This window comes from Phyllobacterium sp. NPDC097923 (genome assembly GCF_044760925.1).
GTDB lineage: Bacteria > Pseudomonadota > Alphaproteobacteria > Rhizobiales > Rhizobiaceae > Phyllobacterium > Phyllobacterium calauticae.
On the sequence record NZ_JBIWBL010000001.1, the window covers coordinates 782349 to 839299 of the forward strand.

General features: G+C 60.4%; 52 protein-coding genes (2 of these 52 cut by a window edge). 34 read left to right on the top strand and 18 right to left on the bottom strand.

Annotated features, from left to right (window positions below; translation table 11 throughout):
• The 7 genes from ACIQWS_RS03955 to rnhA form a co-directional block, all read left to right on the top strand.
• Window positions 1–175, top strand: the 3' portion of a protein-coding gene (locus ACIQWS_RS03955) for a cytochrome c oxidase assembly protein (RefSeq protein WP_403170395.1). Its footprint begins 467 nt before the window's first position; 175 of the gene's 642 nt are visible here — the last part of the coding sequence; the start codon falls outside the window, past its left edge; the stop codon is at window positions 173–175.
• Between the two features lie 58 nt (window positions 176–233).
• Window positions 234–1112: a cytochrome c oxidase subunit 3 gene (locus ACIQWS_RS03960; RefSeq protein ID WP_223611535.1), complete on the top strand. Its 879-nt coding sequence runs from the start codon at window positions 234–236 to the stop codon at window positions 1110–1112.
• Window positions 1113–1305: 193 nt separating this feature from the next.
• Window positions 1306–1701 carry a DUF983 domain-containing protein gene (locus ACIQWS_RS03965; protein WP_346306383.1) on the top strand — a complete coding sequence of 132 codons (396 nt, stop codon included), beginning with the start codon at window positions 1306–1308 and terminating at the stop codon, window positions 1699–1701.
• A 7-nt stretch (window positions 1702–1708) separates the two neighbouring features.
• Entirely contained in the window at window positions 1709–2476 is a 768-nt protein-coding gene (locus tag ACIQWS_RS03970) for an SURF1 family protein (protein ID WP_346306382.1), read from the top strand.
• Window positions 2477–2527: 51 nt separating this feature from the next.
• Window positions 2528–3535, top strand: a complete 1008-nt coding sequence (gene ispH / locus ACIQWS_RS03975) for a 4-hydroxy-3-methylbut-2-enyl diphosphate reductase (RefSeq protein WP_346306381.1) — start codon at window positions 2528–2530, stop codon at window positions 3533–3535.
• A gap of 2 nt (window positions 3536–3537) precedes the next feature.
• A complete protein-coding gene (locus ACIQWS_RS03980) occupies window positions 3538–4518 on the top strand; it encodes a homoserine kinase (RefSeq protein WP_403170403.1) in 981 nt (326 codons plus the stop codon).
• Entirely contained in the window at window positions 4515–4958 is a 444-nt protein-coding gene (gene rnhA / locus ACIQWS_RS03985; protein ID WP_105737018.1) for a ribonuclease HI, read from the top strand. The genes ACIQWS_RS03980 and rnhA overlap by 4 nt, the downstream gene beginning before the upstream one ends.
• Before the next feature lie 55 nt (window positions 4959–5013).
• Here rnhA and ACIQWS_RS03990 read toward each other — a convergent pair whose 3' ends face one another.
• Window positions 5014–5499 (bottom strand): peroxiredoxin, encoded by a 486-nt coding sequence (locus tag ACIQWS_RS03990; protein ID WP_346306379.1) that lies wholly within the window; start codon window positions 5497–5499, stop codon window positions 5014–5016.
• A 76-nt stretch (window positions 5500–5575) separates the two neighbouring features.
• Complete coding sequence (locus ACIQWS_RS03995) at window positions 5576–6442, bottom strand: protein-disulfide reductase DsbD domain-containing protein (protein ID WP_346306378.1); 867 nt, start codon at window positions 6440–6442, stop codon at window positions 5576–5578.
• A 116-nt stretch (window positions 6443–6558) separates the two neighbouring features.
• On the opposite strand from ACIQWS_RS03995, the gene ACIQWS_RS04000 reads away from it, so the two are divergent.
• On the top strand, window positions 6559–7161 hold the full coding sequence (locus tag ACIQWS_RS04000) for a YqgE/AlgH family protein (protein WP_223611527.1): 603 nt from the start codon (window positions 6559–6561) through the stop codon (window positions 7159–7161).
• 2 nt (window positions 7162–7163) lie between these two features.
• On the opposite strand, the gene ACIQWS_RS04005 is transcribed toward ACIQWS_RS04000, so the two are convergent.
• The 4 genes from ACIQWS_RS04005 to thrC are packed head-to-tail and all read right to left on the bottom strand — an operon-like array spanning window position 7164 to window position 13387.
• Window positions 7164–10043 carry an EAL domain-containing protein gene (locus ACIQWS_RS04005; RefSeq protein ID WP_403177472.1) on the bottom strand — a complete coding sequence of 960 codons (2880 nt, stop codon included), beginning with the start codon at window positions 10041–10043 and terminating at the stop codon, window positions 7164–7166.
• Window positions 10044–10078: 35 nt separating this feature from the next.
• The gene (locus tag ACIQWS_RS04010; RefSeq protein ID WP_403170412.1) at window positions 10079–10663 is read right to left on the bottom strand and encodes a GNAT family N-acetyltransferase; all 585 of its coding nucleotides are present in this window, start codon (window positions 10661–10663) and stop codon (window positions 10079–10081) included.
• 20 nt (window positions 10664–10683) lie between these two features.
• Window positions 10684–11979 carry a M16 family metallopeptidase gene (locus ACIQWS_RS04015; RefSeq protein ID WP_403170416.1) on the bottom strand — a complete coding sequence of 432 codons (1296 nt, stop codon included), beginning with the start codon at window positions 11977–11979 and terminating at the stop codon, window positions 10684–10686.
• A 10-nt stretch (window positions 11980–11989) separates the two neighbouring features.
• Window positions 11990–13387, bottom strand: a complete 1398-nt coding sequence (thrC, locus tag ACIQWS_RS04020) for a threonine synthase (protein WP_403170421.1) — start codon at window positions 13385–13387, stop codon at window positions 11990–11992.
• Window positions 13388–13514: 127 nt separating this feature from the next.
• On the opposite strand from thrC, the gene ACIQWS_RS04025 reads away from it, so the two are divergent.
• Window positions 13515–14108: a hypothetical protein gene (locus ACIQWS_RS04025; RefSeq protein ID WP_403170426.1), complete on the top strand. Its 594-nt coding sequence runs from the start codon at window positions 13515–13517 to the stop codon at window positions 14106–14108.
• Window positions 14109–14341: 233 nt separating this feature from the next.
• On the opposite strand, the gene ACIQWS_RS04030 is transcribed toward ACIQWS_RS04025, so the two are convergent.
• The gene (locus ACIQWS_RS04030) at window positions 14342–15028 is read right to left on the bottom strand and encodes an HAD family phosphatase (RefSeq protein ID WP_223611522.1); all 687 of its coding nucleotides are present in this window, start codon (window positions 15026–15028) and stop codon (window positions 14342–14344) included.
• A gap of 213 nt (window positions 15029–15241) precedes the next feature.
• Here ACIQWS_RS04030 and ACIQWS_RS04035 point away from each other — a divergent pair, with 213 nt between their 5' ends.
• Entirely contained in the window at window positions 15242–16375 is a 1134-nt protein-coding gene (locus ACIQWS_RS04035) for a site-specific DNA-methyltransferase (RefSeq protein ID WP_346307058.1), read from the top strand.
• Between the two features lie 89 nt (window positions 16376–16464).
• Here ACIQWS_RS04035 and ACIQWS_RS04040 read toward each other — a convergent pair whose 3' ends face one another.
• Window positions 16465–17076, bottom strand: coding sequence for an HAD family phosphatase (locus tag ACIQWS_RS04040; RefSeq protein ID WP_346307057.1), 612 nt, complete (start codon window positions 17074–17076; stop codon window positions 16465–16467).
• Window positions 17073–18152 carry an A/G-specific adenine glycosylase gene (gene mutY, locus ACIQWS_RS04045; protein WP_346307056.1) on the bottom strand — a complete coding sequence of 360 codons (1080 nt, stop codon included), beginning with the start codon at window positions 18150–18152 and terminating at the stop codon, window positions 17073–17075. Before mutY ends, ACIQWS_RS04040 begins: the two co-directional genes overlap by 4 nt.
• 87 nt (window positions 18153–18239) lie before the next feature.
• On the opposite strand from mutY, the gene ACIQWS_RS04050 reads away from it, so the two are divergent.
• From ACIQWS_RS04050 to ACIQWS_RS04080, 7 genes are all read left to right on the top strand, one after another.
• Window positions 18240–19550 carry an O-antigen ligase family protein gene (locus tag ACIQWS_RS04050; protein ID WP_403170432.1) on the top strand — a complete coding sequence of 437 codons (1311 nt, stop codon included), beginning with the start codon at window positions 18240–18242 and terminating at the stop codon, window positions 19548–19550.
• Window positions 19551–19577: 27 nt separating this feature from the next.
• A complete protein-coding gene (locus ACIQWS_RS04055; protein ID WP_346307054.1) occupies window positions 19578–20552 on the top strand; it encodes an SDR family NAD(P)-dependent oxidoreductase in 975 nt (324 codons plus the stop codon).
• 33 nt (window positions 20553–20585) lie between these two features.
• Entirely contained in the window at window positions 20586–21086 is a 501-nt protein-coding gene (locus tag ACIQWS_RS04060; protein ID WP_223611516.1) for a DUF721 domain-containing protein, read from the top strand.
• A gap of 138 nt (window positions 21087–21224) precedes the next feature.
• The gene (locus ACIQWS_RS04065; RefSeq protein ID WP_346307053.1) at window positions 21225–21929 is read left to right on the top strand and encodes a DsbA family protein; all 705 of its coding nucleotides are present in this window, start codon (window positions 21225–21227) and stop codon (window positions 21927–21929) included.
• Window positions 21930–22001: 72 nt separating this feature from the next.
• Window positions 22002–25460, top strand: coding sequence for a chromosome segregation protein SMC (smc, locus tag ACIQWS_RS04070; RefSeq protein ID WP_403170438.1), 3459 nt, complete (start codon window positions 22002–22004; stop codon window positions 25458–25460).
• Window positions 25461–25634: 174 nt separating this feature from the next.
• Window positions 25635–28298 (top strand): pyruvate, phosphate dikinase, encoded by a 2664-nt coding sequence (ppdK, locus tag ACIQWS_RS04075; protein ID WP_403170441.1) that lies wholly within the window; start codon window positions 25635–25637, stop codon window positions 28296–28298.
• Window positions 28299–28387: 89 nt separating this feature from the next.
• Window positions 28388–29140: a polysaccharide deacetylase family protein gene (locus tag ACIQWS_RS04080; protein WP_374042736.1), complete on the top strand. Its 753-nt coding sequence runs from the start codon at window positions 28388–28390 to the stop codon at window positions 29138–29140.
• A 51-nt stretch (window positions 29141–29191) separates the two neighbouring features.
• Here ACIQWS_RS04080 and ACIQWS_RS04085 read toward each other — a convergent pair whose 3' ends face one another.
• Window positions 29192–30400, bottom strand: a complete 1209-nt coding sequence (locus ACIQWS_RS04085) for an MFS transporter (protein WP_403170445.1) — start codon at window positions 30398–30400, stop codon at window positions 29192–29194.
• Window positions 30401–30575: 175 nt separating this feature from the next.
• Here ACIQWS_RS04085 and ACIQWS_RS04090 point away from each other — a divergent pair, with 175 nt between their 5' ends.
• The gene (locus tag ACIQWS_RS04090) at window positions 30576–31475 is read left to right on the top strand and encodes a LysR family transcriptional regulator (RefSeq protein WP_403170448.1); all 900 of its coding nucleotides are present in this window, start codon (window positions 30576–30578) and stop codon (window positions 31473–31475) included.
• On the opposite strand, the gene ACIQWS_RS04095 is transcribed toward ACIQWS_RS04090, so the two are convergent.
• Window positions 31465–32499: a calcium:proton antiporter gene (locus ACIQWS_RS04095; protein ID WP_346306517.1), complete on the bottom strand. Its 1035-nt coding sequence runs from the start codon at window positions 32497–32499 to the stop codon at window positions 31465–31467. The two genes, ACIQWS_RS04090 and ACIQWS_RS04095, sit on opposite strands and share 11 nt — an antisense overlap.
• A gap of 333 nt (window positions 32500–32832) precedes the next feature.
• Between ACIQWS_RS04095 and gnd the strand changes: the two genes are divergently transcribed.
• A complete protein-coding gene (gene gnd, locus ACIQWS_RS04100) occupies window positions 32833–33855 on the top strand; it encodes a phosphogluconate dehydrogenase (NAD(+)-dependent, decarboxylating) (protein ID WP_346306516.1) in 1023 nt (340 codons plus the stop codon).
• 337 nt (window positions 33856–34192) lie between these two features.
• Entirely contained in the window at window positions 34193–35188 is a 996-nt protein-coding gene (locus ACIQWS_RS04105) for an OmpA family protein (protein ID WP_403170452.1), read from the top strand.
• Window positions 35189–35260: 72 nt separating this feature from the next.
• Here the strand turns inward: ACIQWS_RS04105 and ACIQWS_RS04110 are convergent, their stop codons facing one another.
• Window positions 35261–35677 carry a hypothetical protein gene (locus ACIQWS_RS04110; protein WP_403170454.1) on the bottom strand — a complete coding sequence of 139 codons (417 nt, stop codon included), beginning with the start codon at window positions 35675–35677 and terminating at the stop codon, window positions 35261–35263.
• 217 nt (window positions 35678–35894) lie between these two features.
• Window positions 35895–36986, bottom strand: a complete 1092-nt coding sequence (locus tag ACIQWS_RS04115; protein WP_403170456.1) for a citrate synthase/methylcitrate synthase — start codon at window positions 36984–36986, stop codon at window positions 35895–35897.
• A gap of 87 nt (window positions 36987–37073) precedes the next feature.
• Between ACIQWS_RS04115 and ACIQWS_RS04120 the strand changes: the two genes are divergently transcribed.
• From ACIQWS_RS04120 to ACIQWS_RS04130, 3 genes are all read left to right on the top strand, one after another.
• Window positions 37074–38222 (top strand): citrate synthase, encoded by a 1149-nt coding sequence (locus ACIQWS_RS04120; RefSeq protein ID WP_403170459.1) that lies wholly within the window; start codon window positions 37074–37076, stop codon window positions 38220–38222.
• 136 nt (window positions 38223–38358) lie between these two features.
• Window positions 38359–38769 (top strand): YciI family protein, encoded by a 411-nt coding sequence (locus ACIQWS_RS04125; protein WP_223611504.1) that lies wholly within the window; start codon window positions 38359–38361, stop codon window positions 38767–38769.
• Between the two features lie 53 nt (window positions 38770–38822).
• The gene (locus ACIQWS_RS04130) at window positions 38823–40082 is read left to right on the top strand and encodes an RNA polymerase sigma factor (protein WP_346306511.1); all 1260 of its coding nucleotides are present in this window, start codon (window positions 38823–38825) and stop codon (window positions 40080–40082) included.
• Here ACIQWS_RS04130 and ACIQWS_RS04135 read toward each other — a convergent pair.
• Window positions 40079–40543 carry a GNAT family N-acetyltransferase gene (locus tag ACIQWS_RS04135; protein WP_403170463.1) on the bottom strand — a complete coding sequence of 155 codons (465 nt, stop codon included), beginning with the start codon at window positions 40541–40543 and terminating at the stop codon, window positions 40079–40081. The two genes, ACIQWS_RS04130 and ACIQWS_RS04135, sit on opposite strands and share 4 nt — an antisense overlap.
• Window positions 40544–40613: 70 nt before the next feature.
• The gene (locus ACIQWS_RS04140; RefSeq protein ID WP_403170466.1) at window positions 40614–41540 is read right to left on the bottom strand and encodes an SDR family oxidoreductase; all 927 of its coding nucleotides are present in this window, start codon (window positions 41538–41540) and stop codon (window positions 40614–40616) included.
• 99 nt (window positions 41541–41639) lie between these two features.
• Here ACIQWS_RS04140 and ACIQWS_RS04145 point away from each other — a divergent pair, with 99 nt between their 5' ends.
• Both ACIQWS_RS04145 and ACIQWS_RS04150 read left to right on the top strand, forming a co-directional pair.
• The gene (locus ACIQWS_RS04145; protein WP_346306508.1) at window positions 41640–42239 is read left to right on the top strand and encodes a TetR/AcrR family transcriptional regulator; all 600 of its coding nucleotides are present in this window, start codon (window positions 41640–41642) and stop codon (window positions 42237–42239) included.
• A 107-nt stretch (window positions 42240–42346) separates the two neighbouring features.
• A complete protein-coding gene (locus tag ACIQWS_RS04150) occupies window positions 42347–43705 on the top strand; it encodes an esterase-like activity of phytase family protein (RefSeq protein WP_403170468.1) in 1359 nt (452 codons plus the stop codon).
• Window positions 43706–43749: 44 nt separating this feature from the next.
• Here ACIQWS_RS04150 and ACIQWS_RS04155 read toward each other — a convergent pair whose 3' ends face one another.
• Both ACIQWS_RS04155 and ACIQWS_RS04160 read right to left on the bottom strand, forming a co-directional pair.
• A complete protein-coding gene (locus ACIQWS_RS04155; protein ID WP_403170471.1) occupies window positions 43750–45147 on the bottom strand; it encodes an aminotransferase in 1398 nt (465 codons plus the stop codon).
• A 92-nt stretch (window positions 45148–45239) separates the two neighbouring features.
• The gene (locus ACIQWS_RS04160; protein ID WP_223611498.1) at window positions 45240–45581 is read right to left on the bottom strand and encodes a hypothetical protein; all 342 of its coding nucleotides are present in this window, start codon (window positions 45579–45581) and stop codon (window positions 45240–45242) included.
• A gap of 303 nt (window positions 45582–45884) precedes the next feature.
• On the opposite strand from ACIQWS_RS04160, the gene ACIQWS_RS04165 reads away from it, so the two are divergent.
• The 3 genes from ACIQWS_RS04165 (at window position 45885) to ACIQWS_RS04175 (ending at window position 49433) form a co-directional block, all read left to right on the top strand.
• Entirely contained in the window at window positions 45885–46151 is a 267-nt protein-coding gene (locus tag ACIQWS_RS04165) for a hypothetical protein (protein ID WP_403170474.1), read from the top strand.
• Window positions 46152–46208: 57 nt separating this feature from the next.
• Entirely contained in the window at window positions 46209–48515 is a 2307-nt protein-coding gene (locus ACIQWS_RS04170; RefSeq protein WP_403170477.1) for a phosphocholine-specific phospholipase C, read from the top strand.
• An 84-nt stretch (window positions 48516–48599) separates the two neighbouring features.
• Window positions 48600–49433 (top strand): DUF1499 domain-containing protein, encoded by an 834-nt coding sequence (locus tag ACIQWS_RS04175; RefSeq protein ID WP_403170480.1) that lies wholly within the window; start codon window positions 48600–48602, stop codon window positions 49431–49433.
• On the opposite strand, the gene ACIQWS_RS04180 is transcribed toward ACIQWS_RS04175, so the two are convergent.
• Window positions 49418–50323, bottom strand: a complete 906-nt coding sequence (locus ACIQWS_RS04180; RefSeq protein WP_403170481.1) for an MBL fold metallo-hydrolase — start codon at window positions 50321–50323, stop codon at window positions 49418–49420. The two genes, ACIQWS_RS04175 and ACIQWS_RS04180, sit on opposite strands and share 16 nt — an antisense overlap.
• Before the next feature lie 105 nt (window positions 50324–50428).
• Between ACIQWS_RS04180 and ACIQWS_RS04185 the strand changes: the two genes are divergently transcribed.
• The 6 genes from ACIQWS_RS04185 to uraD form a co-directional block, all read left to right on the top strand.
• Window positions 50429–51016, top strand: a complete 588-nt coding sequence (locus tag ACIQWS_RS04185) for a biotin transporter BioY (RefSeq protein ID WP_403170485.1) — start codon at window positions 50429–50431, stop codon at window positions 51014–51016.
• A gap of 33 nt (window positions 51017–51049) precedes the next feature.
• Window positions 51050–52006 carry an allantoinase PuuE gene (gene puuE / locus ACIQWS_RS04190; RefSeq protein ID WP_403170488.1) on the top strand — a complete coding sequence of 319 codons (957 nt, stop codon included), beginning with the start codon at window positions 51050–51052 and terminating at the stop codon, window positions 52004–52006.
• The gene (locus tag ACIQWS_RS04195; protein ID WP_403170491.1) at window positions 52003–52503 is read left to right on the top strand and encodes an ureidoglycolate lyase; all 501 of its coding nucleotides are present in this window, start codon (window positions 52003–52005) and stop codon (window positions 52501–52503) included. The genes puuE and ACIQWS_RS04195 overlap by 4 nt, the downstream gene beginning before the upstream one ends.
• A gap of 203 nt (window positions 52504–52706) precedes the next feature.
• Complete coding sequence (gene xdhA / locus ACIQWS_RS04200; RefSeq protein ID WP_403170493.1) at window positions 52707–54122, top strand: xanthine dehydrogenase small subunit; 1416 nt, start codon at window positions 52707–52709, stop codon at window positions 54120–54122.
• On the top strand, window positions 54119–56464 hold the full coding sequence (gene xdhB, locus ACIQWS_RS04205; protein ID WP_403170496.1) for a xanthine dehydrogenase molybdopterin binding subunit: 2346 nt from the start codon (window positions 54119–54121) through the stop codon (window positions 56462–56464). Before xdhA ends, xdhB begins: the two co-directional genes overlap by 4 nt.
• Window positions 56451–56951, top strand: the 5' portion of a protein-coding gene (gene uraD, locus ACIQWS_RS04210; protein WP_403170500.1) for a 2-oxo-4-hydroxy-4-carboxy-5-ureidoimidazoline decarboxylase. 3 nt of this gene lie beyond the right edge of the window; only the first 501 of its 504 coding nucleotides appear in the window; it begins with the start codon at window positions 56451–56453; its stop codon lies beyond the right edge, outside the window. The genes xdhB and uraD overlap by 14 nt, the downstream gene beginning before the upstream one ends.

Below are 56951 nucleotides of genomic sequence, written 5' to 3' on the forward strand. Positions count from 1 at the left end.
CGAAGACATGCAGATGCCCGTCGTTTTCTTCGTCGATCCGGATATCGTCAATTCGGAAGAACTGAAGGGCGTCAACACGATTACCCTGTCCTACACATTCTTTCCGATCGCGATGCCGGCACCGGTTGCCGCCAGTGCGGACGTGAAGAAAGACAAGCCATCGGGACAGCTTTGAACTTGCGCTGACATTTTGTCAGTGGCTAAACAGATGAATAGAACTTGCGGGGGTTAAAATGGCCGAAGCGCACACAAAGAACCACGACTACCACATTATCGACCCAAGCCCATGGCCGTTCCTAGGCTCTGTGGGTGCTTTTGTCATGGCTATCGGCGGCATCGCTTACATGCGCTACCACAGCGGCGGGGAATTGCCGCTCTTTGGGCATAACCTGGCACAGCCATGGTTGTTCTTCATCGGCCTGGCCATCGTTCTCTACACCATGTTCGGCTGGTGGTCGGATACCATCCGGGAGAGCAAGGAAGGGCACCACACCCGCGTCGTTTCCCTGCACCTGCGCTATGGCATGATCATGTTCATCGCGTCGGAAGTGATGTTCTTCGTTGCCTGGTTCTGGGCCTTCTTCGATGCCAGCCTGTTCCCGGGCGAGGCAGAGCAGGTTGCCCGCGCGGCATTCACCGGCGGTCACTGGCCTCCCAAGGGCATCGAAGTTCTCGATCCGCTGCATCTGCCGCTGTACAACACCATCATTCTGCTGCTGTCCGGTACGACGGTCACCTGGGCCCACCATGCGCTGATCCACAAGGACCGCAAGGGCCTGATCACCGGCCTGACGCTGACTGTCCTGCTCGGCATGCTCTTCTCGTTCGTGCAGGGCTACGAGTACATGCACGCACCGTTCGCGTTCAAGGATTCGATCTACGGCGCGACGTTCTTCATGGCCACTGGTTTCCATGGCTTCCACGTGATCATCGGAACGATCTTCCTGCTGGTCTGCCTGCTGCGCGCCATGCGCGGCGATTTCACCCCGCAGAAGCATTTCGGCTTCGAGGCTGCCGCCTGGTACTGGCACTTCGTTGACGTGGTCTGGCTGTTCCTGTTCTTCTCGATCTACGTCTGGGCCTCATGGGGCGCGACGCTGGCCGTCGAATAAGCAAGCCGCTGCTAACAGAAATAAAGAGGGCGGTCATGGAAACATGGCCGCCCTTGTTGTTTGGGCACAATCTCCATGAGGGGCGGGTGCTTCAACTTATCGACTGGACACAGGGGTGCAATGGCGTCACTAATCGCGCAATGGATGAAATCTGGGCGCTGGTCCAGGATGGAACACCGATCGAGACCAACCCATGAGTGAAGACAGAGCCCTTTATCCGCCAGTTGACCCGTTCACTGCGGGCGTCAAGGCGCGTTGCCCCCGCTGCGGGCAGGGCAAGCTGTTCGATGGTTTTCTGACACCGGCCCGGCAATGCTCCAGCTGCGGGCTCGATTATTCCTTTATCGATTCGGGCGATGGTCCGGCCGTGCTGGTGATGCTGCTGATCGGGTTCATCGTCGTCGGTCTGGCGCTGTGGATGGAAGTCACGCTCGATCCGCCGCTTTGGGTGCATTTCATCCTGTGGATTCCGCTGGCGCTTGTGCTTTGCCTGACCGCTCTGCGCTGGATGAAGGGTGTCCTGATTGCCCTTCAATACAAACACAAGGCTGCGGAAGGGCGTCTTGATATTCCCACGGCCCATGAGTGATATTGCAATGCCAGTAAGGCCCACCCGGTTTCCATGGATCACGCTGAGCCTCAGCGCTATCCTCTTTGTCATTCTGATCGGGCTCGGTACCTGGCAGGTGGAACGCCTGCAATGGAAGGAAGCGCTGCTCGCAACCATCGCCGCACGCACCCATTCCGCACCGCAGCCGCTGGCGGAGATCGAAAAGATCTGGGCGCAGGACCATGATGTCGAATACCGTCCCGTGACAGTCACCGGGCGTCTGCTCAATGACCGCGAGCGGCATTTCTTCGCCACCTATGAGGGCTATTCCGGTTACTTCATCTATACCCCGCTGCAACTCGACGATGGCCGGGCGGTTTTTGTCAACCGCGGCTTCGTGCCCTACGACCAGAAGAACGCGTCGACACGCCAACAGGGCGAAGTGGCGGGACCGGTGACCGTCACCGGGCTTGCGCGCAATCCGTTGGCTGGAAAACCGTCCTCCATTCTTCCCGATAATGATCTCGTCAAGAACATCTATTTCTGGAAAGACCTGCCTGTTATGGCCGCGCAATCCAGCATCAATCCCGAACAGCTGGTACCGTTCTTCATCGATGCCGACAAAACGCCCAATCCCGGCGGCTTTCCCATCGGCGGTGTCACCATCATCGATCTTCCCAACAGCCATCTGCAATATGCGGTCACGTGGTATGGTCTGGCGGCGACGCTGCTCACCATCGTGATCATCTCCATGGTGCGGCGCAGGCAGGGCGACAAAGCAGAAACTCAACCTTCGGACTTGACTTCCCGTTGATTGCCGCCCAATTCCATGGGCACATCCAACGCTTCGACTTCCGCGAGACCTATGACCATGGCTGACAAGAAACCACTGACAATCCGCCTGTGCGGACCGCGCGGATTTTGCGCCGGGGTGGATCGCGCCATCCAGATCGTCGTCCTGGCGCTGAAGAAATACGGTGCGCCGGTTTATGTCCGGCATGAAATCGTGCACAATCGCTATGTGGTGCAGGGTCTGCAGGCGCGCGGTGCCGTTTTCGTCGAAGAACTCGACGAAATCCCGGCAGAACATCGCAGCCAGCCCGTGGTTTTCTCTGCGCACGGCGTGCCGAAGTCGGTGCCGGAAGACGCGGAACACAAGAACCTCTTCTATCTCGATGCCACCTGTCCGCTGGTCTCCAAGGTGCACAAGCAGGCCATGCGCCATCAGCGGCTTGGGCGGCACGTCATTCTGGTCGGCCATTCCGGTCATCCTGAAGTCATCGGAACGATGGGGCAATTGCCGGAGGGTGCGGTAACCTTGATCGAAACCATCGAAGACGCTGAGAACTATCAGCCGGCGGACCCGAAGAACCTCGGTTTCGTCACGCAGACGACGCTGTCGGTCGATGACACCGCCGGGATCATCGCAGCCTTGCAGAGCCGTTTCCCGGATTTGACTGCGCCGGCGGCCGAATCCATCTGCTATGCCACGACAAACCGTCAGGACGCTGTGAAAGCAGCGGCGCCTGGTTGCGATCTGTTCCTCGTCGTCGGTGCGCCGAATTCGTCCAATTCGAAGCGGCTGGTCGAGGTTGCAGAGCGCTCCGGTGCTTCGCAATCGCTGCTGGTGCAGCGGGCCGCGGATATCGACTGGGACCTGATCGGCGATATTGCCACCGTCGGCCTCTCCGCCGGTGCGTCCGCACCTGAAATCATTGTCGATGAAATCATCCAGTCCTTTTCGGAGCGCTATTCCGTGTCGATTGAACTTGCCGAGACGACCATCGAAACCGAGAATTTCCATGTCATGCGCGATCTGCGCGATGTGGAACTGACCAGCGGCGACATGGCATTCGTCAACGGAAGTCACTGATTATGGCTGTCTATACCGATATCAACGAAATCGATCTCGCGCACTTCCTTCGGGATTATGACATCGGCAACCTGCTCTCCTACAAGGGCATCGCCGAAGGCGTCGAGAATTCCAACTATCTGCTGCATACAAGCAAGGGCTCCTACATCCTGACGCTCTATGAAAAGCGGGTAAACAGCAATGATCTGCCGTTCTTTCTGGGGCTGATGCAGCACCTTGCGGGGAAGGGGATCAGCTGTCCCTTGCCCGTCGGGCAGAAGAACGGTTCCAGCATCGGTGAACTTGCGGGCCGCCCGGCCGCCATCGTGACCTTCCTGGAAGGCATGTGGATGCGCAGGCCCACGGTGCAGCACTGCCACGCGCTGGGAGAGGCGCTGGCGCGCATGCACGTGGCGGGAGCAGATTTCCCCATGCGCCGCAAGAACGCGCTCTCCGTCGCCGGCTGGCGGCCATTGTGGAACAATTCAAAGGCCAATGCCGATCGGGTCGAGCCGGGCCTCGCCAGCGAGACCGAAGCCGATCTGGCTTTCTTCGAAGCCCATTGGCCGCAACACCTGCCGGCCGGTGTCATCCATGCCGATCTATTTCCGGACAATGTGTTCTTTCTTGGCGACAAGCTTTCCGGCCTGATCGATTTCTATTTCGCCTGCACGGATCTGCTCGCCTATGATGTTGCGGTCTGCCTGAATGCCTGGTGCTTTGAAAAGGACCATTCCTTCAATCTGACCAAGGGCACGGCACTGCTGCGCGGTTATAATTCCGTTCGCCCCCTGTCGGCGGAGGAGGCGGAGAGCCTGCCCATCCTCGCGCGCGGCTCGGCGCTGCGTTTCATGCTCACCCGGCTCTACGACTGGCTGACCGTTCCCGAGGGCAGTTTCGTCGTCAAGAAGGACCCGATGGAATATGTCCGCCGCATGCGCTTCCATCGCCAGATCAAATCCGCTGAGGAATATGGCCTGTTGCCAGCGGGTGCCGCCTCGTGAAGTCGATACAGGTTTTTACCGATGGCGCCTGCTCGGGCAATCCCGGACCCGGCGGCTGGGGTGCGGTCCTGCGCTGGAACGGCAATGAGAAAGAGCTTTCCGGCGGTGAAGCGGATACCACGAACAACCGTATGGAGCTGATGGCGGCCATTGCCGCGCTCAACGCGCTGAAGGAGCCTTGTTCGGTCGATCTCTATACGGATTCGGTCTATGTCCGTGATGGCATTTCCGGCTGGATCGAGGGCTGGAAGCGCAACGGCTGGAAAACCGCCGCCAAGAAGCCTGTGAAGAATGCCGAGCTTTGGCAGGCGCTGGATGAGGCACGCAAACGCCACAAGGTTGTCTGGCACTGGGTCAAGGGCCATGCGGGACATCCGGAGAATGAGCGTGCCGATGAGCTCGCCCGAACCGGCATGGCGCCGTTCAAAAACAAATCCTGAGCAAACAAAAGGGCCGGTCTGACCGGCCCCTTGCATGAGTTCGCTCTGTCGCTGTTTACAGCTGGCCGAGCAGGGTCGCTGCGCTTGAGGTCACAGCCTGACCGGGCGAGTCCTCGATGTTGAGTTCCTTGACCACGCCATCCTCAACCAGCATGGAATAGCGCTTGGAGCGCACGCCCATCGTGCCGGCAGCAAGGTCGATATCCAGGCCGACAGCCTTGGTGAAGGTCGCATTGCCATCGGACAGGTACTGGATCTTGCCTTCGCCATTGGTGGCCTTGGCCCACGCGCCCATCACATGCGGATCGTTGACGGCGACAACGGCGATGGTGTCGACACCCTTGGCCAGAATGGCATCGCGGTTTTCAAGATAGCCCGGCAGATGGTTCATGCTGCAGGTCGGGGTGAAGGCACCCGGTACAGCGAAAAGCACCACCTTCTTGCCCTTGAACAGGCTGTCTGAGCTGACTTCGCTGACACCGTCATCGGATTTTGTCTTGAACGTGGCGTCCGGCAAACGCTCGCCTACCTTGATTGTCATGAATTGGCTCCATATGAACAAAATTAGCCCTATGCAGATAGGGCGTGCATGATCAAAAGTCGAGGGTAGACTGGTGCTATTCCTGTGCCTCAAGCTTGCCTGAAACCGCCTTCTCGCCCTGGACCAGGGTGTAGTTCAGTGTCACGGCCTTCTTGTCCTTGCCGGTGAGAACCGGCACCGAGAACACGGCGGTTGTCGTCTCGCGGCTTTTCAGTTTCGCCATGCCAAACGTCACGCCGCCTTCGCCGGCAACGAAGAGGTCGGTCTGCGGCTGATCCGTCGGCAGCTGAACGGTAACCTTGACATGATCACCGCGGCGCACCGCACTTTTCACGCCGAACGAAGCCGATGCCTTGTCGGGCAGGGCGGCAAATGCATCGCTGACAAGCGTTTTCGTCAGCGCGTCCGACGGGCTGTTGTCGATGGAAATATCGAATTCGGCGGTGACGGGAATGCAGATCGCCTCGCAGATGCCGAGAAACGCATGGCCCTTGAACTGGGCTGGCTTGGAGGGGTCGGCGAGTGTCAGGATAACCGGCAGTGCCACGGATTTCTTGTATCCCGACCACTTCGAAGTGCCGTCCTCAAACCGGTGTGGCGCAGGGAACCCGAGCGAATAGCTTTTGATGTTGCCCTCCTGGGAGAGCGCGAGTTCCGGCGGCACACCGGCATCGCCGGGTTCACGCCAATAGGTTTTCCAGCCCGGATCGAGATTGATCTGTACCGCGCCGTGTACTTCGCTTACGCCCTTCTGGGGATTGTCGACAATCAGCCGGACGCTGCCGCCGGGTGTCTTTGTCCACTCGGAGGTTCCAGCCTGTGACGGCGAGGCAAAAGCCGCAACAGTCAACGCTGCAGCGAGAAAAATGGGCGTGTTCGTGTTCATGCGCGGACCATTGCAGGCCTTTTCGGCCTTATCAAGGATGTCACGGAATTTGCTCATCATTTCTATGTGAGGCGCGCGTTATATCCTGCGCGAACGCGCCCGGATTGCGGCTCTTTTTACAATTCCTCGTTCAAAACCGTTGTCATTTGCGCAATCCTTGATACCTTTGTTCGATGGATATTTTCAGAACGGCGAACAAAGAGACCGGATTTCTGAATGGTCAATTCCTTCTGGCGATGCCGGGAATGGACGACAGCCGCTTCGCGCGTTCGGTTATCTACGTCTGTGCGCACTCGGAAAAGGGTGCCATGGGGCTGATCATCAATCGCCCCCAGGAGATGGAATTCTCCGACATTCTCGTGCAGCTCGGCGTTCTCGACGAACATCAGGCCATCATGCTGCCTGACTGCACCCGCGATTTCATCGTGCGCAATGGCGGACCGGTGGAGATGCGCCGCGGCTTTGTCCTGCATTCCGACGATTATCTGACGGATTCCACCATGCCGGTTTCGGAAGAGATTTGCCTGACAGGCACGGTGGATATTCTGCGCGCCATATCCGGCGGCCGCGGCCCGCGCTGTGCCCTGATGACCCTGGGTTATTCCGGCTGGGCGGCGGGGCAGCTTGAAAACGAGATCGCCAACAATGGCTGGCTTACCTGCCGCGCGCCGCAGGAACTGCTCTTCGACACCGACCTGGAGAGCAAGTATGACCGTTTGCTGGCGCATATGGGCGTTGACCCGTCACGCCTCGCCACCGTCGCCGGCCACGCCTGATCCTACGATGCCTTTGACTGCTGGAACTGCTCGCGCAGCAGCTTTGTCGCGACATCGAGCGTCAGCGGCGGGCTGAACATGAAGCTCTGGGCATATTCGCAGCCCATCTGGCGCAACTGCAGCGCGTCGCTCTCATTCTCGATGCCTTCCGTCACAACCGACAGTCCGAGGTCATGCGCCATGCTGATCATCGAGCGCAGCAGCGTGACTTTCTGCGGCTGCTCGGCCTTGAGGAATGACCGGTCGATCTTGATCATGTCGAAGGGGAACGAGGTGAGGTAGGAGAGGGACGAATAGCCCGTTCCGAAATCATCCAGCGATACACCGACGCCCATGGCCTTGATGCTGGAGAGAACGTGCGCGGACCGCTCGGGATTCTCCATCATCAGGGATTCCGTCAGTTCCAGTTTCAGGCTGGCCGGATCGATCTGTGTCTGGGTCAGCACCGAGCGCACATCGTCGATGAGATCCTGACGGATCAGCTGGCTGCTCGATATGTTCACCGAGACAAACAGCGGCGTGGCGCCGATGGTGCGCTGCCAATTGACGAGGTCTTCCGCCGCATGCTGCATGACGAACAGGCCAAGCTGCACGATCAGCCCCGAGCTTTCGGCAATCGGGATGAATTCGGATGGCGGTATCGAGCCGCGGCGCGGGTGATCCCAGCGCATCAGGGCTTCAAAACCGGCAATGGTGTTGTACTCCAACCGCACGATCGGCTGATAGGCAATGTGGATTTCGTGGCGTTCGAGCGCGCGGCGCAGGTCGGATTCGAGCTGCAGCTTGTCGCTGCCCACCGCACGGAACGCCGGACGGAAGGGTTCGATCCGGTCGCCGCCAAAGCGTTTCGCCTGGAACATGGCAAGCTCGGCGTCCTTCACGAGGTCTTCCGGAGAGGCCGTGCTGCCGCTGGTCCAGGTGATCAGGCCAAGTGATGCGGTCAGGACGATTTCGCGCTTGGCGAAGGCAATGGGCGCGCGGATGGCCTGTTTGACGGCTTCGGCAAAGGCGGCGATGCGCGCCGGCTCGACTTCCGATACCAGGATAAGGCCGAACTGATCGGCGGAAAGACGGCTCAATGTGTCCTGCGGCCGCAAAAGGCGGTGCAGGCGCCGCGAGACGGTCAGAAGGAACGTATCGCCTGCCGACATGCCGAGCCCGTCATTGACCTGCTTGAAGCGGTCGATGTCGATGATGAACACGGTCGGGCGGATCTTGCTTTCGGTCTGCGCCATGGTGATGACGGAGCCGAGGCGGTCGAGGAACAGTTCGCGGTTGGGCAGGCCGGTCAGATTATCATGGACCGCGTCGTGCAGCAGGCGCTCTTCGGCCTTTTTCTGCTCTGTGACATCGATGAGGGTGCCGACGCAGCGGACAATCTCACCGTCGGAACCGATCACCGGGCGGGCTTTCAGCGTGTACCAGTAGTAGTGGCCGTCATTGGCGCGCAGGCGGAAGGTCTGTGAGATGCGGCCGCGGCGGTTTTCCAGAATGACGTCGAGCGTGGTGCGGAAACGGTCGCGGTCATCGGCATGCAGCGTTGGCAGCCAGTTGCGCACGGCGCCGTGCAGCGAACTCGCCGAAGCACCGAGGAAATTGGTAAGGTCCGGCGTCGTGACGACGCGGTCGCGCGGCACGTCCCAGTCCCAGACGATGTCGCCGGAACCGATGATGGCCAGCGCCTGCCGTTCCACGTCGGAAAACAGCCCCTGCTGCAGGGCGCCGCCGGAAAAGGCGTGCTGCATCACCGTGAATCCGATGAGGAGGACGATCAGCACCAGCCCGCCGCCGAGCGCCGGCTGGACGATGTCATTGGCAAGAATGCCGGAGACGGTCAGCCAGCTTCCCAGCAGCCAGACAAGCAGGAGCAGCCAGGTCGGTATGAGCATGATTGCCCGGTCGTAACTTCGGAATGAAAAGAAGCCGATGAGGACGATGCCGGCGATCACCGTCAGGGCAAAGGAAAAGCGCGCAATGCCGGACGCGATGGGCGGATCGAAAATGGCCACACCGGAGAGAATGCCGAGACCCAGAATCCAGGTCAGCGCGCCGTAGCTGAAATTGTCGTGCCATCGGTTGAGATTGAGGTAGGTGAAGAGAAAGATCACCAGTGTCGCTGCAAGCGCCACTTCGGTGCCCGCCCGCCAGACCTGTTCATTGCCGGGCGTGATCTCGATCAGCTTGTTCCAGAAGCCGAAGTCCACGCAGATATAGGCAAGCACCGCCCAGGCCATGGCTGCGGTGGCTGGAAAGAGTGATGTTCCCTTGACGACAAAAAGAATGGTCAGGAACAGGGCGAGAAGACCGGCAATACCGAGCAGGATGCCGCGATAAAGCGTGTAGGAATTGACCGTGTCCTTGTAGGCATTAGGCTCCCACACATAGACCTGCGGCAGGTTGGGCGAGGCGAGTTCGGCGACGAAGGTGATCACCGAACCCGGATTGAGGGTGACCAGGAAAATATCGGCGTCTTCGCTGGCCTGCCTGTCGAGGGCAAAGCCCTCGCTGGGGGTGATGGAGGTGATGCGCGTCGAGCCGAGATCCGGCCAGATGAAACCCGATCCGACCAGGCGGAAATGCGGAGCGACGATCAGGCGGTCGATCTGTTCATCGGTGGGATTGGCCAGCGAGAAGGCCGCCCAGTCGCCGGTGGAGCGGCTGTCATTGGCCTGCACCTCGATGCGGCGGACAATGCCGTCGGTGCCAGGCGCCGTGGAAATCTGGAAGGTCTCGCCCTGGTTCCGGTAAATCTCCACGGCCTTGGACAGATCGAGTGCGGTGCTTTCCTTGGTGATCTTGATGGTTTCAAAGGCGCTGGCAGCCGACAGCATGGACATCATCAAAAAGAGGAGGACAAAAATCCTCGATAGGCCTTTCAGCATGTGTCCGGTCAATGATGCCACGAATTCAACCTTTGTTATTTGGCGCGCACATCGTCTTCTATGATCGAGAAGAGCAGATGGTCTTGCCACGTACCATTTATTTTCAGGTAGGAGCGTAGCAGTCCTTCCCTCTGAAATCCGGCTTTTTCGAGAAGGCGGATCGATCTTTCATTGCTTGGAATACAGGCGGCTTCCAGCCGGTGCAACCGGACTTTGGTAAAAGCATGGGATATCAGCAGGCGCAGCGCTTCGCTCATATAGCCCTGTCCGGCATAGGGCGCGCCCATCCAGTAACCAATCATGCCGTTTTGGCCGACACCCCGCCGGATATTGCCAAGCGTGATGCCGCCGAGAAGGCGGGAATCTGAATTGTGGAAAAGAAAGAAGGGATGCGCCGTTCCCGCCGCAGCCTCGTCGTCATAGTGCCGAATCCGGTGGCGGAACGCGCTGCGTTCCAGATCGTCATCCGCCCACAGCGGTTCCCATGGCGCAAGGAAATCCCGGCTCGTCGCGCGCAAATTTGCCCAGGCCCGATAATCGGAAACCTGTGGGGGGCGCAGATAAAGCCGTTCGCCCTGCAGCAAGGGCGAAGCGCTTTTCAGGAAGGGCAGGGCGATCATGGCGGTGTGCCGTTGACGCTCTAGACCGCTATTTTTCGTGGGCTCGGCGTTGCCGTTGCCAGCCCATGTCGAATATCAGGGAACTTCATCAAGGGGGCAATCGGACCAACGGCAGCCAAAGTCGGCGATGCGTCGATGAACAGCCGCCCGGCAAGATCGGTCAGGCGTTCAGTGGTGATCTTGGACAGACGCTCCACCAGTTCCTCGGTTGAAACCGCATGGCCGTAGAGCAGCATCTGGCGGGCAATCTGTCCGGCCCGGCTTGCCGCGCTCTCATGCGACATCAGCAGGCTGGCGCGGTACTGCGCCCGTGCGCGGTTCAATTCGTCCTGCCCGATGTTGCGGGCCGCTTCGTGCAGTTCGTTGATGATGACGGGGACGAGCTTCTTCAGGTGACTGCGTCCGGTCGCGGCATGGATGCCGAAAACTCCGGTGTCGGAGAAACCCCAATGGAAGGCATAGACCGAATAGCACAGGCCGCGCTTTTCCCGCACTTCCTGAAACAGCCGCGAGGACATGCCGCCGCCAAGAATCATGGCAAGGAGCTGCGAGGCATAGAAATCGCGCACGTGATAGGCGCGGCCCTCGAAGCCGAGAACGACCTGCGCATCCATCAGGTCGCGCTGCTCGCGGAAGTCTCCGCCGACATAATGGGCGACATCGGGTTCCGGCGCCGTCGTCTTTGCCCGGAAAGAGCCAAGGCGGCTTTCTACTTCCCGGACGAAGTCGTCGTGCTTGACACCGCCGGCAGCGACAACAACCATGCGCTCCGCGCTGTATTGGTCATCCATATAGCGGCGCAGATCGGCTGACGAAAAGGACTGGACGGTTTCCGGCGTGCCGAGAATGGTGCGTCCGATCGTCTGATTGCTGAAGGCGGTTTCGGTGAAGCGGTCGAAGACCACATCGTCAGGCGTGTCATGCGCCGCGCCGATCTCCTGCATGATCACGTTTTTCTCGCGTTCCAGCTCTTCCGCGTCAAATTTGGAGCTGTTGAGAATATCGGCGAGAATATCGATGGCCAGCGGCATGTCATCGCGCAGGACGCGGGCATAGAAGGATGTTGTTTCAACACTGGTGGCGGCGTTGATCTCGCCGCCCACATCCTCGATATCGGCTGCTATTTTCCAGGCGGAGCGATTTTCCGTTCCCTTGAAGGCCATATGTTCCAGAAGATGGGCAATACCGTGCTGATTGCTCGCCTCGTTACGTGATCCTGCCTTGACCCAGATGCCAAGGGCTACACTCTCCACATGCGGCATTGTCTCTGTCGCAATCGTCAGACCGTTGGAGAGGCGACTGATTTCAACGCCCATTCAGTGCTCCTTACTTTGCCGCTCTTGAACGTCGGCTGACATACTCTTCCACATTTCTAAGGTCATTGGGAAGTACCGTATACTGTTCTTTTCGCTGCATGAGGTCGCCGAGCCAGAGCGGAAGCGCCGGATGAACGCCACTTGCGGCTTCCACCGCATCGGGAAATTTGGCCGGATGCGCCGTCGCGAGAACAATGCTGGGCACGCCGGCGCCGACTTTTTCGCGTGCGACCTTCAGGCCGATGGCCGAATGCGGATCGAGCAGGTAGCCCGATTGTGCCAGAACATCCTTGATCACAAGGGCGGCATCGGCAGTGGTTGAGCGTCCCGCATCGAATTCGCTGCGGATTTTCGCAAGCGGCGCGTCGGCGATGGTAAAGCTGCCGGACTGCTTCAGGCCGTCCATCAGGCGACGAACAGCTGCGGCATCGCGGCCATGCGCCTCGAACAGCAGGCGTTCGAAATTCGACGAGACCTGAATGTCCATGGACGGCGAGGTGGTGTGGAAGACGCCGCGTGTTTCATATTTTCCCGTCTCGATTGTCCGGGTCAAAATATCGTTATCGTTGGTTGCGATCACCAGCCGGTCGATGGGAAGACCCATGCGCTTGGCGACGTAGCCGGCAAAAATATCGCCGAAATTGCCGGTCGGGACCGTGAAGGAAACCGGCCGGTCCGGACTGCCGAGGGCAACCGCCGCCGTGAAGTAATAAACGATCTGCGGCATGATGCGCGCCCAGTTGATCGAGTTGACACCCGACAACGACAGGGAGTCGCGGAAGTTCAGGTCGTTGAACATGCCTTTGACCAGCGACTGGCAGTCGTCGAAATTGCCTTCGATGGCCAGGGCATGCACGTTGGACGCCGCCGATGTCGTCATCTGCCGTTGCTGCACCGGCGAGACGCGGTTGTGCGGGAACAGGATGAAGATGTCCGTGCGGTCACGATTGGCGAAGGCTTCGATGGCCGCGCCGCCCGTATCGCCTGATGTGGCGCCGACAATGGTCGCGCGCTGGTCGCGTTTGGCAAGGATGTAGTCCATCAGCCGGGCGAGCAGCTGCATGGCGACATCCTTGAATGCAAGGGTGGGGCCATGGAAAAGTTCAAGGACGAATTCATTGTGGCCGGTCTGGATCAGTGGGCAGACCGCCCTGTGGCGGAAGGTTGCATAGGCTTCATGCACCATGCGCTCGAAATCCGCCTGATCGATATCGCCGGCGATGAACGGGGTGAGGACGCGGATTGCCACCTCTTCGTAGCTCTTGCCGCGCAAGGCGCGAATCTCTTCAGGGGAAAACTGTGGAAACTCCTGAGGCAGATAAAGGCCGCCATCGCGCGCCAGACCAGCCAGAAGGGCATCGGAAAAGCCCAAAACCGGCGCTTCTCCGCGAGTGCTTGCATATTTCATATCATTCGCCTTTTGTACCGCGCTTGCGAGCCAGCCAACTCCTGTGGCAGAAAGCTGGAAAGCACCGTCGCATTCTTACCTCACCGTTGGTATAGAACAGGTCCGTTCGTCAAGGAAAGTTCAGTTCATGAAGTCAGAAACACATAAATCTCTGCCCTTCTATCAACTTTGCGGCATGATTTTCGCTGTGGGTCTTGCGGGATGCTCCACCAGCGGTGCCAAGGATGCATCGAAGGATCCGGCCGTACAGGAAGCACAGGCGCGTATCACCGCAACGGAACTGACCGCCTATTGCCCGCCGGTGACGATCCGCGAGGGAACAGCCATCTTCAACAATTACGGCAAGGCGCCAAAGGCACCGGAAAACCTGATCTATCAGGCATCGATCGCCGACGAGACGCGCTCCTGCCAGCGCAACGGCGGTACGCTCGGGATGAATGTCGCCATTTCCGGCAAGGTCGTTCCCGGCCCGAAATTCAGCCCCGGCACGCTGACCATGCCGATCCGCGTTGCTGTGATGGAGGGATCGAATGTGCTGTATTCCAAGCTCTACCGGCAGCCGATTTCGGCGACCGATACCTCGGCCGCATCGCAGTTCATTTTCAACGACCCCAATGTCAGCTTCCCGACGCCGACAGCGAAGGACATTCAGGTCTTCATCGGATTCGACGAAGGCCCGGATGATTCCCAGGCAAAGACCAAGACGAAAAAGAAGAAGTAAGATAAGGCTGGCGCCGCCGGCTTTATGAAAAAGGCACCGCTTTGGCGGTGCCTTTTGTTTTGTTTGAATGGCAGAAATCGTGGTGCGTGGTTCGACAAGCTCACCATGAGGGAGAGTGAAGATTGCAGGGAGTTATATTCTGCAACCTTTGCGATTAGCATTGCAGCCAAACCACTTCCCTCATGGTGAGCTTGTCGAACCACGCACCAAAGTTTTTGCCGGATCAGCTGATCCTAGACGGCCTCTGACCAGACCGCCATTGCCTCGATAACGGCGGGGAGGTCGCGGTGGCGGCTGATGACGGTTTCAGCGCCGGCATCGGTCAGCTTGTCCGCATGGCCCGGATAGGTGTGGGCGCCGCCGGTAAAACCGATAACCCGCATACCTGCGGTCACCGCCGCATGCACGCCATGCGCGGAGTCTTCGATCACGATGCAGCGGGCAGGATCGACGTTGAAATGCTTGGCGGCGTAGATATAGACATCCGGCGCCGGCTTTGATTTCCGGGTTCCCACTTCGCGCGCCGAGAAAATATTGGGAGCGAAGAGCTCGTAGAGCGAGCTTTGCTCCAGCATCATCTTCAGCGACGCACTGGTCGAGTTCGAGGCAATGCATTTGGGGTATTTGAGCGCGGCGACGACCGGTTCGATACCCTCGATGACGTTCAGTTCATGGCGCAGCTTGTGGTCCATCTGACGGGCGGATTCCTCGATCAGCGACGCGGAAATCGGGACACCCGATTCTTTCTCCACCTGAATGAGGATGTCGGTCCAGGTCAGTCCGGCAAAGCGCTCGGCGATGGCCTCGGCTTCAATCGGATAGCCCGACTCCGTCAACAGTTTCGATTCGACTTCGGCGGCCAATATCTCTGAATCGACGAGCACGCCATCGCAGTCGAAAATAATCAGCTGGGGTTCCATTACGTCATACCTGTTCGTGAAAAATAGCTGCATCGCGCAGCTTTGGGTCAAGTCTGGGGGATTACCGGCATCGACTACACTCTTATTGGCGATGCGTCAAAGAAAAGCGCATTGTTTTCATTCACGGATATCCGTCGGCTTTAACGCGATGTTTACCCTGCTCGGTAACCATAAGGTCAGTTCAGTAACGCGTCTCCAGTAATCGAGTATCCCATGTCCGTTGTTCGTCTCGTCAATGACCTGCCCCAGGCTGCGCCGCAATCCGCCTGGCTCGACACGATCCTGAAAGGCGACTGTGTTGCCGCCCTCAATCGTCTGCCCGACCATTCGATCGACGTCATCTTTGCCGATCCTCCCTACAATCTGCAGCTTGATGGCGATCTGCATCGCCCGGACCAGTCAAAGGTCGATGCCGTGGACGATCATTGGGACCAGTTCGACAGTTTCCAGGCCTATGATGCCTTCACCCGCGCCTGGCTGCTTGCCTGCCGCCGCGTTCTGAAGCCGAACGGCACCATCTGGGTCATCGGCTCCTATCACAATATCTTCCGCGTTGGCGCCACCATGCAGGATCTCGGATTCTGGATGCTCAACGACATCATCTGGCGCAAGAACAACCCCATGCCGAACTTCCGTGGCCGCCGCTTCCAGAACGCGCATGAAACCATGATCTGGGCGTCGCGCGACCAGAAGGGTAAGGGCTACACCTTCAACTATGAAGCGATGAAGGCTGCCAATGACGATCTGCAGATGCGGTCCGACTGGCTGTTTCCCATCTGCACCGGTGCGGAGCGTCTGAAAGATGAGAATGGCGACAAGATCCACCCGACCCAGAAGCCGGAAGCCCTCCTGGCCCGTATTCTCATGGCTTCGTCCAAACCCGGCGACGTCATTCTCGATCCATTCTTCGGGTCAGGAACAACAGGCGCGGTCGCCAAACGTCTGGGCCGCCATTTTGTCGGCGTTGAACGGGAACAGAAATACATCGACGCGGCGATGAGCCGGATTGCCTCGGTCGAGGAACTGGGCGGTGCCGAACTCAAGGTGATGACCGGCAAGCGGGCCGAGCCGCGTGTTGCCTTCGGCAGCATTGTCGAAGCAGGGCTCTTGAAGCCAGGCGTCGTCTTGAGTGATGTTCGCCAGCGTCATGCGGCCATCGTGCGCGCTGACGGAACCGTTGCCAGCAATGGCGATGCGGGTTCGATCCACCGCATGGGCGCCAAGGTGCAGGGTTTTGATGCCTGCAACGGCTGGACGTTCTGGCACTATGAGGAAGACGGCAAGCTCAAGCCGATCGACGAGCTGCGCAAGCAGGTCCGCGACGGAATGGCTTCCGCCGGCGTATAAATCCCAATCTGATCGGACGAGACCTCCAGTACCGCTCTGATCCCGGAACGCCCAAGGTAGACCTTGGGCGTTTCGTTGTGTGCAGCGGATCAGACGCGGATGCCGAGGCGGTTGAGGTCAGCGCGCAGCGTTTGCGGATCGATGAATTGCACCGACTGCCATCCGGCGGCCTGCGCCCCGGCGACATTCTTGGCGCTGTCATCGATGAAAAGCGTGGCGGCGGGATCCACGCCGAATGTTGCGACGTGGTGGTCATAGATCGCCTTGTCAGGCTTGATCAGGCCGATATCGCCGGAGATGGTCACGCCGCGGCTTTCCGTCAGGAACGGGAAACGCTGCCAAGCTTCGCGCAGCGTATCGGAGGCGAAATTCGTCAGCATCGTCACATCGTGCCCGTCGGCGATCAGCTGGCGCATGATGACGACGCTGTCATCGATACTATGGGTGATCATCTGGTGCCAGTTCTGCCGGAAGGCGCGGATCTGGTGCTCGCGGTCGGGAAAATCGGCGATCAGCAGGGCTTCGGCATCGGCCCATTTGCGGCCGCGGTCCTGTTCGATGTTCCAGGCGTGTGTGCAGACATTGTCGAAGAACCATTTGCGTTCGGCCGCATCCGGAATGACACTGCGGAAAGCAACATCGGGATCATAGTGAATAAGAACCTGGCCGATGTCGAAAACGATGTGTTTGACGGGTGTCATGCCTCTTTCCTTCTTTTCTCGAAAGCATCCGGTATTGCGGCAGCAATGGCTTTTTTCATCACCGTCGGCAATGCCTCATTGTCCAGATTCTCCACGCTGATCCACCAGCCATCCCTGCCGGCCGGCTTTTGCACATTACGGGCCGCGTAGATCGTCAGGCGCAGCTCAAAATGCGTGAAAATATGGGTTATTGTGCCGCTGGGTACCCATTGCGCACCGAAGGGAGCCGCATCGATACCCGTTTCGCCGTCGATTCGGGAGGTCCATTCCGTCGTCGGCACCTCGGTCATACCGCCGAGCAATCCCGTTTGAGCCCGCCCGCGCAGATAGACTTCGCCATCGGCGGAAACGGCGATGAACGCCGCACCAAGGCGAACAGGTTTGTCCTTTTTGGGCGCCTTCACCGGGAAAAACTCCGGGTCCGTGGTTTTCAGTGCCTCGCAATTGTCGTTGAGGGGGCAGATCACGCAGGCCGGCCGCTTGGGCGTGCAGATGGTTGCGCCGAGGTCCATCATCGCCTGCGCAAAATCACCCGGTCTTTTGCCGGGGGTCAGCAACTGCATCAGCCGCCGGATTTCGGGCTTCGCCGCGGGCAGGGGCGTCGACAGGGCATAGAGGCGCGTGATGACACGCTCGACATTGCCGTCGACAACGGCAATCGGCATGCCGAAGGCAATGGATGCGATGGCCGCTGCCGTATAATCGCCGATTCCCGGCAATGATTTGAGCCCGGCAAGATCGGCGGGAAAATGCCCGCCGAAGTCCGCTGCCACGATATCGGCGCACTTTTTCAGGTTGCGCGCGCGGGAATAATAGCCGAGCCCGGCCCAGGCGCGCATCACGTCATCCTGGCTGGCGGCGGCCAGGTCCATCACCGTCGGCCACTTGCGTATGAAGGTCAGGAAATAGGGTTTTACCGCCTCGACCGTCGTCTGCTGAAGCATGATTTCCGACAGCCAGATGCGGTAGGGATTAGCTACAATTCCGGACTTGTGATCCCCCGGCGTTATGCGCCAGGGTAAAATGCGATGATGGCTATCATACCAGGCGAGCAGTTCATTCGTTATTGGTTGCATCAATTCAAAACTGCTTTACAGGGAAGTGAAGTGACATTTCTCATGAAACGGTTGCGAAAGTAAATTCAAGAACATTCGGATTCATAAATGTTCCCAGCTCAGTTGACCAACGCCCTGCTGCTACCCACAAAAGGGCGTCTCGTCGGTATTGATCGCAACAATCGCATCTTCACTTTCCTGTTTGCACTTTTTCCCGGCTTGCTGGTCAGCGGAACCTCGGTAACGCTGGTCTGCGCCTTCCTCTGGGCGATAATTTCTCTGGTCCTGCGGCGCTTTCCCTGGCAGATGACGCGCCAGGACCGCATTATCGGCTGGATTTTTACCGCCTATGTCCTGGTGACGGTTTTCGTCGTGCTTCTCAGCCCGAATCTGGCGAAGGGTGCTGAATATCTCTTGAAGATGATCCCGTTCCTGGCGGTCTGGGCCATTATCCCCAGACTGAGGGTGAGTCTCGACGGGCGTATCGGTCCATTCTTCGTGACCGGCGCGGGCATCGGAATGATCGGCGCCCTGATTTACAGCGTGGTCCAGATGCTCCTGCATGAGAGCCGTGCCACCGGCGGTGCGGGCAATGCTGCGGTTTTCGGGCTTTTTGCCGTGCTGTTCGGCAGCATCGCCCTGCTCAATGTCCACTCGCAAAGCAAAACCGAACGGCTGATTGCGGTTGCGGGCTTCACCTGCGGGCTGGTCTGCGTGTTCCTTTCCGGCACCCGGTCGGCCTGGCTGGTCATCCCGTTTCACTGTGCCATCCTGTTCTGGTACCTGCGCGGCCAGACGCTGCCGTCGATCAATCGAACCGTTAAATTATTGATGGCGCTTTTGCTCGTGGTCGTGGCTCTCGCGGCAGTCCCGAAGATCATGGACCGCTACAGCGCGCTGCAGACCGACATCGTACAGCTGGACGAAGATCCCAACAACATCAGCTCGCTGAGTGCCCGGCTCCTGTTGTGGAGCGGCGCTGAAAAGGCATTTCTCGCGTCACCGCTTGTCGGACAGGGCCCGCAAAACCGCATGCAGTCGGTCAACAGGGCTTTGGATCTGCCTCCCGAGAAATACATGCTGTTCACGCATGTCCATAATGGCTTTTTGAATGCGGCAGTCGATGGTGGGGTGCTGGGGGTCCTGGCGCTGCTTCTGCTGTTGTCGGCACCCATTGTCGCCGCGCGCCTGAAGGAACCCGGACCCGGGCGGGATTTGACGACGGCGCTTTCCTTGCTGCTCGTGACGGCTTATGTGATCACGGGAATGTTTGGCATCATGTTCGGGCACGACGCGACCGATGCGGTCTTCATCTACGTGACGCTGCTCATTTGCACGATTTCCGGTCCGACACCCTATCTGTCGGTGCGGGAAATCGCGGACCGCGCCGAACAGGACAAGGCTGCACTAGTGGCATGATAAAAGGGTTGAGGATAAAGTTCTGACATGAAAGCGATTGTTACCGGAGCGGCAGGCTTTATCGGCTTTCACGTGGCAAGGCGGCTCGCCAGGGAAGGCTTTGAGGTCATCGCCATCGACAACCTCAATGATTATTATCAGGTCGCCCTCAAGGAGACCCGCCTGTTGGCGCTAGGAAGCCTCGCCAATATCCGCTTTGCCCGTGCCAATATTGCCAGACCGGAAGAATTGCGCGCCGCGATTGCCGGTGACATGGATGCCGATGTGATCGTGCATCTGGCGGCTCAGGCGGGTGTGCGCTACTCCGTGGAAAATCCCGCCGCCTATGTCGATGCCAATGTTCAGGGACAGGTGACTGTGTTTGAACAGGCCCGCGTGATGCCGAAGCAGCCGCCGGTTGTCTATGCAAGTTCGTCGTCGGTTTATGGCGCCAATACCAAGGTGCCGTTTTCCGAGAGCGATCCGGTCAATAATCCGGTTTCCGTCTATGCGGCGACAAAGCGCTCGGCGGAGCTGCTGGCCTACTCCTATGCGCACGTCCACAAGATCGCTTCGACCGGCCTGCGCTTCTTCACGGTTTATGGCCCCTATGGCCGTCCTGACATGGCGCCATGGCTGTTCACGGACGCCATTTCAAAGGGCGAGCCGATCAAAGTATACAATCACGGCAAGATGGCGCGCGATTTCACCTTCATCGATGATATTGTCAGCGGCGTGCTTGGTGCGGTGAACCGCATCCTGTCCAATCCGGCGCAAACCGCACCGGTCTACAATCTCGGTAACAACAATCCGGTGGCCCTGCTGCGCTTTATCGAAATCATCGAGCAGGCTGTGGGCCGCGAAGCCGTCAAAAAGTTCGAGCCAATGCCCCCGGCGGATGTCGAGCGCACCTATGCGGATATCGACCTTGCCACGCGCGATCTGGGCTTTTGCCCGAAGACGACGCTGGAGGAGGGTATTCCCCTGTTTGTTGAGTGGTTTCGCGGCTATAATGGCCGCTGACGCTTCCATTCCACACGCGGGGCAACCGATATAATGAGCGATGACCGCAAGCAAAGGGGATTCCGGCCATTGGCCGATCCCGCATCGGGCGTGCTCGATCCAGTCCTGCGCAAGCGCGCCGGGATCACGATAGAGCTTGTTCAGGCTTGGGAAGAAGTGGTTGGCCCCGCTCTTGGTGACCAGTCCCGCCCGTTGAAGCTCCTGTGGCCGCGCCGTGCGCATGAGGACGACCCGTTCCAGCCGGCGACGCTGGTGATTGCCTGCCAGGGGTTCACCGCCATGCGCATCCAGCACGAGACCGGTGAAATCATCAGCCGGGTCAATGCCTTTCTCGGCTTTGCCGCAGTCGGCCGCATCAAGATCGAGCAGAAGGCCATCACGCTGCCCGCGCCGAAGCGGCGTGCATTGCCGCCGGTCGATGCGGCAACCAGGGGGAAGATCAGTCGCGTCGTCGAAGCCATCGAGGACGATAGCCTGCGCGAGGCGCTGGAACGGCTCGGGCAAAGCATCCACGCGGAAAAGATCAAGCGCTGAAACACGTTCTGCCTGATTTTATCCCGTTCAGATCACGAAAAATTCAAAGACAGATGGCAAGCTCTGCCTTAAAGAGACTGCCATAGGGCTCTACGGAGTCAAACAACGCATAATCAACACCGGAGACAGGTGATCCTTATGACTGACATGCTGACACGCCGAAACATTCTGACCCTCGCGGCCGTATCGACGGCGGCGCTCGCTGTGACAGCGGGCAACCCGGCATGGTCAGAAGATGCGGCCAAGCCTGCCGCGACGCCGGTGCCCGGCGCCGTCAAGATCCCGGAATCCGCCGGGAAGGTCGATCAGGCCAAGCTGATGGAGCAGGGTCCGCTCAAGGATATCGTGATGGGCAAGGCCGACGCTCCGGTCACCATCATCGAATACGCTTCCATGACCTGCCCGCATTGTGCGCACTTCACCGTTGCCACGCTGCCGACGATCAAGGAAAAATACATCGATACGGGCAAGGCCAAGCTCATCCTGCGCGAATTCCCGTTCGATCCGCGCGCTGCCGCTGCCTTCATGCTCGCCCGCTGCGCCCCGGAAGACCGCTACTATCCGCTTGTTGATGTGCTGTTCAAACAGCAGGAACAGTGGGCCGCATCGGCAAATGCAGTAGAACCTTTGATGCAAATCTCCAAATTGGCCGGTTTTACACAGGAGTCGTTCAACGCTTGCTTGACGAACCAAAAACTTCTGGATGATGTGAATGCATCGCGTGACCGCGGAGCCAAGGATTTCGGCGTCAATGCAACGCCGACCTTCTTCATCAACGGCACGAAATATGCAGGAGCCCTATCGGTTGACGAAATGTCAGCGATTATCGACGGTCTACTCTGATAGCTGCCTGCTGAATTCAGGCGGACGCCTTGCCGCGTCCGCCCTTGCGGTTTTGTGCGGGAAGGGCCTCTGATGCGCTTCACGAAACTCCGACTCCTCGGTTTCAAATCCTTCGTCGAACCCGCCGAATTCGTCATTGAAAGCGGATTGACCGGCGTTGTCGGCCCCAATGGCTGCGGCAAATCCAATCTCGTGGAAGCCTTGCGCTGGGTCATGGGCGAAAGCTCCTACAAGAACATGCGCGCATCCGGCATGGATGACGTCATTTTCTCCGGCTCCGGCACGCGCCCGTCGCGCAATACGGCCGAAGTCACGCTCTTTCTCGACAATCACGACCGCAGCGCCCCGGCAACCTTCAACGATGCCGATGAATTGCAGGTGTCGCGCCGTATCGAACGTGAGGCGGGTTCGGTTTACCGCATCAACGGCAAGGATGCCCGCGCCAAGGACGTGCAGCTGCTGTTCGCCGACCAGTCGACCGGCGCCCGGTCGCCATCCATGGTCGGTCAGGGCCGCATTGGCGAACTTATCCAGGCCAAGCCGCAGGCCCGCCGGGCACTTCTCGAAGAAGCTGCCGGCATATCCGGCCTGCACACCCGCCGCCACGAGGCGGAACTGCGCCTGCGGGCAGCGGAACAAAATCTGGAGCGGCTGGAAGACGTCGTCGGCGAGCTGGAAACCCAGATCGAAAGCCTGAAACGGCAATCGCGTCAGGCCAATCGCTTCAAGAGCCTGTCGGCGGATATCCGCCGTTCCGAAGCGATCCTCCTGCATCTGAAGTGGGCGGTCGCCAAACATCAGGAGGCCGAGGCGCAGTCGGCTTTGTCTGCTGCGACATCAGGCGTTGGCGATTTCGCCCAGGTTCAGATGAACGCGGCCAAGGAACAGGCGATCGGCGCGCACAAGCTGCCGGATCTGCGTGAGGCGGAAGCCAAGGCTGCCGCAGCCCTGCAGCGCCTGACCATCGCCCGTTCGCAGATCGAGGAAGAGGCCCAGCGTATCCGTGCCCGCCAGTCGGAGCTGGAAAAGCGGCTGGCGCAGCTTACCGCCGATATTGCTCGCGAAGAGCAGATGGTGCGCGACAATGCCGATATTCTGGCGCGTCTCGACGCGGAAGAGCGTTCGCTCAACCAGGACAACGCCAATGCGGGCGAACACGAACTGGCAACCCGCGCCGATTTTGAACGGGCCGATGCCAAGCTCCGGGAGAGCGAAGCAGCCCTTGCCAAGGTAACGGCTGAACGCGCCGAAGCCACCGCCGAACGGGCGCAGATCGAGCGCAATTTGCGCGAAAGCACCGAACGCCGTGACCGCCTTGCCCGCCAGATGGGCGATGTGGAGCGCGATCTCTCCGCCATAACAGCGCAGATTGCGGCGCTTGCCGATCCCATCGAGAAGCAGGCGCTGGTTGAAACAGCCGAAGCCACGCTCGAACAGGCTGAGGAAGGCGCTTTGGCGGCGGAAGCGGCCGTCGAGACGGCGCGCCGCACGGAAGCGCAGTTGCGCCAGCCGGTGCAGGACGCCCGCAGCAATCTCAACCGCATCGAGACTGAAGCCCGCACCTTGGCCAATATGATCAATGTCGGCGGGTCGGACCTGTTTCCCGCCGTTGTCGAAGCGGTGAAGGTGGAAAAGGGGTTTGAAATCGCGCTCGGTGCGGCCCTTGGTGAAGATCTCGATGCCCCGCTGGATCGCAGCGCTCCGGTTTTCTGGGGCGATATTGATGGTGCCGGTGATGATCCCGCACTGCCAGCCGGGCTGAAAACCCTTGCCAGTGTCGTCAAGGCGCCGCGCCAGCTTGCCCGCCGTCTTGCCCAGATCGGCATTGTCGACGAGGCGGATGGCGCGCGCATTCAGGCATCGCTGAAGCCGGGTCAGCGGCTGGTCAGCCGTTCCGGTGCGCTGTGGCGCTGGGATGGCTATACGGCAAGCGCTGATGCACCGACACCGGCGGCACAGCGTCTGGCCCAGAAAAACCGCCTCGCCGAGCTGGATATCGAAGTTGTCGAAGCGACGAAGCGCCTGCGCGAGGCGGAAGCAGCGATCGCTGCGGCCGAAGCTGCTGTGCGGCAATCGGTCGAGAACGAGCGAATGGCTCGCGATCACTGGCGCGCCATGCAGCGCGCCGTCAGCGATGCGCGCGAGGCGCTTGCATCAGCCGAACGGGCTGCAGGCCAGCTTTCCAGCCGCCGCGCCGCTTTGGACGAGGGCAAGGCCCGCCTCGCCGAAACGCTTGAAGAAACACAGGAACAGTTCCTTGAGGCAGAAGACCGGCTCGCCCGCGCGCCGGATCTGGAAGAGGTCAATAACCGGCTCAGCCAGCTGACCACCGAAGTCATGACCGACCGGGCGGCGCTCGCCGAGACACGTGCCGTGCATGAGGGCTTGCGCCGCGAGGCCGAGAACCGCATGCGGCGGCTGGAGTCCATCGGTTTTGAACGCAGGAGCTGGAACGACCGCGCGCTGAATGCCGACCGCCAGATCGAATCTTTGACCGAACGGCGACAGGAAGCGGAAGAAGAATTTGCCGATCTGGTCGATGCGCCGGATGAAATTGCCGAGCGCAACCGGGCGCTGCTGTCGCAGCTCTCGCAAGCGGAAGCGTTGCGCAAGGAAGCCGGTGACCGCTTGGCTGTCGCCGAAGCACGCCAGCAGGAACTCGACCGTGCCGCCACCGATGCCATTCAGGCGCTGGCCACGGCGCGTGAAGGCCGGGCCCGGTCGGAAGAGCGCCTTGCTGCGGCACAGGAACGCCGTCATGACGCCGAAACCCGCATTGCCGAAGCCCTCAATTGCGCGCCGCATGAAGCGATGAAGCTGACCGGCCTTGGCCCCAACGATCCCTTGCCGGATGTCGATGCGACGGACCGCAATCTGGAACGGCTGAAGATCGAGCGCGAGCGCCTCGGTGCCGTCAACCTGCGGGCCGAGGAGGAGCAGGAAGAGTTGTCGGCGCGGCTTGAGGCGATTGTCAGCGAACGCGAAGACATCATCGAGGCGGTCAAGAAACTGCGCCAGGCGATCCAGAGCCTCAACCGCGAGGGGCGCGAACGGCTGCTTGCCGCGTTCGAAGTAGTGAATGCGCAGTTCCAGCGCCTGTTCACGCATCTGTTCGGGGGCGGCACGGCGGAGCTGCAATTGATTGAATCGGAAGATCCGCTGGAAGCCGGTCTTGAAATCCTTGCCCGTCCGCCCGGCAAGAAGCCGCAGACCATGACGCTCTTGTCCGGCGGCGAGCAGGCCCTGACCGCAATGGCGCTGATCTTTGCGGTGTTCCTGACCAACCCGGCGCCGATCTGCGTGCTGGACGAGGTGGACGCGCCGCTCGACGATCACAATGTCGAGCGCTTCTGCAACCTGATGGACGAAATGGCGGCATCAACGGAAACGCGTTTTGTTGTCATCACCCACAACCCGATCACCATGGCGCGCATGAACCGTCTCTTCGGTGTCACCATGGCCGAGCAGGGCGTCAGCCAGCTGGTGTCGGTCGATCTCCAGACCGCCGAGCAACTGCGCGAGGCGAGCTGATACCAGACTGCTTCAAGCTTGAAATGACGAAGGATTTCAAAGATTAACGCGGATTTACTCTGCTAATCGATTTGAATGGTGCAATGCAGCATTTTTTGGTGGTGCTTCACGAACCTATCGAATAGACCTTCTTCAGCGCTTTGCGGCGCGTGGACGGCGGCATGGGAGGCTGCAATGGTGAAGTGGGTTTACACATTCGGTGACGGCAAGGCGGAAGGCTCTGCCGGCGATCGCAACCTTCTGGGCGGCAAGGGGGCCAATCTGGCCGAGATGTGCGCACTCGGGCTGCCGGTCCCGCCCGGATTTACCATCACGTCCGAGGTCTGCAGCTGGTTCTATGACAATGGCCATCGTTATCCTGATGCGCTCGAAGCCGACGTCAAGAAGGCGCTTGGCCATATCGCTGCGGTGACGGGCCGCGATTTCGGCGACCCGTCCAAGCCGCTGCTGGTGTCCGTGCGTTCCGGCTCCCGCGCTTCCATGCCGGGCATGATGGACACCGTGCTCAATCTCGGCCTCAATGATCAGACCGTCGAAGCCATCGCCCGCGAATCCGGCGATCCGCGCTTTGCCTATGACAGCTACCGCCGTTTCATCCAGATGTATTCCGACGTGGTCATGGGGCTCGACCATTCGGTCTTCGAAGAAATCCTCGAGGATACCAAGGCCAATCTCGGCGTCGAGATCGATACGGCGCTCTCGGCCGACGACTGGAAGGGCATCATCGACCTTTACAAGGCCAAGATCGAGGAAGAGCTGGAAGAGCCATTCCCGCAGGACCCGGAAAAGCAGCTTTGGGGCGCGATCGGCGCTGTTTTCTCCAGCTGGATGAACACGCGAGCCATCACCTATCGCCGCCTGCACAACATCCCGGAAAGCTGGGGCACGGCCGTCAATATCCAGGCCATGGTGTTCGGCAATATGGGCGAGCGTTCGGCAACGGGCGTTGCCTTCACACGCAATCCGTCGACCGGCGAAAAGAAGCTCTATGGCGAGTTTCTCGTCAATGCGCAGGGCGAAGACGTGGTTGCGGGCATCAGGACGCCGCAGAACATCACGGAAGACGCGCGCATTGCCGCCGGTTCCGACAAGCCGTCGCTGGAAAAGCTGATGCCGGCCGCCTTTGCCGAATTCTGCGCCGTGTCGGACCGGCTGGAAAAGCATTACACCGACATGCAGGATCTCGAATTCACCATCGAGAACGGCAAGCTGTGGATGCTGCAGACGCGATCCGGCAAGCGGACCGCCAAGGCCGCCTTGAAAATCGCCGTTGAAATGGCAAATGAAGGCCTGATCACGCGGGAAGAAGCGGTTCTGCGTATTGATCCGGCTTCGCTCGATCAGCTGCTGCATCCCACAATCGATCCTTCGGCCAAGCGCAATGTCATCGGCAGCGGGCTTCCGGCATCGCCGGGCGCGGCGACGGGTGAGATCGTGTTCTCGTCGGAAGATGCCGAACAGCTGAAGTCGGAAGGCCGCAAGGCCATCCTCGTGCGCATCGAAACCAGCCCGGAAGACATTCACGGCATGCACGCCGCCGAAGCCATCCTGACCACCCGCGGCGGCATGACCAGCCACGCGGCCGTGGTGGCGCGCGGCATGGGCAAGCCCTGCGTCTCCGGTGCGGGTTCCCTGCGTGTCGATTACCGCAATGAAACCCTGCTGGCCGCCGGCGTGCTTTTGAAGAAGGGCGACATCATCACCATCGATGGCGGTATCGGCCAGGTGCTCAAGGGCGCCGTTCCCATGCTGCAGCCGGAATTCTCCGGCGATTTCGCCAAGATCATGGAATGGGCCGACACGACGCGCCGCATGAAGGTGCGTGCCAATGCCGAAACGCCGAATGATGCGCGCATGGCGCGCTCGTTCGGGGCCGAGGGCATCGGTCTTTGCCGCACCGAGCATATGTTCTTTGACGGCGAGCGCATCATTGCCATGCGCGAAATGATCCTGGCCGACAGCGAGAAGGGCCGCCGCGCCGCGCTCGACAAGCTGTTGCCGATGCAGCGCGCCGATTTCAAGGAGCTGTTCGAAATCATGAACGGCCTTCCCGTGACGATCCGGTTGCTTGACCCGCCGCTGCACGAATTCCTGCCGAAGACGGAAGAGGAAATCGCGGAAGTTGCGGCCGTCATGAATGTCAGCCCGGAGAAGCTGCGCGAGCGCACCGACAGCCTGCATGAATTCAACCCGATGCTCGGTCATCGCGGCTGCCGCCTCGCCATTTCCTATCCGGAAATTGCCGAAATGCAGGTGCGGGCGATTTTCGAAGCCGCCGTGCGGGCGGCGGAAGTCACCGGCGCCCCGGTCGAGCCGGAAATCATGGTGCCGCTGGTTGGCCTGCGTGCCGAACTTGATTTCGTCAAGGCCCGCATCGATGCGGTCGCCGCTGACGTGATGAAGGAAGCGGATATCAAGATCAATTACCTCGTCGGCACGATGATCGAACTGCCGCGCGCTGCGGTGCGTGCGCATTCGATTGCCGAGGTGGCGGAGTTCTTCTCCTTCGGCACCAACGATCTGACGCAGACAACCTTCGGTATTTCGCGCGACGATGCATCCGCCTTCCTGATGACCTATCAGATGAAGGGTATCATCCAGCAGGATCCGTTCGTCTCCATTGATGTGGACGGCGTCGGCGAACTGGTGCGCATTGCCGTGGAAAAGGGCAAGACAACCCGACCGGATATCAAGCTGGGCATCTGCGGTGAACATGGCGGCGATCCGGCTTCCATTCACTTCTGCGAAGAAACCGGCCTTGACTATGTCTCCTGCTCGCCGTTCCGCGTGCCGATCGCGCGCCTGGCGGCGGCACAGGCCTCGGCCAAGCAAAAATAGCGCCTCGGCCCTGCTGGCAGGGCCGGTGCCGCATTTTGGACGTGATCTGCGCGTGTATCTGCGGGCAATTCTCAAGATTGGTAAACACCGTGCGCTCAGCTTCTGCCATCATCGCTGCTCTTCTTCTCGTCACGCCTGCGGGGATCGCAACGGCCGGGGATCATCCGGCGCCATTCGTCGAGCCGAAGCTTTATATTGCCAAGGGCGGCGCCGCGGCGCCGCAGGTGGCCCTGACGCTGGATGCCTGTTCCGGGCAGACGGACCTGCGCATTCTCAATACGCTGGTCGAAAACCGCATCCCGGCAACGATCTTCGTCACCGCCCGCTGGATGCGGCACAATGCCGAGGCGCTTGCGGTCATGAAGGCGCATCCCGACCTGTTCGAACTGGAAAATCACGGCTTCAACCATATCCCGGCCATCGACAACCAGCCCACCATGTTCGGATTGAAGACGGCGGGCTCGGAAGCCGCCATCCGCAGTGAAATCCAGGGCGGTGTCGACGCCATGCTGAAAGCCTCCGTCGCCAAGCCGGTCTGGTATCGCGATGCGACCGCCCGCTACAGCGAAAACGGTATCCGCATCATCCATGAGATGGGCTACCGGGTGGCCGGTTATTCGCTCAATGCCGATATGGGTGCCTCGCTGATGGCCGGACTGGTGGAAAAGCGCATTGCCGCTGCCAAGGATGGCGATGTCATCATTGCCCATATCAACCAGCCGGGCCGGGTGGCCGGTGCCGGTGTTGCCAAAGGTGTTTTGGCCCTGCAGCAAAAGGGTTTTCGCTTCGTGCGCCTGCAGGATGTGACCGTTTCCGCGCAGCCGGTGCGCTCCGGGGTCTGATCAAACCGGCAGCGAAAGACCGCCGCCGGTTTTGCTTTCTCACAATCGCATTCATGCTGCTGTTATGGCAGCCGGAAAGCCGTGGCTTCGTGCCTGGACGGCCGCGATGAAGGCCAGGGCGAGCAGTACCAGCAGCACCCATGAGAACGAGGTGACGCCGGTTGTTTCCAGGAGGAAGCCGCCGATGATGCCGCCGCCGGCAATGCCGATGTTCCAGACAGTGACGATCATCGATTGCGCGACATCCGCCGCATCGCCCGCGGTTTTGGCCGATGCGGTCTGGAACAGGGTCGGCACGCCGCCATAGGTCACACCCCAGATGGCGAAGCTGAGATAGACCATCGTGCTGTTGGCGGACCAGATGGCAAGGAGTACGGCCGCCACGGCAAAGGCCGCGATGCAGATCAACGTGAGTTCGCGCAACCAGCGGTCGATCATCAGGCCGATCATCCAGGTGCCGAGAATGGCGGACAGGCCAAAGACGAACAGCACCTTGTCGATGCTTCCGGCGAGCCCGGCGGGAACCAGAAACGGCGCGATATAGGTATAGAGCACGTTATGGGCCACCACATAGGTCAGCGTGACAAACAGCACCGCCTTGACGCCGGGAATGGCGAAGACGCCGGAGATCGGCAATTGCCTGCCCGCTTCCTGGCCGGGAAAATCCGGCAATTTCCAGATGGTCCAGCCAACCAGCAGCACCGTCAGCCCGCTCATGATGCCGAATGTGTACTGCCAGCCGACAAACGCGCCCAGAAATGTCCCGGCGGGCACGCCGAGGGACAGCGCGACGGGCGCGCCGAGCATGGCGACGGCCATGGCCTTGCCTTTCATGTGGTCGGGCACCATGCGCCCGGCATAACCGGCAACCAGCGCCCAGAGCAGACCGGCAAAGACGCCCGCAAAGAACCGGGCGCCGAGCGTGAGCGTGTAGCTGGTGGAAACCGCCGTGATCGTGTTGACGATGGCAAATCCGGCGATGGCGCTGAGCAGCAGTGGCTTGCGTCGCCATCCGCGTGTGGCTGCGGTCAGCGGGATGGCGGCGATGAGGGAGCCGAGCGCGTAGATGGTGACAAGCTGGCCCACCAGCGATTCGGGCACTGCCAGACTGGCGCCCATCTGGGGCAGCAGGCCCGCCGGCAGCGCTTCGGTGAGGACGGTGATGAAACCGGCTGCTGCAAGGGCAAGCAGGCCGCTGAGCGGCAGCCGGAAGGAGGAGGCGGGAGGAGCCTCGTCCAGCGATGTTGTGATCGATGTCATGTCTTTGCCTGGTCAATAGGTAAGGGGTTGGGCAGGCGGAGAGGTGATGCCTTTACGGTGCAAAGCTTCACACCTGCGATGGGAAGCCGAACGTACTCATCTTCGCAAAACGGAAAAACAGGCTATAGTTCCTTTCACAAGCGACATTTTTGTCGGCAATGAAGAGGTGATGTCGATGGACAATCTGGGCTCATGGAATGCTTTCGTGCAGGCCGCCGAATACCGCAGTTTCGTGGCCGCCGGCCGCCACCTCGGCGTTTCCCCCTCTGCCATCGGCAAATCGATTGCGCGGCTGGAGGAACGGCTTGGTGCCCGGCTTTTTCACCGCAGCACGCGCAGCATCACGCTGACGCCCGAAGGCTCGCTGTTCCTGGAGCGGTGCCGTCGCATTTTCTGCGAGATCGAGGCGGCCGAACTGGAATTGTCGCAGGCCAATGAGGCGCCGCGCGGCAGGTTGCGTGTCAGCATGCCGATTGCGGACCGGTTGATGATGCCGGTGCTTTCCGCCTTCATGCGCGCCTATCCCGACATCGAGCTGGACATTGACTGCTCCGACCGGCTGGTCGATGTGATCGAGGACGGCTTCGACGCGGTCCTGCGCACCGGCGAGCCGAATGATTCGCGGCTGATGACCCGGGTGCTCGGCTCGTTCCGCAAGCGCCTCGTTGGATCACCGGACTATTTCGCGCGCATGGGAACACCGGAAGTGCCGGAGGACCTGACGCGGCATCATTGCCTGTTTTACCGCTATCCGACCACCGGGAAATTGCAACTCTGGCCGCTGTCCCGCAATGGCAGGGATGTGGAACTTGACCTGCCCGCGACCCTCGTCTGCAACACGTCGGCACCGCAGATCCACATGGCGCAGGAGGGGCTTGGCATCGCCTGCCTGCCGGATTTCACCATCATGGACGAGCTGCGGTCTGGAACGCTGGTCAGCGTTCTCGATGACTTCATCCCGTTTTCCGGCACGTTCCGCGTGCTCTGGCCGTCGAGCCGCTATCTCTCACCCAAGCTGCGGGTGTTCGTCGATTTCGTCGCCGAACACCTCGATCTTGCGCCGGTCAGGGGCTGAAGATCAACACGAGATAGACGAAGAAGATCATCAGATGCACCGCACCTTCGAGCACCGTCGTGCGCAGGCCGGAAAAGGTCAGGGTGCTGAGGATCAGTGTCACCGCCAGCAGGGTCATTTCGGTGGATGACAGGCCGAGAATGGCGGTCTGGCCGGTGAACAGGCTGATGGCAAGCACGGCCGGCACGGTCAGGCCGACGGTCGAGGTTGCCGCACCCAGGCACAGGTTGACCGCGCGCTGCAGCTCATTGCCGGAAACGGCGCGAAGCGCGGTGATGGCTTCCGGCGTGAAGACGATGGCGGCGATGAGCAGGCCACCAAGTGCGGTGGGCGCGCCGAAGCTGGCAATGCCATGGTCGAGCAGCGAGGCCAGGCTCTTTGACAGCAGCACGATCGGCAGGATGTTCAGGATCAGCAGCAGCGTGTGGCCGCCAATCGACCCGGCAGGTTTCGCATGCGGCGCTTCGGCCTCGGGCGATGCCTGCAGAACGTCTTCATCTCCCTTGGGATAAACGAAGAAGTCGCGGTGTCGTCCCGTCTGCAGCACAATGAAAATCACATAGAGGGCAATGGTGAAAATCGAGAAGAACACCGATTGAACCACGGTGAGGGAGCCATTGCTGGTGGAAACCGTGAAGTTCGGCAGGATCAGCGGGATGACCGTCAGCGGAATGATGACGATGAGATAGGATGCCGCGCCCTGCAGATTGTAGCCCTGCTGGCCGTAACGCAGCCCGCCGATGAGCAGGCCAAGGCCGACCACGCCGTTCAAAACGATCATCAGCACCGCGAACATCGTGTCGCGGCCGAGCGTCGGTGCATCCGAACTCAGCATCACGGCGCTGATCAGCACCACTTCGATGATGACGATGGAGAGGGTGAGAATGAGCGTTCCGAGCGGTTCGCCCAGCAGTTCCGCCAGTTCCTCCGCCTCATGCACGACGCCGAAGGCCGACCAGATGATGACGCCGAACAGCCAGACAAACAGAAACGAAGCTTTCATCACCGAACTCAGATCGGCCATCCAGCCATATCCGAAAACAAGAAAGGCACCCACAGTTGCCCAAGCTACAATCAGTCTGATCCATCCGGATATCATCGGCCCTCCTTCATCGGGTTGAGGTATCGTTTCGTCTTGCAGAACCTATACAGGAAATTATCGGCGATTTTACCGTTTTCTGACGCTTTATCAAAGATTTCGCTCTGCCAACCGATACTCGCTCATGCCTTGGCCGCTGCTATCACGCGCTTATGACGCAACGCTTGCTTGTGTCCGTGGTCCTGTCTGCCTAACTTGCTCCCGATGAGGAGCCCGCGGGCTCCCCCGACGGATTGCAAACACTCCAAGGAGAATGAAATGCAGCTTGGCATGATTGGGTTAGGGCGCATGGGCGCCAACATGGCGCAGCGCCTCATGAAGCGTGGTCACGCCCTCGTGGTTCACGACACCCGTGCCGAAAGCATGGCGGACCTGCAAAAACAGGGCGCGACCGGAACGGTCGTGCTGGAGGAGTTCGTCTCGCTTCTGGCCAAGCCGCGCGCCATCTGGCTGATGCTGCCCGCCGCCGTTGTCGACAGCGTTCTCGCCAAGCTCGTGCCGTTGCTCGAGGCGGGCGATATCCTCATCGATGGCGGCAATTCCTATTATCACGACGATATCCGCCGCGGCGGCGAGCTGAAGACAAAAGGCCTGCACTATGTCGACGTCGGCACCAGCGGCGGTGTCTTCGGACTGGAGCGCGGCTATTGCCTGATGATCGGTGGCGAAAAGGACGTGGTAGAGCATCTCTCGCCCGTATTCGCCTCGCTGGCGCCGGGCGGCAATGACCCGGCCGCGCCAGCCGTCGCTGCGCCGGGCAAGAGCACGGCGCCGCTCGGTTATCTGCATTGCGGCGCCAATGGTGCCGGCCACTTCGTCAAAATGGTCCATAACGGCATCGAATACGGTTTGATGGCGGCCTATGCGGAAGGCCTGAACATCCTGCGCAATGCGGATATCGGCCTGCGCTCGCATGAGGTGGACGCGGAAACCACGCCACTCCTGCATCCCGAGCATTATCAATACAGTTTCGACCTGCCGCAGATCGCCGAGGTCTGGCGTCGCGGCAGCGTGATAAGCTCCTGGCTGCTGGATTTGACCGCCGACGCCCTGAACGACGATCCGACCCTGTCGAATTTCCAGGGGCGTGTTTCGGATTCGGGCGAGGGGCGTTGGACGGCCATCGCCGCTATTGACGAGGCCGTACCCACGCCGGTTCTCAGCGCGGCGCTGCAGGAGCGCTTCAGCTCGCGCGGCAATGCCGACTTCGCCAACAAGGTGCTGTCGGCCATGCGCAGCGAGTTTGGCGGCCATGTGGAGAAACCCGCTTCCAAAACCTGAGGCCCCGTGCGCAGCTCCGCTCCGGTCCCGATAGGGGGCCGGAGCGGAGTTGTCCGTACATCGCGCTAGAATTTCGAACTATTGTTTTTGTATTTTGCTATTTGTTTAGACATTCTTCCTGGCGGAAGACGGGCATCCCGCATGTATTAATGCTGTGACAAAACGCCTATAGAATCGCCAAATCTGGTTTGGCGATTGATCATTCAATGGTGAAAACGGGATATGTTTTGTGTATTGCGAAATGATTTTTGTATTATTATAAAGCAATCCCGTAGTGCGGTTGGTCCAAGGTTTCAGGCCAGCAGTGCAACAGCGTCACATCATTTTGGAGATACTCATGACATCGAAACTCTGCAGTGGAGTCTTCGCGGCACTTATGTTCATGGCCGTTTTCATCGCATCGTCGGCCCATGCGGCAGACAAGCCGGGCTGCAAGGATTTCCCCGGTATCAAGCGCTTTGAAGGGTCATCGATCATGTTGTGCGATGCGCGCAACTTCGCGGAATATACCCTGCCGACCGGAAAGTGGGTCAAGAACGAGGATGACTCCGCCAAGTCGGATTTTGCCAGCAAGGAAGCACTGGAAGGCCGCCTCACGCAGAACGTCTATTCCGTCCCTGCCGGACCTTCCTCGGCCGAAGTGTTCCGCAACTACCTGAACGATCTGCAATCGGCGGGCTACAAGGTCCTGTTCCAGGCCAAGCAGGCCGACACCTATCAACTGGAGAACGTCTTTGGCGAAAAGGGCCCCGGCGGCCAGCTTTTCGGCTACAGCCCGGACGAGGCGCGTTATGTGGCGGCCGTCAAGGAAGAAGGCGGCGTCAAAACCTACATCGCGCTCTACGTCATCGAATTCGAGGATGGCTATGTGCCGGAATTCGATGCGGTCAAGGGTCAGGTTTATATCCGCCTCGACTCCCTGCAGGTCGGCAACCTGACCGACCAGATGGTCGTGGTGTCCGCCTCGCAGATCAGCAAGAGCCTCGATACGGCCGGCAAGGTTCTGCTCTACGGTATTCATTTCGACTTCAACAAGGCGTCAATCAAGCCGGAGTCGCGCCCGAGCCTTGATGAAATCGCCAAGTTCCTGAAGGATCAGCCGAACGAGAAACTCGATGTGGTTGGCCATACCGACAATATTGGCGGTGCTGACTTCAACATGCAGTTGTCGAAGGCGCGGGCCGATGCGGTTGTCGCCGATCTGGTCAGTACCTACAGTGTTTCGGCGAGCCGTCTCAAGGCGAAGGGAGAGGGCTTGCAGTCGCCTGTCGCATCGAATGACGACGAAGCCGGACGGGCCAAGAACCGCCGGGTGGAACTTCATCGCCAGTAGCACTGGCGCACTCTATGCGAGAACAGGAAAGGCGGCTCACGGAGCCGCCTTTTTGCTGTGCATGGCCGCCGGTCAGTTTGGCCGCACGCTGGCTTCCCGGTTGCAATCACCGCCGCAGGCGTCAGGTGAAACAAACTGCATGGTGAAGACCTGGCCGCCAATGCCCTGGGCAAGTTCCGGTGACAATGTCAGCGGCGTGCAATCTTTGACGGCGGAAATGGCCGCATCGATGAATGATTTGCGCGCCGCCGCATCATTGCCCGGAAAATCGATGGCAGCCGTTCGCGGCGGGCCGATCAGCGAGCCGTCGCGCTTGAAGCTGAAACGGAGTGTCACGGTGGATTTTTGTGCCCCCTCCGGCGCAGTCCAGCAGGCATGAAGCGCTTTGCCAACATCATCCATGGTGGTCAGCGGGCCGGCCATCACGGAGGGAGTGGTGGAGAGCGTCATGGCGAGTGCCAGAGACAGGTGATTGAGAAGCTGTGTCATGATCCCAGTTGCTCCTTTTGAATGTCCAAAGACGGTGCACTTGAGTCCAACGATAGAATACCACCAAAAGCCCATTTTAGTGAGTAAAAATACTATCTAAGGTTGAACATTACTGGGGTAATTGCAGTATTGTCTGGGATATCCGGGTTTAAACACGCACATGTGATGGTGGATGGCCCTTTCGGGCTGTTTTCACCATCCCATTACTTTGAAAAACCTATGCGGCCTTGATCGGGCGCGGTCCGATATACCGCGATTGCGGGCGAATCAGCCGGCCATGTTGCGTCTGCTCTCTTGCATGGGCGATCCAGCCGCCGACCCGTCCCATGGCGAAGACGCTGGTAAAGCTGTCCCTTGGAAAACCAAGCGTTTCCAGCAGCAGTGCCGTATAGAATTCCACATTGGTCTTGAGCGGGCGGTCGGGTTTGCGGCGGGCGAGGATGCGCAGAGCCGCCGCTTCGACGCTCTCCGCCAGCTTGAAGCGGCCCGCACCGTGATTGCCCGTTCCAGCCAGCCGCCGCAGCGCCTGCATCAATGCATCCGCGCGCGGGTCGCGCACCCGGTAGATGCGATGGCCGAAACCCATCAGCCGCTCGCCGTCGTCCAGTGCCCTTTCCAGCCAGGTTTCGGCGTTGTCGGGTGTGCCGATGGCGTCGAGCATGTCGAGAACCGGCCCCGGTGCACCCCCATGCAGCGGGCCCTTGAGCGCGCCGAATGCGGCCAGCACGGAGGACACCAGTCCCGCATGGGTGGATGCCACCACGCGTGCCGCGAATGTCGAGGCGTTCATGCCGTGGTCACTGACCGTAACGAGATAGGTATCGAGTGCGGCGGCTTCCTGCGGTGTGACAGTTCGGCCGTGCAGCATGTGCAATATATCCGCGGCGTGGCTGAGCGCGATGTCGGGCGCGACAGGTGCCTGGCCGTTCTTCAGCCGGATGACCGCCGGGGTGAACACTGCGGGAGCCGCGATCAGGCGCAGGGCGGTGGCAAGGTCATCGCCATCAGCAAATTGGGCGGTCAGCGCGCGCACCGCATCGGTGACCGGCAGTGCGAGCAAGGGCGCGGCAGCATCGGGTATCATGCGGAAAACCTCCTGACGGGCCAGGCCGATGCGCGTGCGCAGTCCGTCCGCGTCGAGCTTCTCGTCAAAGGCATCCGACAGCAGCAGCGCCAGCAATTCCTCATAGGGGACAACGCCGGCCAATTCATCCAGCGACCGGCCGCGAATGATCAATATGCCCCCCAGCCCGTCAACATCCGACAGCGTGGTTTCCGTGGCGACAACATCATCAAGACCGTTTTTCATGGCAAACTCCAGTTTTTGTTTCCGCCACAGGATGAGGTGCGCTATGATTGACGTCAATCTTGACGTAAATGATCAATGTGAGGTTCCATGGCGTGGTTGACGGCATCGCAGGCCCTGGCGGCCCTTGGCGTCCAGCCGCAGACCCTTTACGCCAATGTCAGCCGGGGGCGCATTCAGGCCAAGCCCGATCCGCAGGACCCGCGCCGCAGCCTTTACAAGAGCGAGGATGTGAAACGCCTCGCCGGACGCAAGGCCGGGCGGCGCACGGTGGCCAATGTCGCCGCCGAGGCGATCGGCTGGGGCGATCCGGTCCTGCCGTCGAGCATCTCGACCATTGCCGACGGGCGCCTGTGGTATCGCGGCAGGGATGCGTCCGCATTGGCCGCCACCTCGACACTTGAAGAGATTGCAGCGCTGTTGTGGGAAGCGGCGGAAATCACCGCATCGCCTTCCGCCCACGATATGCCCAGGCCCGCCCGCCCGCTGGAGGCAGCGATGATTGTCCTTGCCCGGCGTGCCGCAACGGACCTGCCGGCCCATGGCCGCTCGCGAGCCGTGCTGGTTGCCGAGGCATCCGGTGTCTTTGCGGACGTCGTTGCGGCGATGCTTGGCACCGGCAGCGCCGCCAATCACGCCGTTCACATCCGACTGGCCCATGCCTGGAATGCGCCGGAAGCGGAAGACTGCATCCGCCGGGCGCTGGTTCTGCTGGCCGATCATGAGCTCAATGCCTCGACCTTTGCGGCCCGCGTCGCCGCCTCGACCGGAGCGCCGCTGTCGGCCGGCATGCTCGCCGGTCTTGCCGCGCTGACCGGGCCGCTGCATGGCGAGGCCTATCTCAGCGTGCAGGCGCTGGTCCGGACCGCACAGGCCACCGGCGCAGGTTTTGCGATACGCGAACTGCTGGCCCAAGGCAGGGCCATTCCTGCCTTCGGGCACCCGCTCTATCCCCATGGTGACCGGCGCGCCACGGCGCTGCTGGCACAGTTCGAACCGGGCGCCATCTATCGGCAGATTCGCGAAACGGCAGAGATGCTGACCGGCGAGCAGCCCAATATTGATTTTGCCCTTGCCGCCATGACGGATGGCTTTGGTCTGCCTCCATCGGCACCCGTCATTCTCTTCGCCATTGCCCGCTCCGTCGGCTGGATTGCGCATATTCTGGAACAACAGTCGATGAACCAGCTGATCCGCCCGCGTGCCCGTTACACCGGCCCGCCCCTGTCTCTGTCCTGAACCGGCAATCGCCCATGAAAAAATTCAGGCGATATGTCGATACCGGTAAATCCCGCGCGTCGTGTCATCGGAGCGAGGGTTTACCAACGACCGGACCATCCGGCCGCCCGGCATCCGAACCGAAGGAGAAACGACAATGCGATTCATGATTCTGGTGAAGGCAACGAAAGATTCGGAAGCCGGCGTCATGCCGCCGGAGGAACTCTTCAGCGCCATGGCCGATTATCACGAACAGCTGGCGAAAGCCGGAGCGCTGCTGGACGCCAATGGCCTTCAACCCACCGCAAAGGGCTGGAAAATCCGGTATTCCGGCGGCAAGCGGACCGTGATCGACGGGCCGTTCGCCGAAGCCAAGGAACTGGTGGCGGGCTATACCATCATTCAGGTGAAGACGCGTGAGGAGGCGATTGAATGGGCCAACAGGTTTCCCAACCCGCATCCGGACGGCGGCGAGATCGAAATCCGGCAGATGTTCGAACTCGAAGATTTCGGCGAATTCGAAGCCATCGACCGCTTTCGCGACATGGGCGCCGGCCAGAACAAGTAAGCCGCACGTCGCGATCTTGCGCGACGGCCTCGAAGGTGATGTGATCGGCCCTTATGACGACCGCCGCCGAAACCCATCGTGCCATCGAAACCGTGTGGAAAATCGAGCAGGCCCGGATCATTGCCGGGCTTGCGCGCATTGTCAGAGACGTCGGGCTTGCCGAAGAACTGGCGCAGGAGGCACTGATCGCCGCACTGCGCCACTGGCCATCGGAGGGTATCCCGCGCAATCCCGCCGCATGGCTGATGGTCACCGGCAAACGCCGGGCCATCGATCATTTCCGCCGCACCAAGATGCTGAAGCGCAAGCACGGGCAGTTAGGCTATGACGCGGAAATCGAACAGGCCGCCATGCCGGATTTCGATACGGCACTGGACGACGACATCGGCGACGACATGCTCAGCCTCATCTTCACCGCCTGCCACCCCGTGCTATCGGCCGAGGCGCGCACGGCGCTGACGCTGCGCATGATTGGCGGGTTGACGACGGAGGAGATCGCCCGCGCCTTCCTGACACCTGAAGCCACCGTTGCCCAGCGCATCGTCCGGGCCAAACGCACGCTGTCGGAGGCGAATATTCCCTTCGAGGTGCCGCGCGGCAAGGACCGCACGGAGCGTCTCGCCTCGGTGCTTGCCGTGCTCTACCTGATTTTCAACGAGGGCTATTCGGCCACCGCGGGAGATGATTGGATCAGGCCGCAACTGGCACAGGAAGCCATGCGGCTCGGGCGTATCCTTGCTGATCTGATGCCGGATGAACCGGAGGTGCACGGGTTGATCGCGCTCATGGAAATTCAGGCCTCGCGCTTTGCCGCGCGGGTCGGGCCGTCAGGCGAACCGGTCCTGCTGTTCGACCAGAACCGCGCGCACTGGGACCATCTGCTGATCCGGCGCGGGTTGGCGGCACTGGAGCGGGCCGAAAGGCTGGGCACCGTCTACGGCCCCTATGGCCTGCAGGCGGCCATCGCCGCCTGCCATGCACGGGCGCGAACCGCCGAGGAAACCGACTGGGTCCGGATCGCCGCGCTCTATGAGCAGCTGGCAAAGCTCATGCCATCGCCTGTCGTCGAGCTCAATCGGGCGGTAGCGCTTTCCATGGCTTTCGGTCCGCAAGCCGGGCTCGACCTTATTGACCAGCTGACTGGCGAGCCGTCCCTGCAGGCCTATCATCTCCTGCCAAGCATTCGCGGCGACCTCCTGCTGAAACTCAATCGGCCGGATGAAGCGCGGGCTGAGTTCGAGCGGGCCGCAAGTCTCACGCGCAATGCCCGCGAGCGCACAATCCTGTTGGAGCGCGCGGCTTCCTGTGCCTAGCGCTGCAATGAGAGCTTCATGCCCTCATGGCTGGCGACAAATCCCAGTGCTTCGTAGAAACGCGCCGCGTCGGGCCGCGTCTTGTCGGTGGTAAGCTGCACCAGCCCGCACTGGCGTTGCCGGCAGGTGTCAATGGCCCATTCAAACATGCGGCGGCCAAGCCCGCCGCGCCGGTGCGTTTCGGCAATCCGCACGCTTTCGATCTGCCCGCGCCACATGCCGGTGCGTGATAATCCGGGGATGAAGGTGATCTGGGCGCAGCCGACAACCAGTCCTCCGTCTGCCGCCACGACCAGAAGCTGGTTCGGGTCGCTGTCGATGGCGGCAAAGGCCGAGCAGTAACGCGCATCGACCGGATCGGAGATCACCTCGCGCCGGCTGCCGAGCGGATCATCGGCCAGAAGCGCGACAATGGTGGGGAGATCGGCGCTGGTGGCCTTGCGGATGAGGGGTTCGGTCAACACTGGTCTCCTACCTGAAAACGATTGCACGAACCACGCACCACGTGTTGGCAATCCGCTTTAATACATCTCATTCCACAGTATCAAATCCAACCCCTGTCAGATGCTCCGACATATCCCACAGCTTCGCCGCCACGGTGGTATCTTTGGCCTGGGGCATGACCTTGGCCGGTTCTGGCGGTCCCTTCAGTTCATAGAACCAGTTCGGGCCGTAGTAGCCGCTGCCGGTTGCGGCAGGAGAGGTGGCGGCGAACAGCGTCGGCAGCGAACCGTCGGCAGCGGAATGGCTGGCAAAGGGTTGCATCAGCATGCTGACTCTGGATAGGAGCCCGTTTGTGCCGGGGCCGTTGGAGATGAGTTCGGTACGGGCATAGCCGGGGTGCGCCGCATTGCTCATCAGGCCCCACCCGGCGGTATCGCTGCGGCGTTGCAACTCGAACGAGAACATCAGCATTGCCAGTTTCGACTGGCAGTAGGCCGGCCACGGCTTGTAGGTCTTTTGCCATTGCAGATCGTCGAAATGAATTTTGCCGCTGCGATGGGCAAGGCTGCTCAGATTGACCACGCGCGGCCGGTCCCCTCTGATCAGCAGGGGCAGCAAATGTGCCGTGAGAGCGAAATGACCGAGATAATTCGTACCGAACTGCAACTCAAAGCCGTCGCCGGTCGCCTGCCGGGTGGGCGGCGTCATCACGCCAGCATTGTTGATCAGCAGGTCCAGGTTTTGACGCTGCTCCCGCATACGGTCGCCGAAGGAGCGCACCGATGCGAGGCTGGCAAGGTCGAGTTCCTCGAAACGGATGTCCGCGCCAGAAACAGCGGCCTTGATCTGCGCCACCGCTGCAGCGCCCTTCTTGCCGTTGCGGCCGGCAAGAATGATCTCCCCGCCTGCGCGGGCGAGGGCCAGTGCCGTTTCGTAGCCAAGGCCACCGGTACCGGTGACAATGGCGGAGCGGCCACGCTGTGAGGGAATATCCGAAAAAGTCCAGTCTGCCATGATGCGCACTCGCGTTGATGATCGTAGGCATTAAATATGCACTCAGTGCAAATTTGCAAGTAGGGCAATTATTTGCCATAAGATGCGCCGGAGACAGACATGACGGACACCCTATCAACCCAAGAAGGATTGCGGGCACGCAAGCGGCGTGAGACTCGCCAGCGCATCGCCGAGGCGGGACTGCGCCTGTTCCTGAAAGACGGTTTCGAGGCCACGACGCTGGATGCCATCGCGGCGGCCGCTGATATTTCACGCCGGACGTTTTTCCATTATTTCAGCTCCAAGGAAGAGGTCGTCAACGCGTTCGAAAGCAGCACCGATGAGGCATTCCGGGCGGCCATTGCAGACGAGCCTCTTAATGAAGCGCCGCTCGATGTCGTCCGCAACGCCTTTCTCAAGGTCATAGCGAGCTACGAAACCAAACAGGCGATCGCCATCGACGGCCTGTTGCGCTCGACGGAGGCTTTGTGTGCCCGCAAGCAAGCCAATTATCAGCGCAAGGAGCAGATGCTGTTCGACGCGTTGAGCGAGCGCTGGCCGGAACCGGAGAGGCGGGCGGGCCTGCGGCTGGTGGCCATGGTCAGCGTCGGCGCGCTACGGCTGGCGGCGGAAACGTGGAGCGCCGAGCAGGGGCGACGTCCTCTGGCGGACTATCTGCAAGAGGCATTTCACGGTTTGCGAACCGAAATCGCCACCTGACCAATCCGGCAGCGTCACCAAAACTTCACGGAACAGTCAAACGGCAGAGACGCGCGGCACCTAATCCTGGGGGCTCGATCCACGCACTCGAACCTCAGGTGAACCCCATGCGACCCCTCTTTGCCGCTCTGCTCTGCGCTTCCTTTCTGGTTCCTGCCTCGGCCCTGGCCGCGGATCAGGAATTCAAGGCGAAACTCGTCTCCCATGCCATCCTGCCGGCCAACACGATCATCAAGGCACCGGATGATGCGCCGGAACACCTGAAGACCTCGGGCAAGTTCACCACCGCCGACCGCAAGCGGGCGGAAGGTCTGGCGACCGTTCCAGGCAAGGACGGCGTGCGGCTGACCGGACTTAGCCTGCCGTTCGATGGCCAGCCGGTGCAGGGCTTTTCCGGTATCAAGGCGGTCGGTGACGGCACCTACTGGTCGCTCTCCGACAACGGCTTCGGCACCAAGCTGAATTCGCCCGATGCGATGCTGATGCTGCATCACCTCGCCTTCGATTGGGACAAAGGCACGGTCGAGCGCAAGGAAACCGTGTTTCTGCGCGATCCGGACAAGAAAATCCCGTTCCCGATCGTCATGGAAGGCAGCGATACCCGCTATCTCACCGGCAGTGATCTCGATGTCGAATCGATCCAGCCTGTCGCCGACGGCTTCTGGATCGGCGAAGAGTTCGGCCCCTATCTCGTCAAGGTGACCAGCGACGGCAAGATCACCGACGTCATCGCCACCAAGGTCGGTGATCGCGCCGTCCGTTCGCCCGACAATCCGGCCATCACCCTGCCGGCCAATCCGACGCTGAAGAACCCGGCATTCAACCTCAAGCGTTCCGGCGGCTTTGAAGGGCTGGCGCAGTCAAAGGACGGCAAGAAACTCTACGGCCTGCTCGAAGGCCCGCTGTTCGGCGATGATGGCGTGGTGGAAAAGGTTGACGGCCAGCCGGCGCTGCGCGTCATCGAATTCGATGTCGCATCGAAGAACTGGACCGGCCGCAGCTGGCTCTATCCGCTGGCACCGGGCGGCGAGGCGATCGGCGATTTCAACATGATCGACGACACGACGGCGCTGGTGATCGAACGCGACAATGGTGCGGGCACCGCGGCCAAGGCCTGCGCCGACCCGAAGACGCCAAAGCCCGATTGCTTCGATGCACCGTCCAAGGTCAAGCGCATCTACAAGATCGAAATGACCGACCAGAATGTGGGCGCTGCCGTGCGCAAGATCGGCTACATCGATCTTCTCAACATTGCTGATCCTGACAACAGGAAGCGCCAGGGCGGCGGCGAGGGCTTTTACGACATGCCGTTCGTCACCATCGAGAATGTCGACGTCGTTGATGCCAGCCACATCATCGTCGGCAACGACAACAACCTGCCGTTCTCGGCCGGACGTGCCGTCGACAAAGCCGATGACAATGAATTCGTCCTGCTGGAAGTCGGCGATTTCCTCAAGGCACGCTGAACCGTATAGGGGCGGCGCAAGCCGCCCCGTCTCTTTTTGAGAAATTAGCTTATTGCGCGCAGATTGTTCTTCGCGACGTGCTCTTCCGTATCGGCCAATGCCAGCTCAAAGCGGTTGAAGAGCTCGTTCAGCTCCGCTTCCGTGATGATCATCGGCGGGCAGAAGGCGATGGAATCGCCGATGGCGCGCAGCACCGCGCCGTGACCTTCGAGGAAGCGGGCGAGCTGTGCGCCGACGCCGTGTTTCGGATCGAAGGAACGTTTGGTTGCCTTGTCGGCCACCAGTTCCACCGCGCCCATCAGGCCGGAATTGCGCACTTCGCCGACCAGCGGATGATCGATGACCTTCTTCAGGCGTGCTTCGAAGGTCGGCGTCAGGCTGCGCACATAGTCGACGATGTTGCGGCGCTGGTAGATCTCGATGGCCTTGACCCCGAGCGCGCAGCCCAAGGGATGGCCGCCATAGGTGAAACCGTGGCCGAATGTGCCGATCTGGGCGCTGTGATCCACATAGGCCTGGTAGACGTCTTCGGGAACCAGCACGGCGCCGAGCGGTGCATAGGCCGACGTCAGCTGCTTGGCCGCCGAGATGGTGGTCGGCGTCATGCCGACGGCCTGGCTGCCCCACCAGTGGCCGGTGCGGCCAAAACCGTTGATGACCTCGTCGGCAATGATCAGAATATCGTGCTCGCGCAGGATCGGCTCGATGGCGGCGAAATAGCCCGATGGCGGCACCAGCACGCCGCCTGCACCCATCACCGGCTCGGCGATGAAGGCGGCGATGGTGTCGGGGCCTTCGCGTTCAATCATGTCGCGCAGCGAATCGGCAAGACGCGCCACGAATTCCGCCTCGCTTTCGCCTGCCTGGCCGAAGCGGTAGTAATGCGGGCAGTCGGTGTGCAGGATGCCTTCCACCGGCAGATCCCAGCCCTTGTGGTTATAGGGCAGGCCGGTCAGCGACGCGGCCATGATGGTCACGCCATGATAGGCCTTGACGCGCGAGATGATCTTTTTCTTCTTCGGGCGGCCCAGCGCGTTGTTGTAGTACCAGGCGAGCTTGACCTGTGTGTCATTGGCTTCGGAACCCGACGAGGTATAGAAAACCTTGGAGATCGGAACGGGCGCGATTTCCTTGAGCTTTTCGGCAAGCTCGATCGCCGGTTCCATGCCCTTGCCGCCGAAGAGGTGGTAGTAGGGCAGGGTGCGCAGCTGCTCGGTCGCAGCGTCGATCATTTCCTCGTCGCCGAAGCCGAGACCGGCGCACCACAGGCCCGCCATGCCCTCGATATATTCCTTGCCCTGCGTGTCATAGATATAGACCCCCTTGGCATGGCCCATCACCAGCGGTCCTTGATCCTGCAATTTATGGAGGGGGGTATAGGGATGCAGGATCGAATCGATATCGCGCTGCTGGACATTTGTAAGGGGGCGGCTGCTCGCCATTTCATGACTCCATTTTGATGGGATGGGGCGAGCTTAGCCAGACTTGCCGGAAAGAGCAAAGCGGCTTCCAAAAGAAAACGTCGCCTGCGTCGTTATTCCGGGCGAAGGCCCTTCATTACGGCCGCATAATCCTTGCCGAGCCGGGTGAGCAGCGTGGTTTCATCATCTTCGGCCGAAACGGTGAGGCTGGTGCCGTCATTGCCGAGCATGACGAAAACGAGCTGGTCGACGGCACCGTCCGACAAGGAAATGGCCGCAATGCGCTGTTGGTCCCCGTCTTCCGGCGCGCGAATGTTGAAAACAACCTCCCCGCCGACGAGGGTTGCGGCCTTCTGCAAAACGCCTTCGAAACCGTCGGCAACAATATCCTGTGCGCCAAGCGCCAGTTCGATCTCGACAACTTCAAGCGAAACCGCTTTGCCAGTCTCAGGCATTCTATCCGGCCTCGTCATTTTGCGTTGTAAAAGCGGCTTGCTTGCCCGCCTTCTATCCTGCCCTGAATCACCGGGGCGATGATGTCAGCTATGTGACAGCCGATCTACTCATAAAGTGTAAACGGTTGAGATGGTTCGGTGGTGTGGCCAGTTGCTGGATATTACCGGATTTTGCGCTAAGGTGTCATCAGAGCTTCATGCACTGCGGGCATTCATGTGCCGTTGCCCATATTCAAACTCAAAAACCGATTTCATATTTAGACACTGCATTTTCAGTCACGCATTCATTAACCGGAGGGGATTTTGAAACCTCGATTTTTTCTATTGCTCCCATTGCTTTTTCTCGCCGCGTGTTCCGATACGGGACAACCCGACCCAAGTATCGTCTCAGCATCGACATTTGACGCGGCACAGTTCGACGAGCTGAAGAGCCAGATTGCTGCGCTTGCCAACCAGAACGCCGGTTTTGCCGCGGATTCAGCCGAAATGAGGCGGCTTCAGGATGAGATCAGCCATCTGAAAGCTGCCGAATCTGCTCGCTTGCAGCCTGCTGCCGAGGTTTGTCAGTAAGTCGTTCGATCCAAAAAAGATAGTTATTTCAATATTTTATTATTTCAGGAAGCTACTATGGACAGACGCGATTTTATCAAGATGCTCGGCATGGCCGGCATCAATACCGCCGCTTATGCTGCATGCTCCGCCTATATGCAGGAGGCTTTAGCCAGTTCAACTGTTGTGGAAGATATGCTGAGCGCTTCGGCGCACTGCCGGAAAGGCTCGCTGGCAGATATCGAGCATGTGGTCATTCTGATGCAGGAAAACCGCTCCTTTGACCATTACTTCGGTACATTGCGCGGTGTGAGGGGTTTCGGCGATCCACGGCCTCTGAAATTGAAAAATGGGGAACTGGTCTGGCATCAGGCACAATCTGATAGTTTGGCGCAGAAGGTAAAGCCGTATCAACTGTCCAGAGGCACCATGACTGATGAGGAAGGCGCAGCCGGTGGTGTTTTTCTGCAGGACCCAGCCCATGATTACAAGAGCGGTCTTGCCGCGTGGAACATGGGTCTCATGGACAAATGGATTCCCCAGAAGGGTATTGTGTCTATGGCCCACTATAGCGAAAAAGATATTCCACTGTATTTCAAGCTGGCAAAAGCCTTCACCATTTGCGATGCCTATTTTTGTTCGCACAATGGACCGACCGACCCGAACCGCAGCTATCTCTGGACCGGCACGTGCAACGGCAGGACCTCCAACGAATATTTCAGTGGCAATACCAAAGCGGACGACGATGCTTCAAGGCCGAACTGGAAATCCTACCCCGAAAGATTACAGGAGCTAGGTGTCGATTGGAAATTCTATCAGGACGGTCTCACGAAAACAGATGATGCTTTTTCTGGAAACTACGGGGACAACACCCTTGAATATTTTAAACAGTTCAGAGTGAATAAAACCCGTCTTCTTGATAAGAGTTCGATCTACGACAAAAACCAGACCGTAAATTCTGTATTGCGGGCAGAGGTCAATACGAAGTCGCAGTTCGAGCAGGACATCATTGACAATAAGCTCCCCGCCGTTTCATGGATTGTTGCCCCAGAAGCTTTTTCCGAACACCCGAAATATCCGCCGCATTTTGGTGAGTATTATCTGCATGAAATATTGCGCGCGCTCGTCGCCAACAAGGAAGTCTGGCACAAGACGGCGCTGATCGTTACATATGACGAAAACGGCGGTTTCTTCGATCATGTGCTGCCACCGGCTCCCCCTGCAAGGAACAATGGCGGTGTAGTCTCGCGCGGAATAACGCTGCCACTCTCGGATAAGCCGCGCACTTTTGACACCGAATATTCCGCCGACGGGGGTACAGTCATCGGCATGGGTATGCGTGTTCCAGCGCTAGTCATTTCCCCATGGAGTTCGGGTGGCCGTGTCTGTTCGGAGGTTTTCGACCATACTTCTGTCATCCGGTTTCTCGACGTGTGGCTCAGGGCCAGACGGAAGGAATTGAAGGACATGCCCGTCTTTTCAAACATCTCGTCCTGGCGGCAGGCCATTGCCGGGGATTTGACCAGCGCGTTTGATTTTGCCCGTGCGGACGTCAAGCCTATGGATGAAATGGCTAACGGAATGCAGCCCATGAAAATTTTCTCGGGCCGCGAACGAGAAACCGCGCGCAATACGGTTGCTTTTAAGCCAACGGTTGCTGACGTAAATGCTGACCCTGAAAACGGCAGGCCGATCCCGGCGAAGCAGGATCGTGCAGGCTGCGATCTCTTGCCGATTGGTTATGATTTTCAGGTTTTCGGTAGCCGCGACGCGGGTCCTCCAAAAGGGTTCAGGCTTACCTTCAAGAATTATGGCAAACTTGGCGCCGCCTTCACCGTTCTATCTTACGACCGAACGGATCAAGGCTGGTTTTTTAGTATTGAGGGTGTGAAATCCGAGGATTCGCCGGTCATCGTGTCGGATAGTTGGTATCTGAAGGATTCGAAGTTGCCCGGCTGGGTTGAAGGCGATTACTCTTATTCGGTTCATGGACCCAATGGTTATTTGGCCGAATTCCGTGGCAGCGCAGAAAATCCACTGCACACAGCGTTTCCCGATTTTGTTGACATAAGTCCGTCTGCGGATGGAAAAACCATGAAATTCGCCTTTGCAACATGGCCCACGGCCAACGGGAAACTGAAAATGATCAATGCTTATTATCCCGATGAAAAGCCGACGATTGTTTCCAATGGCACCGACAGGGTTGACGTTGCCACAAAGGACGGCTGGTACGATGTTTCCTTCGTCGATGCGGTGAACACGGACAGTAAGTATCTGCGCCGCTATGCCGGGCATATTGAAACCGGCAAAATGAGCCGGACCGATCCGGCCATCGGGATGATCTACGACGAGGTGGCGCGGGTCTATATCCCGGCTGTGGTCTAGCGGGCAGGAGCCATGGCAATGGCAGGCGCCACGAGGCCTGCCGTTCCAATGCTTGTCTCACCGGGGAAATACGGTTAGCTGTTCATGTCCGTCACAGACCAGCCATATCGGGATTCCATGCGACACCACATCCGACGCCGCCAATCGATTTCCGCCAAATGGTCGGTGCGGATCGCGTTCCTGTCGGCCATCCTGTTTGTCCTGTCCGGCCTCGGGCACCGCTTCGAGCGGATCGAAACACCCGAGTTTCTCTGGCTGCTCGCCATCGTGGCGGGCCTCGCGGTGCTGGCGCTGCTGCTCGGCATCAAGGGATTCACCAGCCTGTGGCGCCGTGGCGACCGCGGCGGCCCGTCCGCCTTCTGGGGCGCGGTAATCGCGCTGGTGGTCCTCGGGCCCTTTGTCGTGACGGTCTATCAGGCGATGGCCCTGCCGGCGATCTATGACGTGTCGACCGACGTCACCGAGCCTCCGGCGCTGTTTGCCCTGGCCGGTCAACGGACGGACCGCATGAACCCGCTGGTCAACGATCCGCACAGCCGTGCCCTGCAGGCCAAGGCCTATCCCGAAGTGACGGGCCGGCGCTACGAAGGCTCGCCGGACCGCATTCTCGATGCCGCCGTGACGGTGATCACCAACAATGGCTGGACCATCATCGATCAGAAGGGCGTGCCCGGCGACGACGAGGAAATACTTATGGAAGTCGTGGCGCGGACCTGGCTGCTGGGCTTCACCAGCGACGTCGTCATCCGCCTGAGCGACGAGGGCGAGACCACCTATGTCGATATGCGGTCGGTCTCGCGCTACGGCATTCACGATCTCGGCGAAAATGCCGGCCGCATCGCCCAGTTCATGGCTGACCTCGATGCGCAGGTGCAGAATGCGCAGCCGGAGGAAGACACCACTCAGCCGGCCCAGTAGACGCCGTCGATGGAGGGGTTGCCTTCCGTATGCACCTTGCCGCGGGCAACGAGATCTTCCAGATGGGCAAGCATCGATAGCGCGGCAGCGCCGTGCAGGCGCGGGTCGGTTTCCCGGTAGATGACCTTGACCATGGCGGCGATCGTGCGGTCGCCCAGCTTGACCCGTTCGAGCACGGCGCGCTCGCGCATCTTGCGGTGGGCTTTCAGGCCGCGCACAAAAGTTTTCGGCTTGGTCACCGCACCGCCATGGCCGGGAAGATAGACCCGGTCATGCCGCTCAAGGAGCCGGTCGAGCGAAGCCATGTAGTCCGACATCGAGCCATCGGGCGGCGCCACGATGGATGTAGCCCAGGCCATCACATGGTCGGCGGAAAACAGGATGTCCGTTCCCTCAAGCCCGAACACCACATGATTGGCCGTATGGCCGGGCGTATGAATGGTGCGCAGGGCCCAGCCATCGCCTGCAATGACGGAATTGTCGGCGGCGGCGATATCCGGCACGAAATCATAGTCGCCGCTGGCATCGAGCAGGTTGACCTCGCCGATATGCAGCGGCCGGGCCGGGCGGTGCGGGCCTTCCGCCACCAGCGTCGCGCCAAGCTCGGCTTTCAAAACCGTTGCGAGCGGCGAATGGTCCCGGTGCGTGTGGCTGACAAAGATATGGCTGACCGGCCGCCCGGCGATGGCGCGCCGCAATGCCGCGTGGTGTGCATCGTCAACCGGGCCCGGATCGATCAGCGCCAGCGTATCGCGGCCGATCAGATAACTGTTGGTGCCGAAAAAGGTGAAGGGGCTGGGATTGTTGACCGTGATGCGCTTGATATCAGGCGCAATCTCGACGGCTTCGCCATAATGCGGCGCAAAAGAACTGTCGAAAACGAGGGACATGGGGGTGTGCGGACCTTGTGTATGGCCTTGCGCATATTGCGCTGCGGCGTCATCCCCAATATACCCTTTTCAACGCATGGCGAAAGCCGATCCGGAGGATAGAACATGATTGCTGCCCAGACCCGTTCCCTTGCTGAAACCTTCCAGCCGGAAGGCCAGCTTGCCAAAGCCGTATGGTTTGTCTCGCTTGCCCTTGTCGGCACGGCGCTGATGACCCTTGCGGCGAAGACCAAGATCGACATGGTTTTCGTCAATGTCACCATGCAGACCTTCGCCGTTTTCGCCATTGCCGCCGCCTATGGCTCGCGTCTGGCCGTGGCCACCATGGCGCTTTACCTGCTCGAAGGTGCGCTCGGCATGCCGGTTTTCACCGGAACGCCGGAAAAGGGCATCGGCCTTGCCTATATGGTCGGCACCACGGGCGGCTACCTCGTCGCCTATCTCGCCGCCGCCTGGGTTGTCGGTCTTGCCGCTGACAAGGGCTTTGCCCGCAACCCCGTTGCCATGGGCGTTGCCATGCTCGCCGGTGAGGCGATCATCCTCAGCCTCGGCTTCCTCTGGATGGCTTACCTGCTCGGCTTCGAGAAGGCGTTTGCCTTCGGCGTCGGCCCGTTCATCGTTGCCGATATCCTGAAACTGGCGCTGGCCGCCGCCATTGTCCCGGCCATCGGCTCGCTGCTCAAGCGCCGCTGATTTCTGCTCTTTGCACCCCCTCTGTCCTGCCGGATGGAGGGGGTGCCGCATTGTCTGTTGGAGAGGCACTCCGTGTCCGATTACCCCCGCGATCTCATCGGCTTCGGCCGCAATACCCCAGACCCGAAATGGCCGGGCCATGCCCGCATCGCCGTGCAGTTCGTGATCAATTACGAGGAGGGTGGTGAAAGCTGCATCCTCGACAATGATCCGGCGTCGGAAAACCTGCTCTCGGAAATCGTCGGTGCGGCGGCGTGGCCGGGACAGCGCAATCTCAACATGGAATCCATCTACGAATACGGCTCCCGTGCCGGCTTCTGGCGGCTGTGGCGCATCTTTACCCGCCGCAACCTGCCGGTCACGGTCTACGGCGTGACGCTGGCCATGGCGCGCAACCCGGAAGCAGTGGCCGCCATGCAGGAAGCCGATTGGGAAATCGCCAGCCACGGCCTGCGCTGGCTGGAGTACAAGGATTTTCCGGAAGACATCGAGCGCCAGCACATCCTTGAAGCCGTGCGGCTGCACACCGAAATCACCGGCACGCGCCCGCTTGGCATCTATCAGGGCAAGCCCTCGGACAACACGCTGAAGATCGTCATGCAAGAGGGCGGTTTCGTCTATTCCGCTGACAGCTATGCCGATGAACTGCCCTATTGGGTGAAAGGGCCGAAGGGTCCGCATCTGATTGTTCCCTATACGCTCGATGCCAACGACATGCGGTTTGCCACGCCGCAGGGTTTCAACACCGGCGACCAGTTTTTCACCTATCTCAAGGACACGTTCGACGTGCTCTACCGGGAAGGGCAGGAAGGCGCAGCCAAGATGATGTCCGTCGGCCTGCATTGCCGTCTTGTCGGACGCCCCGGACGGGCGGCGGCGCTGGAGCGGTTCCTGGATTATGTGCAGGGGCACGAGGCTGCCTGGGTGACGCGCCGCATCGATATCGCGCGCCACTGGCATGAGCATCATCGCCCGGACAGTGCCGTATGACCATCCTTCTGCTTGCTGTCCAGCCGCTGACCCGCGCGGCGTTCGAACCCTTTGGCGATGTGATCGAAGCCGAGGGTGCCGAGGTACGCCTGATCAACAATGGCACCACGCAGCGTTTTCACGATCTGGCCCATGTCGATGTGGCCGGGGCGGAGGCGCGGGTTCTGATCAATATTTTTCGCGGACATGCTTTCGCCCCGCCCATCGACATCGCGATGCTCGAGCGCCATCCGCTGGGCAGCCAGGCTTTCTATCCGCTGCAGGACCGGCCGTTTCTCATCGTCGTGGCGGAAGACGATGCGGGCCGTCCGGGCCAGCCGAGAGCGTTCCTGGCACAGGGCAATCAGGGCGTCAATTACGGCCGCAATGTCTGGCATCACCCGTTGATTTCCCTCGAAGCGGCGTCGGATTTCCTCGTGGTCGATCGCGGCGGTGCAGGGGACAATCTGGAAGAGTTTTTCTTCGGAGATGTGGTTTATCGGATCGAAACGGTCTGAATCGCAGATAGGCGGTGCGTGGTTCGACAAGCTCACCATGAGGGAGAGTGAGGATTGCAGGGAGCTATATTCTGCAACCTTTGCGATTGGCATTGCAGCCAAACCACGTCCCTCATGGTGAGCTTGTCGAACCACGCACCAAGACACCACGAACTTCCCTCTGCCTCTTGACGCTTCATCGCTGCCGGATGAAGCTGTGCACCATGTCACAAACGATCAAATTTTTTCTCAATGGTCAAAAACAGCTGGCGTCGGTCCGGCCGGATATGACGGTGCTCGACTGGCTGCGCAGCGCGCCGCGGCTGACGGGAACCAAGGAAGGCTGTGCAGAGGGCGACTGCGGCGCCTGCTCGGTGCTGATCGGCGATCCCTCTGGTGATTCGGTGCGCTATCACGCCGCCAACAGCTGCATTCTCGCCATGGGTCAGATCGATGGGCGGGCGCTGGTCACCGTCGAAGGCCTGAAAACCGAAATCCTGCATCCCGTACAGGCGGCAATGGCGGAAAACGGCTCGTCGCAATGCGGCTTCTGCACGCCGGGCATCGTCATTTCGCTGGCCGGCCTTGCCGCCAGCACGGCACATCCCGATGATCACGAAATCCACGATGCGCTGGCGGGCAATCTGTGCCGTTGCACCGGCTACCGTCCCATCGTTGAAGCCGCCCGCAAGGTGGCGGGCGCTGGCGGCGCCCCGATACCGGGCCTTGAGGTGAGGGCATTCGCCGAGATGGAGCCGCAAAAGGCGGTATCGACCGATGGCTCCACCTTCCATCAGCCACAAACGCTGGCGGACCTTTTGCAACTGCGCAAGGACAGACCGGATGCCCTGCTGCTCGGCGGCGGCACCGATCTCGGCGTGGCGCTGGCCGATTATCATACGGATTGGGACGAGGTCATCTCGCTGGCGCATGTGCGGGAAATGCGGGCCATCGGCGAGACGGACAACCACCTGAGTTTCGGCGCTGCCGTGACCTGGGAGGAGGTGCTGGCGCGCGTTGCCGGTTCCTATCCGTCCTTTGCCACGCTTATCCGCCGTTTCGGCTCGACTCAGATCCGCTCCATGGGAACCATTGGCGGCAATATCGGCACCGCAAGCCCGATCGGCGACGGCCCGCCTGCCTTGATCGCGCTGGGTGCCGATGTGGAACTGGCCTCGCTCAACGGCCGCCGGTTCATGGCGCTGGAGGATTTCTTCCTCGACTATCGCAAGACGGAGCTGCGGGCCGACGAAGTGATCGCATCGGTTTCCATCCCCAAGCCGAAGCCAGGGCAGGATTTTCGCGTCTACAAGATTTCCAAACGCTACGATCAGGATATCTCGACGGTCTGCGCCGCCTTTTCCGTCACCCGCGAGGATGGTCAGGTCCGCAGCGCGCGCATTGCCTTCGGCGGCATGGCGGCAACACCGCGCCGGGCGGTGGCAGCCGAGCAGGCGCTGGTCGGCACGCAGTTCGATGCGAAAGCGGTCGAAGCCTGCGCTGCGGCGATCACCGCGACGTTCAAGCCGCTCGACGACTGGCGCGGCAGCGCGGATTACCGCCTGCAGGTGGCAGCCAATCTGGTTGAACGGTTCTGGCGGGATGTCTCCGGCGAGACCGTGGAAGTGATGGCGCTATGACCGACAATGCTCCCCACACCGTCCAGCGCAGCATCGTCGGCAAGGGCATTGCCCATGATTCCGCCGCACGCCACGTGGCGGGCGAGGCGAATTACATCGACGACATGCCCGAACTGCCGGGCACGCTGCACGCGGCATTCGTGCTCTCGCCGGTCGCCCACGGGCGGCTGAAATCCATCGATCCGGCACCGGCGCTGGCCATGGACGGCGTGGCAGGTGTCTGGTGGGCGAGGGATGTGCCCGGCCACAACGAGGTCGGCCCGATCCTCAATGGCGAAACGCTGTTCGCCGAGGATATCGTCGATCATGAAGGGCGGGTCATCGCCGTCGTTGCCGCCCGCGATTTCGAAACGGCCTATCGTGCGGCGAAGAAGGTCAAAGTCGACATCGAACCGCTGGAGCCGGTGCTGGATATCGAGGAGGCCCACCGACGCAGGAGCTATGTCCTGCCGCCGCAGGAAGTCATCGACGGCGATGCCGCGACGGCGATTGCCGGTGCACCGCATATTCTGTCCGGCACGCTGCACATGGGCGGACAGGATCATTTTTATCTGGAAACCCAGATTGCCTATGCCATTCCCGGAGAAAATGGCGAGATGCTGGTGCACTCTTCGACGCAGCATCCGACGGAGGTGCAGCATCATGTGGCGCTGATTCTCGGCCTGCATGCCAATGCCGTGGAATGCCAGGTGCGGCGCATGGGCGGCGGCTTCGGCGGCAAGGAAAGCCAGGCGACGATCATCGCCGGGGCGGCGGCGCTGGTGGCTGCCAAGACGGGAAAGCCGTGCAAGCTGCGGCTGAAACGCCGCGACGACATGGCGGGAACCGGCAAGCGGCACGATTATGTGGCCAACTGGAAAGTCGGTGTCGATTCACGCGGCCGCATTCGCGGGCTGGATGTAGAATATCTCGCCCGCGCCGGAAACCTGCCTGACCTCACCGGCCCTGTCATTACCCGCACACTGACGCATACGGACAATGCCTACCATATTCCCCACGCCCGCTTTATCGGCCATGCCTGCAAGACCAATACGGTTTCCAACACCGCCTTCCGGGGATTCGGCGGGCCGCAGGGCATCCTGACCATCGAGAACATCATCGATACCATCGCGCGGGAACTGCAGCTCGATCCCAACAACGTCCGCGCCATCAACTATTACGGCGACGAAACCGGCGCGGTGACACCCTATGGCCAGCCGGTCGAAGACAACCGGCTGATCGAGGTGACCGAAGCCGTGCTGGCCTCTGCCGACTGGCGCCAGCGGCGCGCCGAGATCGATGCGCATAACGCTGCCAATCCGGTCATCCGCCGGGGGCTGGCGATGATGCCGGTCAAGTTCGGTATTTCCTTCAACCTGACCTCGCTCAATCAGGCCGGTGCGCTGGTGCACGTCTATCTCGACGGTTCGATTTTCCTCAACCACGGCGGCACGGAAATGGGGCAGGGCCTGTTCGTCAAGGTGGCGCAGGTCGTGGCCGAAGTCTTCCAGGTCGAACTCGACATGGTGCGTATCTCCTCCACCGCGACGGGCAAGGTGCCGAACACCAGCGCCACGGCGGCGTCCACCGGCTCCGATCTTAACGGCATGGCGGCGTTCAAGGCGGCCACGGCGATCAAGGCGCGCATGACCGCCGTTGCCGCCGAACATTTCGGCGTGCAGGAGGCGATCATCGTCTACCGCGAAGGCCGTGTTCACGCCGACAACGAATCCATATCCTTCGGCGAGCTGGCCAAGATGGCCTGGCTCAAGCGGGTGCAGCTGTCCGAAGCCGGGCACTACGCCACGCCGAAAATCCATTGGGACGGCAAGACGATGAAGGGCCGGCCCTTCTTCTATTTCACCTATGGCGCGGCGGTGACGGAAGTGGCTGTGGATAAGCTGACCGGCGAGACGCGCTGCCTGCGCGCCGATATCCTGCAGGATGTCGGCTCGCCGCTGAACCCGGCGATTGATCTTGGCCAGATCGAGGGCGCCTTTGTCCAGGGCATGGGGTGGCTGACCTGCGAGGAACTCTGGTGGGACAAGACGGGCAGGCTGCGCACCGTCGGACCGTCCACCTACAAGATTCCCGGATCGCGCGATGTCCCGCCGGAATTCAATGTGCGCATTCTCGACAACGCGCCCAACCGTGAGGAAACGGTGTTCCGTTCCAAGGCCATCGGCGAGCCGCCGCTGATGCTCGGCGTCTCCGTCTGGCTCGCCATCCGCGATGCCATTGCCTCGCTGGCGCAGGGTGCCGTCGCTCCCCGGCTTGATGCGCCCGCGACGCCGGAAAACGTGCTGCGTGCGGTGAACGCACTGAAACAATGCATGAAGAAAGGTCTCGATGACTCTCGATGAACTGAACGATGCCGCGCCTGAAACCTTCGTCAAGGCGCTGGGCGGTATTTTCGAGCATTCGCCCTGGGTCGCGGAAGCCGTGGTGCCGCTGCGGCCCTTCGCCAGTGTGGAACTCCTGCACATGGCCATGGCCGGTGCCGTCGACAAGGCCGGGCAGGTGGCGCAGCTTGGCCTCATCCGAGCGCATCCGGACCTTGCAGGCAAGGCCGCCCGCCAGGGCAGCCTGACGGTGCACTCGACCAGCGAACAGAAGGGCGCCGGGCTCGACCGGCTGACGGATGGCGAATTCGACGAATTCCACCGGTTGAATGACGGCTATCAGCGGCGGTTCGGCTTTCCGTTCATTCTCGCCGTGCGGGGTCATGACAAGCATTCCATCCTGGCGGCATTCAGGACGCGGTTGCAGAACAATGCCGGCGAAGAGGTGGCTGAGGCCCTGCGCCAGATTGCCCTGATCGCCCGGTTCCGCCTCGACGATCTGCTAGCC

Bases quoted from the DNA above. Each gene is read 5' to 3' on its own strand.
- ACIQWS_RS04040 (WP_346307057.1), bottom strand. From the start codon at position 17,076: ATGACACCCGTCAAACACATCGTTTTCGACATCGGCCAGGTTCTTATT.
- ACIQWS_RS04160 (WP_223611498.1), bottom strand. From the start codon at position 45,581: ATGCCTGAGACTGGCAAAGCGGTTTCGCTTGAAGTTGTCGAGATCGAA.
- ACIQWS_RS04050 (WP_403170432.1), top strand. From the start codon at position 18,240: ATGTTCCCAGCTCAGTTGACCAACGCCCTGCTGCTACCCACAAAAGGG.
- ACIQWS_RS04060 (WP_223611516.1), top strand. From the start codon at position 20,586: ATGAGCGATGACCGCAAGCAAAGGGGATTCCGGCCATTGGCCGATCCC.
- xdhB (WP_403170496.1), top strand. From the start codon at position 54,119: ATGACCGACAATGCTCCCCACACCGTCCAGCGCAGCATCGTCGGCAAG.
- ACIQWS_RS04155 (WP_403170471.1), bottom strand. From the start codon at position 45,147: ATGGCGAGCAGCCGCCCCCTTACAAATGTCCAGCAGCGCGATATCGAT.
- gnd (WP_346306516.1), top strand. From the start codon at position 32,833: ATGCAGCTTGGCATGATTGGGTTAGGGCGCATGGGCGCCAACATGGCG.
- ACIQWS_RS03965 (WP_346306383.1), top strand. From the start codon at position 1,306: ATGAGTGAAGACAGAGCCCTTTATCCGCCAGTTGACCCGTTCACTGCG.
- ACIQWS_RS04130 (WP_346306511.1), top strand. From the start codon at position 38,823: ATGACGACCGCCGCCGAAACCCATCGTGCCATCGAAACCGTGTGGAAA.
- ACIQWS_RS04110 (WP_403170454.1), bottom strand. From the start codon at position 35,677: ATGACACAGCTTCTCAATCACCTGTCTCTGGCACTCGCCATGACGCTC.
- ACIQWS_RS04055 (WP_346307054.1), top strand. From the start codon at position 19,578: ATGAAAGCGATTGTTACCGGAGCGGCAGGCTTTATCGGCTTTCACGTG.
- ACIQWS_RS04090 (WP_403170448.1), top strand. From the start codon at position 30,576: ATGGACAATCTGGGCTCATGGAATGCTTTCGTGCAGGCCGCCGAATAC.
- ACIQWS_RS04065 (WP_346307053.1), top strand. From the start codon at position 21,225: ATGACTGACATGCTGACACGCCGAAACATTCTGACCCTCGCGGCCGTA.
- ACIQWS_RS04005 (WP_403177472.1), bottom strand. From the start codon at position 10,043: ATGCTGAAAGGCCTATCGAGGATTTTTGTCCTCCTCTTTTTGATGATG.
- ACIQWS_RS04175 (WP_403170480.1), top strand. From the start codon at position 48,600: ATGTCCGTCACAGACCAGCCATATCGGGATTCCATGCGACACCACATC.
- ACIQWS_RS04025 (WP_403170426.1), top strand. From the start codon at position 13,515: ATGAAGTCAGAAACACATAAATCTCTGCCCTTCTATCAACTTTGCGGC.
- ACIQWS_RS04145 (WP_346306508.1), top strand. From the start codon at position 41,640: ATGACGGACACCCTATCAACCCAAGAAGGATTGCGGGCACGCAAGCGG.
- puuE (WP_403170488.1), top strand. From the start codon at position 51,050: ATGGAGGGGGTGCCGCATTGTCTGTTGGAGAGGCACTCCGTGTCCGAT.
- ACIQWS_RS04125 (WP_223611504.1), top strand. From the start codon at position 38,359: ATGCGATTCATGATTCTGGTGAAGGCAACGAAAGATTCGGAAGCCGGC.
- ACIQWS_RS03980 (WP_403170403.1), top strand. From the start codon at position 3,538: ATGGCTGTCTATACCGATATCAACGAAATCGATCTCGCGCACTTCCTT.
- ACIQWS_RS04095 (WP_346306517.1), bottom strand. From the start codon at position 32,499: ATGGCCGATCTGAGTTCGGTGATGAAAGCTTCGTTTCTGTTTGTCTGG.
- mutY (WP_346307056.1), bottom strand. From the start codon at position 18,152: ATGCAACCAATAACGAATGAACTGCTCGCCTGGTATGATAGCCATCAT.
- xdhA (WP_403170493.1), top strand. From the start codon at position 52,707: ATGTCACAAACGATCAAATTTTTTCTCAATGGTCAAAAACAGCTGGCG.
- ACIQWS_RS04030 (WP_223611522.1), bottom strand. From the start codon at position 15,028: ATGGAACCCCAGCTGATTATTTTCGACTGCGATGGCGTGCTCGTCGAT.
- thrC (WP_403170421.1), bottom strand. From the start codon at position 13,387: ATGAAATATGCAAGCACTCGCGGAGAAGCGCCGGTTTTGGGCTTTTCC.
- ACIQWS_RS04120 (WP_403170459.1), top strand. From the start codon at position 37,074: ATGGCGTGGTTGACGGCATCGCAGGCCCTGGCGGCCCTTGGCGTCCAG.
- ACIQWS_RS04000 (WP_223611527.1), top strand. From the start codon at position 6,559: ATGGATATTTTCAGAACGGCGAACAAAGAGACCGGATTTCTGAATGGT.
- ACIQWS_RS04150 (WP_403170468.1), top strand. From the start codon at position 42,347: ATGCGACCCCTCTTTGCCGCTCTGCTCTGCGCTTCCTTTCTGGTTCCT.
- ACIQWS_RS04170 (WP_403170477.1), top strand. From the start codon at position 46,209: ATGGACAGACGCGATTTTATCAAGATGCTCGGCATGGCCGGCATCAAT.
- smc (WP_403170438.1), top strand. From the start codon at position 22,002: ATGCGCTTCACGAAACTCCGACTCCTCGGTTTCAAATCCTTCGTCGAA.
- ACIQWS_RS03995 (WP_346306378.1), bottom strand. From the start codon at position 6,442: ATGAGCAAATTCCGTGACATCCTTGATAAGGCCGAAAAGGCCTGCAAT.
- ACIQWS_RS04010 (WP_403170412.1), bottom strand. From the start codon at position 10,663: ATGATCGCCCTGCCCTTCCTGAAAAGCGCTTCGCCCTTGCTGCAGGGC.
- ACIQWS_RS04035 (WP_346307058.1), top strand. From the start codon at position 15,242: ATGTCCGTTGTTCGTCTCGTCAATGACCTGCCCCAGGCTGCGCCGCAA.
- ACIQWS_RS04180 (WP_403170481.1), bottom strand. From the start codon at position 50,323: ATGTCCCTCGTTTTCGACAGTTCTTTTGCGCCGCATTATGGCGAAGCC.
- ACIQWS_RS04185 (WP_403170485.1), top strand. From the start codon at position 50,429: ATGATTGCTGCCCAGACCCGTTCCCTTGCTGAAACCTTCCAGCCGGAA.
- ACIQWS_RS03960 (WP_223611535.1), top strand. From the start codon at position 234: ATGGCCGAAGCGCACACAAAGAACCACGACTACCACATTATCGACCCA.
- ispH (WP_346306381.1), top strand. From the start codon at position 2,528: ATGACCATGGCTGACAAGAAACCACTGACAATCCGCCTGTGCGGACCG.
- ACIQWS_RS04015 (WP_403170416.1), bottom strand. From the start codon at position 11,979: ATGGGCGTTGAAATCAGTCGCCTCTCCAACGGTCTGACGATTGCGACA.
- ACIQWS_RS03990 (WP_346306379.1), bottom strand. From the start codon at position 5,499: ATGACAATCAAGGTAGGCGAGCGTTTGCCGGACGCCACGTTCAAGACA.
- ACIQWS_RS04105 (WP_403170452.1), top strand. From the start codon at position 34,193: ATGACATCGAAACTCTGCAGTGGAGTCTTCGCGGCACTTATGTTCATG.
- ACIQWS_RS04195 (WP_403170491.1), top strand. From the start codon at position 52,003: ATGACCATCCTTCTGCTTGCTGTCCAGCCGCTGACCCGCGCGGCGTTC.
- ppdK (WP_403170441.1), top strand. From the start codon at position 25,635: ATGGTGAAGTGGGTTTACACATTCGGTGACGGCAAGGCGGAAGGCTCT.
- ACIQWS_RS03970 (WP_346306382.1), top strand. From the start codon at position 1,709: ATGCCAGTAAGGCCCACCCGGTTTCCATGGATCACGCTGAGCCTCAGC.
- ACIQWS_RS04140 (WP_403170466.1), bottom strand. From the start codon at position 41,540: ATGGCAGACTGGACTTTTTCGGATATTCCCTCACAGCGTGGCCGCTCC.
- ACIQWS_RS04115 (WP_403170456.1), bottom strand. From the start codon at position 36,986: ATGAAAAACGGTCTTGATGATGTTGTCGCCACGGAAACCACGCTGTCG.
- ACIQWS_RS04085 (WP_403170445.1), bottom strand. From the start codon at position 30,400: ATGACATCGATCACAACATCGCTGGACGAGGCTCCTCCCGCCTCCTCC.